This is a genomic window from Streptomyces sp. SAI-135 (genome assembly GCF_029893805.1).
Lineage (GTDB): Bacteria > Actinomycetota > Actinomycetes > Streptomycetales > Streptomycetaceae > Streptomyces.
This window is the reverse complement of record NZ_JARXYP010000002.1, coordinates 4,572,877-4,628,475: the sequence shown is the minus strand read 5'-3', so window position 1 is coordinate 4,628,475 and position 55,599 is coordinate 4,572,877. Positions and strand designations below refer to the sequence as shown.

At 71.1% G+C, this 55,599-nt stretch carries 55 protein-coding genes, 3 tRNA genes and 4 pseudogenes (2 of these 62 cut by a window edge); 36 read left to right on the top strand and 26 right to left on the bottom strand.

Annotation, left to right across the window (positions count from 1 at the left end):
- The 9 genes and pseudogenes from M2163_RS25415 to M2163_RS25375 all read right to left on the bottom strand — a co-directional run.
- Positions 1-626, bottom strand: partial view of an HAD family hydrolase gene (locus M2163_RS25415; RefSeq protein ID WP_280850558.1) — the 5' portion only. It extends 178 nt beyond the left edge of the window; only the first 626 of its 804 coding nucleotides appear in the window; the start codon lies at positions 624-626; the stop codon falls past the left edge of the window.
- Positions 623-1,901: pseudogene (gene serS, locus M2163_RS25410) on the bottom strand (serine--tRNA ligase). The gene M2163_RS25415 and the pseudogene serS overlap by 4 nt, the downstream one beginning before the upstream one ends.
- A 532-nt stretch (positions 1,902-2,433) precedes the next feature.
- Positions 2,434-3,366 (bottom strand): prephenate dehydratase, encoded by a 933-nt coding sequence (pheA, locus tag M2163_RS25405; RefSeq protein WP_280850559.1) that lies wholly within the window; start codon positions 3,364-3,366, stop codon positions 2,434-2,436.
- A gap of 68 nt (positions 3,367-3,434) precedes the next feature.
- Entirely contained in the window at positions 3,435-4,712 is a 1,278-nt protein-coding gene (gene efeB / locus M2163_RS25400; RefSeq protein ID WP_280850560.1) for an iron uptake transporter deferrochelatase/peroxidase subunit, read from the bottom strand.
- Between the two features lie 8 nt (positions 4,713-4,720).
- Complete coding sequence (locus M2163_RS25395) at positions 4,721-6,763, bottom strand: copper resistance protein CopC (protein WP_280895124.1); 2,043 nt, start codon at positions 6,761-6,763, stop codon at positions 4,721-4,723.
- A 13-nt stretch (positions 6,764-6,776) separates the two neighbouring features.
- On the bottom strand, positions 6,777-7,250 hold the full coding sequence (locus tag M2163_RS25390; protein ID WP_280895123.1) for a copper chaperone PCu(A)C: 474 nt from the start codon (positions 7,248-7,250) through the stop codon (positions 6,777-6,779).
- The gene (locus tag M2163_RS25385; RefSeq protein WP_280895122.1) at positions 7,247-7,906 is read right to left on the bottom strand and encodes an SCO family protein; all 660 of its coding nucleotides are present in this window, start codon (positions 7,904-7,906) and stop codon (positions 7,247-7,249) included. The genes M2163_RS25390 and M2163_RS25385 overlap by 4 nt, the downstream gene beginning before the upstream one ends.
- Positions 7,907-7,981: 75 nt before the next feature.
- Positions 7,982-8,719: a YcnI family protein gene (locus M2163_RS25380; protein ID WP_280895121.1), complete on the bottom strand. Its 738-nt coding sequence runs from the start codon at positions 8,717-8,719 to the stop codon at positions 7,982-7,984.
- A gap of 125 nt (positions 8,720-8,844) precedes the next feature.
- Positions 8,845-9,651: a hypothetical protein gene (locus M2163_RS25375; protein ID WP_280895120.1), complete on the bottom strand. Its 807-nt coding sequence runs from the start codon at positions 9,649-9,651 to the stop codon at positions 8,845-8,847.
- Positions 9,652-9,881: 230 nt separating this feature from the next.
- On the opposite strand from M2163_RS25375, the gene M2163_RS25370 reads away from it, so the two are divergent.
- The 3 genes from M2163_RS25370 to M2163_RS25360 all read left to right on the top strand — a co-directional run bounded on the left by M2163_RS25370 (position 9,882) and on the right by M2163_RS25360 (position 12,209).
- A complete protein-coding gene (locus M2163_RS25370) occupies positions 9,882-10,322 on the top strand; it encodes an ATP-binding protein (protein ID WP_280850566.1) in 441 nt (146 codons plus the stop codon).
- 96 nt (positions 10,323-10,418) lie between these two features.
- The gene (locus M2163_RS25365) at positions 10,419-11,366 is read left to right on the top strand and encodes an intradiol ring-cleavage dioxygenase (RefSeq protein ID WP_280895119.1); all 948 of its coding nucleotides are present in this window, start codon (positions 10,419-10,421) and stop codon (positions 11,364-11,366) included.
- 9 nt (positions 11,367-11,375) lie between these two features.
- Positions 11,376-12,209, top strand: a complete 834-nt coding sequence (locus M2163_RS25360) for a triphosphoribosyl-dephospho-CoA synthase (protein WP_280895118.1) — start codon at positions 11,376-11,378, stop codon at positions 12,207-12,209.
- 6 nt (positions 12,210-12,215) lie between these two features.
- Here the strand turns inward: M2163_RS25360 and M2163_RS25355 are convergent, their stop codons facing one another.
- The 4 genes from M2163_RS25355 to M2163_RS25340 form a co-directional block, all read right to left on the bottom strand.
- Positions 12,216-13,478: an MFS transporter gene (locus M2163_RS25355; RefSeq protein WP_280895117.1), complete on the bottom strand. Its 1,263-nt coding sequence runs from the start codon at positions 13,476-13,478 to the stop codon at positions 12,216-12,218.
- Positions 13,479-13,488: 10 nt separating this feature from the next.
- Positions 13,489-14,871 carry a PLP-dependent aminotransferase family protein gene (locus M2163_RS25350; protein WP_280895116.1) on the bottom strand — a complete coding sequence of 461 codons (1,383 nt, stop codon included), beginning with the start codon at positions 14,869-14,871 and terminating at the stop codon, positions 13,489-13,491.
- A gap of 61 nt (positions 14,872-14,932) precedes the next feature.
- The gene (locus M2163_RS25345) at positions 14,933-16,399 is read right to left on the bottom strand and encodes an aminopeptidase P family protein (protein WP_280895115.1); all 1,467 of its coding nucleotides are present in this window, start codon (positions 16,397-16,399) and stop codon (positions 14,933-14,935) included.
- A gap of 83 nt (positions 16,400-16,482) precedes the next feature.
- Complete coding sequence (locus tag M2163_RS25340) at positions 16,483-17,994, bottom strand: PP2C family protein-serine/threonine phosphatase (protein ID WP_280895114.1); 1,512 nt, start codon at positions 17,992-17,994, stop codon at positions 16,483-16,485.
- 452 nt (positions 17,995-18,446) lie between these two features.
- Between M2163_RS25340 and M2163_RS25335 the strand changes: the two genes are divergently transcribed.
- A complete protein-coding gene (locus tag M2163_RS25335; RefSeq protein WP_280850573.1) occupies positions 18,447-19,112 on the top strand; it encodes a bifunctional DNA primase/polymerase in 666 nt (221 codons plus the stop codon).
- A 56-nt stretch (positions 19,113-19,168) separates the two neighbouring features.
- Complete coding sequence (locus tag M2163_RS25330; RefSeq protein WP_280895113.1) at positions 19,169-19,819, top strand: hypothetical protein; 651 nt, start codon at positions 19,169-19,171, stop codon at positions 19,817-19,819.
- A gap of 244 nt (positions 19,820-20,063) precedes the next feature.
- Here the strand turns inward: M2163_RS25330 and M2163_RS25325 are convergent, their stop codons facing one another.
- From M2163_RS25325 to M2163_RS25315, 3 genes are all read right to left on the bottom strand, one after another.
- Positions 20,064-21,053, bottom strand: coding sequence for a DUF5926 family protein (locus M2163_RS25325; RefSeq protein ID WP_280850575.1), 990 nt, complete (start codon positions 21,051-21,053; stop codon positions 20,064-20,066).
- Between the two features lie 193 nt (positions 21,054-21,246).
- Complete coding sequence (locus tag M2163_RS25320; protein ID WP_280850576.1) at positions 21,247-21,882, bottom strand: ATP-binding protein; 636 nt, start codon at positions 21,880-21,882, stop codon at positions 21,247-21,249.
- A 58-nt stretch (positions 21,883-21,940) separates the two neighbouring features.
- Positions 21,941-22,768, bottom strand: coding sequence for a glycerophosphodiester phosphodiesterase (locus M2163_RS25315; RefSeq protein WP_280850577.1), 828 nt, complete (start codon positions 22,766-22,768; stop codon positions 21,941-21,943).
- A 258-nt stretch (positions 22,769-23,026) separates the two neighbouring features.
- Between M2163_RS25315 and M2163_RS25310 the strand changes: the two genes are divergently transcribed.
- Both M2163_RS25310 and M2163_RS25305 read left to right on the top strand, forming a co-directional pair.
- A complete protein-coding gene (locus M2163_RS25310; protein ID WP_280850578.1) occupies positions 23,027-24,526 on the top strand; it encodes a trypsin-like peptidase domain-containing protein in 1,500 nt (499 codons plus the stop codon).
- 62 nt (positions 24,527-24,588) lie between these two features.
- A tRNA-Ser gene (locus tag M2163_RS25305) sits at positions 24,589-24,673 on the top strand.
- Between the two features lie 116 nt (positions 24,674-24,789).
- Here the strand turns inward: M2163_RS25305 and M2163_RS25300 are convergent.
- Positions 24,790-25,065, bottom strand: coding sequence for a hypothetical protein (locus M2163_RS25300; protein WP_280895112.1), 276 nt, complete (start codon positions 25,063-25,065; stop codon positions 24,790-24,792).
- Between the two features lie 436 nt (positions 25,066-25,501).
- Here M2163_RS25300 and M2163_RS25295 point away from each other — a divergent pair.
- Positions 25,502-26,443 (top strand): annotated as a pseudogene (locus M2163_RS25295) (DnaA/Hda family protein); the annotation flags it as partial.
- 685 nt (positions 26,444-27,128) lie between these two features.
- On the opposite strand, the gene M2163_RS25290 reads toward M2163_RS25295, so the two are convergent.
- Complete coding sequence (locus tag M2163_RS25290) at positions 27,129-27,602, bottom strand: NUDIX domain-containing protein (protein WP_280897311.1); 474 nt, start codon at positions 27,600-27,602, stop codon at positions 27,129-27,131.
- Positions 27,603-27,620: 18 nt separating this feature from the next.
- Here M2163_RS25290 and M2163_RS25285 point away from each other — a divergent pair, with 18 nt between their 5' ends.
- From M2163_RS25285 to M2163_RS25210, 16 genes are all read left to right on the top strand, one after another.
- Positions 27,621-28,400: a GntR family transcriptional regulator gene (locus tag M2163_RS25285; protein ID WP_280895111.1), complete on the top strand. Its 780-nt coding sequence runs from the start codon at positions 27,621-27,623 to the stop codon at positions 28,398-28,400.
- Positions 28,401-28,534: 134 nt separating this feature from the next.
- The gene (locus tag M2163_RS25280; protein ID WP_280895110.1) at positions 28,535-28,867 is read left to right on the top strand and encodes a hypothetical protein; all 333 of its coding nucleotides are present in this window, start codon (positions 28,535-28,537) and stop codon (positions 28,865-28,867) included.
- Between the two features lie 2 nt (positions 28,868-28,869).
- Positions 28,870-30,189 carry an FtsK/SpoIIIE domain-containing protein gene (locus M2163_RS25275; protein WP_280895109.1) on the top strand — a complete coding sequence of 440 codons (1,320 nt, stop codon included), beginning with the start codon at positions 28,870-28,872 and terminating at the stop codon, positions 30,187-30,189.
- Entirely contained in the window at positions 30,186-30,368 is a 183-nt protein-coding gene (locus M2163_RS25270; RefSeq protein ID WP_280897439.1) for a hypothetical protein, read from the top strand. The genes M2163_RS25275 and M2163_RS25270 overlap by 4 nt, the downstream gene beginning before the upstream one ends.
- Before the next feature lie 33 nt (positions 30,369-30,401).
- Positions 30,402-31,064, top strand: coding sequence for a DUF2637 domain-containing protein (locus tag M2163_RS25265; protein WP_280895108.1), 663 nt, complete (start codon positions 30,402-30,404; stop codon positions 31,062-31,064).
- A gap of 19 nt (positions 31,065-31,083) precedes the next feature.
- A complete protein-coding gene (locus M2163_RS25260; protein WP_280895107.1) occupies positions 31,084-31,272 on the top strand; it encodes a mobile element transfer protein in 189 nt (62 codons plus the stop codon).
- Positions 31,273-31,288: 16 nt separating this feature from the next.
- Positions 31,289-31,444 (top strand): hypothetical protein, encoded by a 156-nt coding sequence (locus tag M2163_RS25255; RefSeq protein WP_169808255.1) that lies wholly within the window; start codon positions 31,289-31,291, stop codon positions 31,442-31,444.
- A 24-nt stretch (positions 31,445-31,468) separates the two neighbouring features.
- A complete protein-coding gene (locus M2163_RS25250; RefSeq protein WP_280895106.1) occupies positions 31,469-31,777 on the top strand; it encodes a SpdD protein in 309 nt (102 codons plus the stop codon).
- Position 31,778: 1 nt separating this feature from the next.
- Positions 31,779-31,994 (top strand): hypothetical protein, encoded by a 216-nt coding sequence (locus tag M2163_RS25245; protein ID WP_280895105.1) that lies wholly within the window; start codon positions 31,779-31,781, stop codon positions 31,992-31,994.
- Positions 31,995-32,088: 94 nt separating this feature from the next.
- Complete coding sequence (locus tag M2163_RS25240) at positions 32,089-32,268, top strand: hypothetical protein (RefSeq protein WP_280895104.1); 180 nt, start codon at positions 32,089-32,091, stop codon at positions 32,266-32,268.
- A 5-nt stretch (positions 32,269-32,273) separates the two neighbouring features.
- Positions 32,274-32,486, top strand: a complete 213-nt coding sequence (locus M2163_RS25235) for a hypothetical protein (RefSeq protein WP_280895103.1) — start codon at positions 32,274-32,276, stop codon at positions 32,484-32,486.
- Positions 32,483-33,286, top strand: a complete 804-nt coding sequence (locus tag M2163_RS25230; RefSeq protein ID WP_280895102.1) for a phosphoadenosine phosphosulfate reductase — start codon at positions 32,483-32,485, stop codon at positions 33,284-33,286. The genes M2163_RS25235 and M2163_RS25230 overlap by 4 nt, the downstream gene beginning before the upstream one ends.
- Entirely contained in the window at positions 33,283-34,680 is a 1,398-nt protein-coding gene (gene repSA, locus M2163_RS25225; protein ID WP_280895101.1) for a replication initiator protein RepSA, read from the top strand. Before M2163_RS25230 ends, repSA begins: the two co-directional genes overlap by 4 nt.
- 2 nt (positions 34,681-34,682) lie before the next feature.
- Positions 34,683-34,892 (top strand): excisionase family DNA-binding protein, encoded by a 210-nt coding sequence (locus M2163_RS25220; RefSeq protein WP_280895100.1) that lies wholly within the window; start codon positions 34,683-34,685, stop codon positions 34,890-34,892.
- Entirely contained in the window at positions 34,892-36,019 is a 1,128-nt protein-coding gene (locus tag M2163_RS25215; RefSeq protein WP_280895099.1) for a site-specific integrase, read from the top strand. The genes M2163_RS25220 and M2163_RS25215 overlap by 1 nt, the downstream gene beginning before the upstream one ends.
- Positions 36,020-36,177: 158 nt before the next feature.
- Positions 36,178-36,564: a hypothetical protein gene (locus tag M2163_RS25210; protein WP_280895098.1), complete on the top strand. Its 387-nt coding sequence runs from the start codon at positions 36,178-36,180 to the stop codon at positions 36,562-36,564.
- A gap of 317 nt (positions 36,565-36,881) precedes the next feature.
- Here the strand turns inward: M2163_RS25210 and M2163_RS25205 are convergent, their stop codons facing one another.
- Both M2163_RS25205 and M2163_RS25200 read right to left on the bottom strand, forming a co-directional pair.
- Positions 36,882-37,313, bottom strand: a complete 432-nt coding sequence (locus M2163_RS25205; protein ID WP_280850579.1) for a hypothetical protein — start codon at positions 37,311-37,313, stop codon at positions 36,882-36,884.
- Positions 37,314-37,476: 163 nt separating this feature from the next.
- Positions 37,477-38,349: a bifunctional DNA primase/polymerase gene (locus M2163_RS25200; RefSeq protein WP_280850580.1), complete on the bottom strand. Its 873-nt coding sequence runs from the start codon at positions 38,347-38,349 to the stop codon at positions 37,477-37,479.
- A gap of 346 nt (positions 38,350-38,695) precedes the next feature.
- Between M2163_RS25200 and M2163_RS25195 the strand changes: the two genes are divergently transcribed.
- From M2163_RS25195 to M2163_RS25170, 6 genes and pseudogenes are all read left to right on the top strand, one after another.
- A complete protein-coding gene (locus tag M2163_RS25195; RefSeq protein ID WP_280850581.1) occupies positions 38,696-39,010 on the top strand; it encodes a hypothetical protein in 315 nt (104 codons plus the stop codon).
- Between the two features lie 245 nt (positions 39,011-39,255).
- Positions 39,256-40,182 carry a bifunctional MaoC family dehydratase N-terminal/OB-fold nucleic acid binding domain-containing protein gene (locus M2163_RS25190; protein WP_280895097.1) on the top strand — a complete coding sequence of 309 codons (927 nt, stop codon included), beginning with the start codon at positions 39,256-39,258 and terminating at the stop codon, positions 40,180-40,182.
- Complete coding sequence (locus M2163_RS25185) at positions 40,179-40,568, top strand: MaoC family dehydratase (protein WP_280850583.1); 390 nt, start codon at positions 40,179-40,181, stop codon at positions 40,566-40,568. Before M2163_RS25190 ends, M2163_RS25185 begins: the two co-directional genes overlap by 4 nt.
- Positions 40,565-41,732 (top strand): annotated as a pseudogene (locus M2163_RS25180) (lipid-transfer protein). The gene M2163_RS25185 and the pseudogene M2163_RS25180 overlap by 4 nt, the downstream one beginning before the upstream one ends.
- A gap of 146 nt (positions 41,733-41,878) precedes the next feature.
- Positions 41,879-42,436, top strand: a complete 558-nt coding sequence (locus M2163_RS25175; RefSeq protein ID WP_053851784.1) for a SigE family RNA polymerase sigma factor — start codon at positions 41,879-41,881, stop codon at positions 42,434-42,436.
- Positions 42,437-42,653: 217 nt separating this feature from the next.
- Entirely contained in the window at positions 42,654-44,333 is a 1,680-nt protein-coding gene (locus M2163_RS25170; RefSeq protein WP_280895096.1) for a long-chain fatty acid--CoA ligase, read from the top strand.
- Positions 44,334-44,687: 354 nt separating this feature from the next.
- Here M2163_RS25170 and M2163_RS25165 read toward each other — a convergent pair whose 3' ends face one another.
- Positions 44,688-45,881, bottom strand: coding sequence for an MFS transporter (locus M2163_RS25165; RefSeq protein ID WP_280895095.1), 1,194 nt, complete (start codon positions 45,879-45,881; stop codon positions 44,688-44,690).
- Positions 45,882-46,017: 136 nt separating this feature from the next.
- Between M2163_RS25165 and M2163_RS25160 the strand changes: the two genes are divergently transcribed.
- Positions 46,018-46,602: a TetR family transcriptional regulator gene (locus M2163_RS25160; protein ID WP_280895094.1), complete on the top strand. Its 585-nt coding sequence runs from the start codon at positions 46,018-46,020 to the stop codon at positions 46,600-46,602.
- Between the two features lie 81 nt (positions 46,603-46,683).
- Here M2163_RS25160 and M2163_RS25155 read toward each other — a convergent pair.
- Positions 46,684-51,106 (bottom strand): annotated as a pseudogene (locus tag M2163_RS25155) (PAS domain-containing protein).
- A 170-nt stretch (positions 51,107-51,276) separates the two neighbouring features.
- Positions 51,277-51,705 (bottom strand): SSI family serine proteinase inhibitor, encoded by a 429-nt coding sequence (locus M2163_RS25150; RefSeq protein ID WP_280850588.1) that lies wholly within the window; start codon positions 51,703-51,705, stop codon positions 51,277-51,279.
- 153 nt (positions 51,706-51,858) lie between these two features.
- Between M2163_RS25150 and M2163_RS25145 the strand changes: the two genes are divergently transcribed.
- Together M2163_RS25145 and M2163_RS25140 are read left to right on the top strand one after the other, a co-directional pair.
- Positions 51,859-51,949: transfer RNA gene (locus M2163_RS25145), tRNA-Ser, on the top strand.
- A gap of 188 nt (positions 51,950-52,137) precedes the next feature.
- A tRNA-Arg gene (locus M2163_RS25140) sits at positions 52,138-52,210 on the top strand.
- A gap of 76 nt (positions 52,211-52,286) precedes the next feature.
- On the opposite strand, the gene M2163_RS25135 is transcribed toward M2163_RS25140, so the two are convergent.
- The 3 genes from M2163_RS25135 to M2163_RS25125 all read right to left on the bottom strand — a co-directional run bounded on the left by M2163_RS25135 (position 52,287) and on the right by M2163_RS25125 (position 53,735).
- Positions 52,287-52,472: a hypothetical protein gene (locus tag M2163_RS25135; protein ID WP_280895093.1), complete on the bottom strand. Its 186-nt coding sequence runs from the start codon at positions 52,470-52,472 to the stop codon at positions 52,287-52,289.
- Between the two features lie 47 nt (positions 52,473-52,519).
- Positions 52,520-53,056: a hypothetical protein gene (locus M2163_RS25130; RefSeq protein WP_280895092.1), complete on the bottom strand. Its 537-nt coding sequence runs from the start codon at positions 53,054-53,056 to the stop codon at positions 52,520-52,522.
- 190 nt (positions 53,057-53,246) lie between these two features.
- A complete protein-coding gene (locus M2163_RS25125) occupies positions 53,247-53,735 on the bottom strand; it encodes a MarR family transcriptional regulator (RefSeq protein WP_280895091.1) in 489 nt (162 codons plus the stop codon).
- 84 nt (positions 53,736-53,819) lie between these two features.
- On the opposite strand from M2163_RS25125, the gene M2163_RS25120 reads away from it, so the two are divergent.
- The 3 genes in view from M2163_RS25120 to M2163_RS25110 are tightly spaced (at most 58 nt apart) and all read left to right on the top strand, a layout consistent with a single transcriptional unit that may run on beyond the window.
- Positions 53,820-54,197, top strand: coding sequence for an HGxxPAAW family protein (locus tag M2163_RS25120; protein ID WP_280850592.1), 378 nt, complete (start codon positions 53,820-53,822; stop codon positions 54,195-54,197).
- Between the two features lie 58 nt (positions 54,198-54,255).
- Positions 54,256-55,131: a DUF2797 domain-containing protein gene (locus tag M2163_RS25115; protein WP_280895090.1), complete on the top strand. Its 876-nt coding sequence runs from the start codon at positions 54,256-54,258 to the stop codon at positions 55,129-55,131.
- Between the two features lie 16 nt (positions 55,132-55,147).
- Positions 55,148-55,599 carry the 5' portion of a hypothetical protein gene (locus M2163_RS25110; RefSeq protein WP_280850594.1) on the top strand. 40 nt of this gene lie beyond the right edge of the window, so only the first 452 of its 492 coding nucleotides appear in the window; its start codon is at positions 55,148-55,150; its stop codon lies beyond the right edge, outside the window.

Sequence of the window (55,599 nt, the reverse complement as noted above, 5' to 3'; positions counted from 1 at the left end):
TTCAGCCCCAGGCGACGGGCGGCCAGGGAAAGGCCGGTGGCCTTGGACAGGCCCAGCGGGAGGAGTTCCACGATGCCCTCGCCCGCCATCGCGACCGTGACGAAGCCGCCCGCGGCCCGCTGGGCCGCCTCGGCCAGTTCGTCGTCCGACAGCTCGGGATGCTGTATGTAGATCTTGTTCAGCGGGGCGGCCCACAGATCCGACGCGTCCGTGAACGGCATCGAGGGCAGCTTCCCCGTCACCGCGTAGCCCGGCCCGACCAGAACGTCTCCCTCGAGGCCGTCACGGCTCGCGGCCAGGTACAGCGGACCGACTTCCGCCTCGATCTTCGCGAGGGCCACGCCCGCCAGCTGCCGGTCCAGCGTCACCGACGTCAGCAGACGGTGCTCCCCGGCGTCGTACACCTGGGCACCCTGGCCGCAGACCGCGAGACCGTCGTAGCCGAGGTCGTCGAGGATGTGCCGGGTCCAGGGCACCCCGCGTCCCGTCACGACGATGTGGGCGGCGCCCGCCGCGGTGGCCGCGGCGAGCGCGTCACGGGTGCGCGGGGAGACCGACTCGTCGGAACGAAGGAGGGTGCCGTCGAGGTCGGTCGCGATCAGCCGGTACGGAAAGGCCTGGCTCACTTGGCGACCGGCTCCAGCAGCTCCCGGCCGCCCAGATACGGACGCAGGACCTCGGGCACCCGCACCGAGCCGTCGGGCAGCTGGTGGTTCTCCAGAATGGCGACGATGGTGCGCGGTACGGCGCACAGCGTGCCGTTGAGCGTCGCCAGCGGCTGGACCTTCTTGCCGTCGCGCATGCGGACGGAGAGGCGGCGCGCCTGGAAGCTGTCGCAGTTGGAGGCCGAGGTCAGCTCGCGGTACTTGCCCTGGGTCGGGATCCACGCCTCGCAGTCGAACTTGCGGGAGGCGGAGGCGCCGAGGTCGCCCGAGGCCACGTCGATGACCTGGAAGGGCAGCTCGAGGCCGGTCAGCCACTGCTTCTCCCCACTCCAGGATCCGGTGGTGCTCGTTCTCCGCGTCCTCGGGGGCGACGTACGAGAACATCTCCACCTTGTCGAACTGGTGGACGCGGAAGATGCCCCGGGTGTCCTTGCCGTAGGTGCCGGCCTCGCGGCGGAAGCACGGCGAGAAGCCGGCGTAGCGCAGCGGCAGCTGGTCGGCGTCCAGGATCTCGTCCATGTGGTACGCGGCGAGCGGGACCTCGGAGGTGCCGACCAGGTAGTAGTCGTCCTTCTCCAGGTGGTAGACGTTCTCCGCGGCCTGGCCGAGGAAGCCGGTGCCCTCCATGGCGCGCGGGCGGACCAGCGCGGGGGTGAGCATCGGCGTGAAACCGGCCTCGGTGGCCTGCGCGATCGCCGCGTTGACCAGTGCGAGCTCCAGGAGCGCGCCGACGCCGGTGAGGTAGTAGAAGCGCGAGCCGGACACCTTGGCGCCGCGCTCGACGTCGATGGCGCCCAGCGCCTCGCCGAGCTCCAGGTGGTCCTTGGGCTCGAAGCCCTCGGCGCCGAAGTCGCGGATCGTGCCGTGCGTCTCCAGGACGACGAAGTCCTCCTCGCCGCCGACGGGGACGTCGGGGTGGACGAGGTTGCCGAGCTGGAGTGTGAGGCGCCTGGTCTCGTCGTCCGCCTCGCTCTGGGCGGCCTCGGCGGCCTTGACGTCGGCCTTGAGCTGCTCCGCCTTCTGGAGCAGCTCGGCACGCTCCTCCGGAGTGGCCTTGGGGATGAGCTTGCCGAGCGCCTTCTGCTCGGAACGCAGCTCGTCGAAGCGGACGCCGGACGACCTGCGCCGCTCGTCGGCAGACAGGAGGGCGTCGACGAGGGCGACGTCCTCTCCACGGGCGCGCTGGGACGCGCGCACTCGGTCGGGGTCCTCACGGAGCAGGCGAAGGTCAATCACGCAGCCAAGGCTACCGGTGCGGAGATACGGCCCACGACTCACTATTCCGCGACGCACCGCATTGCGGCTTACGTACCGTTATGGGCGAATTGCGGAGCGTGTCAATGAAAGGCGGGCCGGGTCCCCGGAGGAAGCAGGGGCAAGGAGCCGGGTTGACCCGACTCCCTTGTGGAGGGCGGGACTTGGTGCGCGGTTGTCCACAGGAATCCACACCCTTCAAGAAGTTATCCACAGGGTGTGCGGATGATCTGTGGATTTCGGAATTGATCACTCCGAAACCTGGGGGCCGCTCTGAGGATTCCCGCCGCAAACCTGCTTTTACCCCTACTTTCGAGTGGAAAGAGGTCACCCCAAAGGATTGCCTAAAGGAAAACAGTGGACGAAGGGTGACCTGCGTGCGTGTGGACGCCGATGGGGTCTGAGGGCCGATTTGTCGACAGGGTCACCTTTTGTTGTCGACTTGTCCCCAGGTCGAGAAGCGGACCTGTGGATAACTCCTGTGGATAACTAAAATCTGCAGGTAGGACCGCTGCTAGAAGCGGCCGTCCTGGCACCGGGCCACCCAGTCCGAGGCCGCCATGAACTCCTCGTCCGAGGTGCCGGCCAGCGGTGCCCGCAGGTCCGCGGGGTCCTTGTCCGCACGCGGGTACGAACCCAGGAAACGCACCTCGCGGCAGATCCGCTTCAGCCCCATCAGCGCCTCCGCCACCCGGCGGTCGGTGATGTGGCCCTCGGCGTCGATGCAGAAGCAGTAGTTGCCGATACCGGCGCCCGTGGGCCGGGACTGGAGCAGCATCAGGTTGATGCCGCGGGTGGCGAACTCGCCGAGCAGGTCGCGCAGTCCGCCGGGGTGGTCGTCGCGCTGCCACAGCACGACGGAGGTCTTGTCGGCCCCGGTCGGTGCGGCGGGCCGGGCGGGGCGGCCGACCAGCACGAACCGCGTCTGCGCGTTCTCGGCGTCGTGGATCCCGGTCTCCAGCGCCTCCAGGCCGTACCGGGCGGCCGCGAACTCGCCGGCGAAGGCCGCGTCGTACTGGCCCTCCTGGACCAGCCGGGCCGCGTCCGCGTTCGAGGCGGCCGACTCCCAGTGGGCGTCCGGCAGGTGCTTCTTCAGCCAGTTGCGCACCTGCGGCTGGGCGGCCGGGTGAGCGGAGACCGTCTTGATGTCCGTGAGCCGGGTGCCCGGCCTGACCAGCAGTGCGAAGGTGATCGACAGCAGCACCTCGCGGTAGATCATCAGCGGGGCGCCCGCGACCAGCTCGTCGAGGGTGGTGGTGATGCCGCCCTCGACGGAGTTCTCGATCGGCACGAACGCGGCCTCGGCCTCACCCGCGCGCACCGCGTCCAGTGCCGACTGCACCGACACGTACGGGATCAGTTGGCGGGTCGCCGCCTCGGGAAGCGTTCGCAGCGCGACTTCGGTGAAGGTCCCCTCAGGGCCGAGATACGCATAGCTCGCTGGCATGACCTCACCCTAATGGCCCTTGTGGAGCGGGGCCCACGCGTCTCACGACCGGGTGAACCGGCGTGACCTCACCCCTCCAGCAGCCGCTGCCCCACGTACTCCCCCTCCGCAGCCCCGCCCGGTACCGCGAACAGCCCGCTCGACTCGTGCCGGATGTACTGCGAGAGCGCGTCCCCGCGGTCGAGCTTGCGCTGCAACGGGACGAAGCCGCGCAACGGGTCCGCCTGCCAGCAGACGAACAGCAGCCCCGCGTCGGGTGTCCCGTCCGCGTCGATGCCGTCGTGGTACGAGAACGGGCGGCGCAGGATGGCCGCGCCCCCGTTCTGGTCGGGCCGGGTGATCCGGGCGTGCGCGTTGAGCGGGACGAGCAGCTCGCCCTTGGCGTCCGTCTTCTCCAGGTCCATCGCGGTCGTCTCGGTGCCCCCGGACAGGGCCGCGCCGTTCGCCTTGCGGCGCCCGATGACGGCCTCCTGCGTCCCGAGGGACAGCTTCTCCCAGTCGTCCAGCAGCATCCGGATCCGTCGTACGACCGCATAGGAGCCGTTCGCCATCCACGCGGGCGTGCCGGACTCCGGGACGAAGACGCGCTGGTCGAAGTCGGACTCGTCGGGCTTCGGATTGCGTGTGCCGTCCAGCTGGCCCATGAGGTTGCGGGCCGTCATCGGGTGGGCCGTGGCCCCCGGTGTGCGGTTGAAGCCGTTCATCTGCCAGCGCACCCTCGCCGCCCCGCCCGCGTCCTTCTGGACCGCGCGCAGGGCGTGGAAGGCGACCAGGGCGTCGTCGGCGCCGATCTGCACCCACAGATCGCCGTTGCTGCGGGCCTTGTCGAGCTGGTCGGAGGAGAAGTCGGGGAGCGGGTCGAGGGCGACGGGCCGCTGCTTCTCCAGCCCGGTGCGGGAGAAGAAGCTGTGGCCGAAGCCGAAGGTCAGCGTCAGCGAGGAGGGTCCGGCGTCCCGGGCGACATCCGTGTCGTCGGACCCGCTGGGCTCACCCGCCATCAGCCGTTTCGCCGTCTGCGACCACCGGCGCAGCAGCGCGGCGGCCTCCTTGCGGCCGGCGCCCGCCGCCAGGTCGAAGGCGACGAGGTGGCCGCGCGCCTGGAGGCCCTCGGTGATGCCCGGCTGATGTTTCCCGTGAAACATCACCTCGTCGCTGCCGACCGAGGTCAGCGGAGTCGCCGCGGCGGGTTGGGCGGCGTAGCCCACGGCCCCGCCGGCCGCTCCGAGGACGAGTCCGGTGGCACCTGCGGTGCCGAGCAGGGCACGGCGTGAGATGCCCTGCCCCGCAGCGGGACTCTCAGGGGCGGAGGCGCCTTCGGCGACGACGGGAGGGGACTGTTCAGCCATGGTGCGGTTCAGCCGATCTGCGCGTTCTTGGAGACGGTCGTCTGGTCGATGTCGGAGGTCCGCACGGTCACGGCGACCTTCCAGTCGCCCGCCATGGGGATCTGCACGTTGCTCGCCGACCAGTGGCCCGTGGCGATGCGGTCGGGGGTGACGGCCAGCGGCCCGATCTTCTTGGCCTCCAGGGTGAGGGCGACCTTCACCTCGGGGATGTCGAAGGCCCGGCCGTTGGTCCGCTGGACGTAGACGTGCATCTCGTTGCCGCCCACGCGCGCGGGGTCGAAGTCGACCGTCACGACGCCCTTGCCGTCCGTGCCGCCGGTGTCGAAGGACATGTCCAGGGTCAGCGCCCCGGAGGAGCCGGACGCGTCGGAGGAGGCCGAGGACGAGGCGGCGCCGGCCGCCTTGGCGTCCTGTTCCGTCCGGCCGGGCTCGGTCTGCGTCAGCACGGTCGTGACCGCCAGCAGGACGACGGCGACCCCGGCCTCGGCCAGCACCGAGCGGCGCAGCCCGAACCGGTCGGGATCGGCGTCCCGGGTGCGCTTCTGCCGCGCGGTGTCCATCGCGGCCTGCTGCCGGGCGAGCTGAGCGGCCCGCTTGGGGTCATGGGCGTTCTTGGGACCGGTCTCCTTGGGGCCGGCGTCTGCGTCGCCCCCCTCCTTTGCGCCGGCCTTCTTGGACTTGCCGGAGCCGGAGCCGGAGCCAGTGCCAGAGTGGGAGCCGGAGCCCGCGCCGGAGCCGCTGTCAGACCGGGAGCCAGTGCCCGCACCCGCCGCACTCGCGGCCACCCGCTCCTTCTGCTGCACCCGCTTGCCGCCCCGCTGCACCACCGTGTCCGCGAGCCGCGCGGTCCACCCCCGCGAGAGGTACGCGACGCCGACCATCAGCGCCACCAGCCCGATCTTGACCAGCAGCAGCTGCCCGTACCGGGTCTCGGTGAACGCCGACCAGGAGCCGAGCTGCCGCCAGGACTGGTAGACGCCGGTCGCGACCAGCGCGATCACGCTGCCGAAGGCGGCTTGGGAGAACCGCCGTACGGCGGCCGACTCGATCGGCGCGTCCGAGCGGTACAGCGCGACGAGCAGCGCGGTCAGCCCGCCGAGCCAGGCGGCGACGGCCAGCAGGTGGACGACGTCGACGGGCATCGCGACACCCGCCTGGAGGCCGACCGAGGCGTGCTCGGCCATCGCCCAGCTCGCCGCGAGTCCGGCGGCGACGACGGTCCCGCCGATCGCGAGCCCGAAGGTGAGGTCGCGCTTCTCCTCGTCCTCACGCTTGTCGTAGGCCCCGAACAGCACGGAGATGAACAGGGCCGCCGCCGCGAGCAGCAGCAGCCGGGAGACGAGCGCCGCGCCCGCCTTGGTCTGGAGCACATTGCCGAGCAGATCCAGGTCGAAGACGTCCCCGACCTTCCCGGAGCCCGTGTAGGAGCCGCGCAGCAGGAGCAGCAGCAGGGTGGCCGAGGTGAGGGTGAGCCAGCCGCCGACGACGAGCCGCTGCACGGGCCGCACTCCGGCGCCGCGCTGCCAGCAGCCGAGTACGAAGGCGCCGCCGCCGACCAGGACGATGAAACCGGCGTACGACATGTAGCGGCCGAAGCCGTACAGCCAACCGACGACACCGCCGCCCGCCGTGTCCCCGGAGACGGAGACGGAGGTGGCCGACGGAGCCCCGATGGAGAAGGTGAAGGCACCGGCGACGGGATGGCTGTCGGCGGAGACGACCTGGTAGGTGACGGTGTAGGTGCCGTCGGGCAGTCCGCTGTGCAGTTTCACGGCGTACGTCGTGCCGCTGACCTCGAACGGCTTGTCCTGCTGGACCGCCTTGCCCTTGGGGTCCAGGACCCGCAGGGAGTCGCTCGACAGGGCGACCTTCTCGGAGAAGGTCAGCGAGACCTGGTCGGGCGCCTTGTCGACCACCACCCCCTGCTGGGGGTCGCTGCCGGTGAGCGCGGCGTGCGCGGAGGCCGGCCCGGCCGTGGTCAGCAGCAGGCCGCACGCGGCCAGGAGCAGCAGCACCAGGGTCCGGACGCGGGGGGCGATGGTCTGCGTCAAGATGATCCCTCCCTCAGTGTCCGGTCTTCGGGACGTACGTCGCCGACTTCACCGGCATCTTCACGACGACGGGGTCGGCCTTGGCGAAGTGCAGTTCGACGGTGACCGTTTGGCCCTGCTTCGGCGTCTGCTTCAGCTTGTCGAACATCAGGTGGTTGGCGCCGCTTTTGAACACGAGTTGACCGTGGGCCGGGACGGGCAGGCGGGAGACCTGTTCCATCGCGCCGCCGGTGGTCTCGTGCATCGTGACCTCGCCGTCGTCGCTGGTGACGGAGGTCAGCTCGTCCTGCGACGAGCCGGAGTTGGAGATGGTCAGGAACCCGGCGGCCATGTCGGCGGAGACGGGCTGCGGGATGTAGGCGCCGGAGACGGTGAGGCCTCCCGAGGAGCCGTCGGAATCCCCCGAGGAGCCGCCGGAATCCGAACAGCCGGTCAGCAGCAGGGTTGCCCCGGTCAGGAGGGCGAGCCCGGTGGACGGCCGTTTCACGGGTTCTGCCCCTTGATGAGCTTGGGCAGGTCCTTGGTGTAGTCGTCGACGGTGGCGTCCTCGCCGTAGAGGACGTACCCCTTGTCGGTCTTCGGGGAGAAGGCGACGACCTGGGTGCCGTGCACCGAGACGGTCTTGCCGGTCTTCTTGTCCTTGTGGGTCGGCTCGATGGAGATGCCCAGGGTGCGGGCGCTCGCCTGGATGGTGGCGAAGTCGCCGGTCAGGCCCACGAACCCGGTGTCGATGCCCTTGAGCCACTTGCCGAGCTCGGCGGCGGTGTCGCGGGCCGGGTCGGTGGTGACGAACACGACGGTCAGCTTGTCCTGCTCGGACTTGGGGAGCTGCTTCTTCGCGACGGCGATGTTGTTCATCGTCAGCGGGCAGATGTCGGGGCAGTGCGTGTAGCCGAAGTAGATCAGCGTCGGCCTGCCGTTCGTCTCCTTGCGGAGGTCGTACTTCTCGCCCTTGGTGTCATTGAGGACCAGGTCAGGCTTCTCGAACGGCTGGTCGAGGACGGTGGCCGCCTTGTCCGAGCCGGCCTCCTCCGAGACCACGGAGACGGGCGAACTGCCGCTGTCGTCACCGCTGCCGCAGGCGGTGAGGGTCAAGGTGGCGGCGGCGACCAGCGCGGCCGCGGCGAACATCTTCTTGCGCATATCAAAATGTCCCAGATGTAAGAATTTCGGTGGGTGCCGGGGCCGTACGACCCCGGCACACACCCCGCGAAAAGGTCAGGCGTCGCTGCGCCGGCGGCCGGCGAGGACGCCGTAGGCCACGCCCAGGGCGCCGACGACGATGCCGACCACGCCGAGGACACGGGCGGTGGTGTCGCTGCTGTCGCCGTCGGCGGCCTCGGTGGTCGCGGCGGCGTTCTCGGTCTTGTCGTCCGCGTCCTCGGCGGACGTCGAACCGTGGTGTCCGTCCTCGGCGGCCGCGGACAGGGCGAGCACGGGAGCCGGGGTCTCGGGCTCCTCGGCGCCGTCCTCCTGGACCTCGATCCAGCGCACGACCTCCTTGTTGGAGTACGTCTGGATCGCCTTGAAGACGAGTTCGTCGGCGTCCTCGGGCAGGGCGCCGATGGAGACCGGGAACTTCTCGAAGTAGCCCGGCTGGATGCCGCCGTCCTTGCCGGTGGCGGTCCAGGTGACCTTGGAGACGGCCTCGGTGATCTGCTCGCCGTGCAGTTCGAGGGGCTTGGCGAGCTTGGACTTGGTGACCTCGATCTTCCAGCCCGGCATCGGCTCCGGCATGACCGAGGCCAGCGGGTGGTCGGCCGGGAAGTTGACCTCGAGCTTGGTGGTGGAGGCGTTGTCGCGCTCGTTGGGGACCTTGAAGTCCACGACCGCGTAGCCGCCCTTGGCGGCGGTGCCCTCGGCCTGCACGCTGACGTGCGCGAACGCGGGCGAGGAGAGGACGACGACGGCGGTGGCGGCGACTGCGCCGGTGACGGCGAGACGAGAAGCCTTCATGTAAAGAGCACTCCGCTTCGAAAAGGGATTCCTGTGAAGAGGGATGCGCGTGAGCACACGCGCGTGCCGCACGACGGCGGCCCCCTTCCGGTTCCGTCGGGAAGTGGAGCGGTGGTCGCGTCGTGTCAGGCGGCGAGAACGAGTCCGGCCACGGCCGGCGGCCCGCGCCTGATCACCGAGTGCTGGAGTGCCGCCGTCCGCGGTGGGCGCGGGGCGAGTGACGCCGCCAGCGGGGCGCGCGGTCCGGCCTCAGGGGCCCCCGGCAGTCCCGCACACAGGGCACGCACCAGCGCGAGCGCCCCGCGCAGGGACCGTACGAGCGCCCCCTCGGCGACCGAATGCGCCGAGGACGTGGAGAGTTCGGCGAGCCGCAGCAGCGCCAGGTCCCCGCGCCGCAGCAGCCACCCGGCGGCGACGGCCGCGAGGACGTGCCCGAGGACCATCGGCAGGGACGGCAGCACGGAGGACCCGGACATGGCCTGCGTCGCGTGGTGCGCGGCATCCGGAGTGCCCGGGTACATCCGGGCGTCGGTGAGGATCTTCTGCGCCTGTGCCGGGCTGATCGCCGCGGCGGTGGTCCCGCACAGCAGCCGCGCGGCCTGCTGGACCAGCGCGGTGTCGGAGGCCGGCTGAGCCGAGGGCATCGACGCCATCGTGGTCGTGCCGTGCTGTCCGAGCCCGAACAGCGCGTGCAGCACGGTCTGTCCGACGGCGAGCAGTGTCGCGATGCCCGCCAGTGAGCGCGCGCGCCCGGCCAGGGGTGCCACGACGAGAACGGTCCCGGCGAATCCCGCGCCGAGCGTCCACAGCGGAACCGTGGCGCAGGAGGCGATCGAGTGACCGGCCGCGGCCAGCACGACGCAGACCGCGGCGAACACCGCGGCCCGCAGAACCCGGAGATCCCCTCCGGAACGCGTGTGGGGGGCAGTCATGGCGGGCTCATCATCGCACTGGGCTGACGAGCGCCATACGGCAGGTCCACAAGATGACGTACGAGGCGTACGACCGGAAGGTCACTTCTGGTGCGTGCTGCCCCACATACACCGGTCGTTGCGCCCGGCGCATCGCCCATATGGGCGGCATCACGTCAACGATGCGCTTACGCACGGGCACGCGCGGCAATACGTAACGGTATGTCGAGCCGCGGCCAGGAGGCAGCAGCATGAGCATCTGGTGGTCACTCCATCTGCGGCGCGAGGCTGCGAGCGTGCCGCTCGCCCGGCGTCTGCTGCTCGGCACGATGGAGACCGCGGGTGTCGACCCGGACGTCTCCTACGACCTCTCCCTCGCCCTGAGCGAGGCCTGCGCCAACGCGGTGGAGCACGGCGGGGAGAGCGGGCCGCAGGACTCCACGGCGGCCTACCGGGTCACCGCCTACCTCGACGGCGAGAAGTGCCGGATCGAAGTCACCGACTCCGGCCCCGGCTTCACGTCCGTACGGCCCCGCCCCACCCCCGTGGAGGCGGAGAGCGGCCGTGGGCTCGGTCTCATCCGGGAACTCGCCGACCACGTCCAGATCGGCAACAAACCGGGCCGTGGTGCCGTGGTGAGCTTCGACAAGATCCTCAAGTGGCGGGAGGACGCACCGCTGATGGCGGTGTGAACCAAAAGACCGCGGGCGCCAGCTCCACCGGCATCCTCAGGTCGCGCACAGCGTCCCCCCAAGCTCCTGACGGCCAGGGTCCCTACGTTCCTCGCCATGACGGGAAACCACAGGAACTCCAGCATCACCCGGCGCCGCGCCCTCGCGGTGACCGGCGGGACGGTCGCGGCGGGCGGCCTCGCGGTCGCGGGTTACCAGTCGGCCTTCGCCGGGACCACCGACACCGCCGACCCTGCCGAGGCGACGGTCTCCGCCTCGGCAGCCGGCACCGGCGCGTGCATGACGCTCATGTCCAGCGTGACGGAAGGCCCGTACTACCTCGACGGAGCCCTGGTCAGAAAGGACATCACCGAGGGCAAGAGCGGCGTCCCGCTCACCCTGCGCCTGACCGTCGTGGACGCCACCGACGGCTGCACCCCGGTCAAGGGCGCGGCCGTGGAGATCTGGCACTGCGACGCCTGGGGCTACTACTCCGGCTACACCACCGCGAACCCCGGCGGCTCCGCTCCCGCGGAGAGCGAGGACGGCTCGACCGCGAACGACAGCACCTATCTGCGCGGCTACCAGATCGCGAACGCCAACGGGGTCGTGAAGTTCGAGACGATCTTCCCGGGCTGGTACACCCCGCGCACCTGCCACATCCACGTGAAGGTGCACACCGGGGGCGAGAAGGCGGACGGCACCTACGAGGGCGGCACGGTCAACCACACCGGCCAGCTGTTCTTCGACGACACGATCGCCGAGCAGATCTTCGCTCTGGAGCCCTACTCCCGGCACTCCGGCAGCTACACCGTCCTCGACGACGACATGGTCTACGACGGCGGCGGCGCCTCCAGCGGCCTGCTCACCCTCCAGGCCGTGCACAAGGCCGACCCGTCCAAGGGCTACAAGGGCTTCCTGACCCTCGCCGTCGACCCGGACGCCGAGAACACGGGCGCCGGCAGCGGCGGGGGCGGCACGCCCCCGAGCGGCGCCCCGACGGGTGAGCCCCCGAGCGGCGCTCCGTCCGGAAGTGCCGGTCCCTCGGCCTCCGCGTCCTCGTAGGGTACGGCCATGAGCAGCCGCGAGGACGAGGCGCTGGCTCTGGCCGCCGTGGACGCGCTGACCGGTCAGCTGGCCCTGGCTCCCAAGCCGGGCCTGCCCGACCCGCGCGACCTCGGGGCCTGTGCCACGCTCAAGGACCACTGCTCCCTGCGCTGGGCTGCCAAGGCGCTCGCGCCCGGCCTCGCGGCGATGGCCGCGGCAGCCCGTCGCACCGGCGAGCCCAGTCCCCAGCTGCGTGCGGAGCTGGGCGCGATCGGCCGGTGCACCGAGCACTCGGTGGGCCTTGCGGGCGGCGGCCACCGCGGGGCCCTGTGGACCCTCGGCCTGCTCGTCGCCGCGGCCGCCCTGGACCCGGCGGCGCGGTGCGAGGACGTGACCGCCACCGCCAAGAAGATCGCCGCGCACAGCGACAGGCGGGCCCCGCGCCGGCCCTCCCGGGGTTCCTCGGTGTCCGCGAAGTACGGCGCGGCGGGCGCGAGGGGCGAGGCACGCGCCGGATTCCCGCACGTACGGCGGGCGTGGGACGCGCTGGCCCGGTCCCGCCGGGCGGGCGCCGACGAGGCCGAGGCCCGCCTGGACGCCCTGCTCACCGTGATGTCCACCCTCCAGGACACCGAACTCCTCCACACGGCGGGCCCCTTGGGCCTCCGCCACGTCCAGGCGGGCGCCCGCGAGGTCCTGGACCTGGGCGGTACGACGACGGAAGCGGGCCGCGCGGCCCTGCTCGCCCTCGACACCGACCTCCACGCGCGCGCGTGGAGCCCCCGCGGCAGCGCGGGGCTGCTGGCGGGGGCGCTGTTCGTGGACGCCCTTCCGGTGACGGCCGCCCCGAGGGGGGCCTGACACCGGCTAGTCCACGAGCACGGGCACCGCAGCGCCGCGCTCCGGGGAACCGTCCTCCGAGGCGTCCTTCTCGGTTCCGCGGCGGGCCGCCCGCCTGGTCGCCGGCCCCATCGCGTACGACGCCGCCAGCGTCGCCCCGCCGAGCAGCAGCCACCCCGGCGTACCCCACTCCACCAGCAGCGTCGTCAGGACCAGCGGCCCCAGTGTCCGGGCCACCGTCACCCCGGTCCCGAAGAAGCCCTGGTATTCGCCGACCCGCTCGGCCGGAGCCAGGTCGAAGGAGAGCTGCCAGGACCCGGCGGACTGTCCCATCTCGGCCACCACCTGCAACACCGCCCCCACGACGAGCGCCCCCACGGCCACCCACGGCGAGGCCCCCGCCGAGAGCGCGAACACCGCGCAGGCGGCCAGCATGACCCACCCCGAGCGCCGCACCGCGCGGGTGGCGGACGCGAGCCCGGTCACCCCGCGGGCCATCCGCACCTGGAACACCATCACCGCCCCGGTGTTGAGCACGAACAGCGCGGAGACCAGCCAGGTCGGAGCGGCGGTCCGCTCGGCGATCCACAGCGGGATGCCCAGGCTCAGCAGGGGCATCCGCAGCAGCAGGACGGTGTTCAGCACGGTGATCACGGCGTACGGCCGGTCGCGCAGCACCCCGGAGCCCCGCCGCCTCGACACGGGCCCGCGAGGCGGCACCGACGGCAGCCGCAGCAGCAGCCCCGCACAGACCAGGAAGCTCACCGCGTCCACCGCGAACACCCCGAGGTACGCCGCCCGCGTCCCGGCGTGCAGCGCCAGCCCGCCGAGCCCCGCCCCGACGGCCAGCCCGGCGTTGAGCGTGGCCTGGAGGCGGGCCAGCAGCCCGGTCCGCTCCCCGGCGGACACCAGCCCCGCGAGCAGCGCCTGCCGGGCCGCCGCGAGCCCCGACTGCGCGGAGGCGTAGGCGCAGGCCGCCAGGACGAACGGCACGAAGTCCCGCACGACAAGGAAGGACGCCACCGCCAGCCCTGTCGCCAGCGCCAGCAGCACCGCCGTACCGCGCGCCCCGCGCCGGTCCGCGAGCCGGCCGAGGGGCACGCCCACCACCGACCCGACCGCCCACCCCGCGGTCAGGCCGAGACCCACGCGCGCGGGGTCGAGCCCGACGACGTGCGTGAAGTACAGCGCCGACGTCACGTAATAGGCGCCGTCACCGACGCTGTTGCTCAACTGGGCGAGCGCCAGAACGCGTTGCGGCCCCGCGGGCGGGACGAGTGAGTTCGTCATGAGAACGACACTAGGAGCGCGGTGGACCGCTCGGCAGACCCAATGGAGGGCTCTGGGACTGGCCCAATTCCAGCACCCGGACCAGAGCCTCCAGAGCCCCGGGATACGCACCCTCCCGAGGCGTCCCGTACCCCACGACGAGCCCCTCGCGGGACCCCGCCGCGTGCCAGTGCTCCCGCAGCGACCCCACCGCGAGCCCCTCGGCCGCGGCCCGGGCCAGCACCGCCGTTTCGTCCTCCACCTCGACCAGCGCGTGCAGCCCGGCCGCGACGCCCTGGAGCCGCCAACGTGCCCCCAGCCGCTCCACGAGCCGGTCCCGGCGCCGCCGGTACCTGAGCCGGCACGCGCGCACGTGGCGGTCGTAGGCGTGGCCGCGGATCAGCTCGGCGAGCGCCAACTGCCCGATGGTCTCGGTGCTGTGGTCACTGTGCAGCTTGGCGTCGGCGACGGGTGCGACGAGCTGCGGCGGCAGCACCATCCAGCCGAGCCGCAGCGCGGGTCCGAGCGTCTTGGACGCCGTCCCCAGATAGACGACCTGCCCGGGCGCCATCCCCTGGAGCGCTCCGACGGGCTGCCGGTCGTACCGGAACTCGCCGTCGTAGTCGTCCTCGACGATCAGCGCTCCACGCGTGCGTGCCCAGTCGGCCAGCGCCCGCCGCCGGGAGGGGTGCAGTGTGACGCCGGTCGGGTACTGGTGGGCGGGAGTGACGACGACGGCCGCGGGATCCCGCAGGTCGTCGACCTCGACCCCCAGTCCGTCGACCCGGACCGGCACCACCCGTCCGCCGGCCCGCCGTACGACCTCGCGGTGGAAGGGCAGCCCCGGGTCCTCCATGGCGACGGTCCCGCCCTCCAGCGCCCGGGTGAGCAGCGCGAGCCCCTGCACGGCCCCGGAGGTGACGACGATCCGCTCCGGAGGCGCGACCACCCCACGGGCCCGTCCGAGATACTCGGAGAGGGCGGCCCGCAGCTCGATCCGGCCCAGGGGATCGCCGTAGTCGTACGCGGAGACCGGCGCGGTCGCCACGGCCCGCCGCACGGCCTTGACCCAGGCGTCGGCGGGAAAGGCGCCGACGTCAGGCGTGCCGGGCCGCAGATCGTGCACGGGCACCCGCACGCGTGCAGCGGACGTCACGGGTGCGGTGTCGAGAGGCGGCAGAGACGCGACCTCGGTGCCGGCCCCCTGCCGGGCGGTGAGAAAACCCTCGGCGATCAACTGGTCGTAGGCCGCTTTCACGGTCCCGCGAGAGACACCCAGTTCCTCAGCGAGCCGTCGGGTGGCGGGCAACCGGGCCCCAGGAGCGAGCCGCCCCTCACGAACGGCATCACGAAGGGCCCGCTCAAGCCCGGCACGAAGCCCGTCACCAGGGCTGATGTCTAGATGCAGGTCCACTGCACCCACCCAGGGGCGCGGGGAACTGCGCGACCAGCCCCCACGCACCCGCACAGGTGTCTCAACCCTTGAGGCCGGCCATCCACGCCTCGACCTCGTCGGACCGCCGAGGCAGCCCGGACGACAGGTTCCGGTTCCCCTCGGCCGTCACCAGGATGTCGTCCTCGATCCGCACCCCGATCCCCCGGTACTCCTCGGGCACGGTCAGGTCGTCGGCCTGGAAGTACAGCCCGGGCTCGACGGTCAGCACCATCCCCGCCTCGAGGACCCCGTCGACGTACGACTCCACCCGCGCGGCAGCGCAGTCGTGCACGTCCATGCCGAGCATGTGCCCGGTCCCGTGCAGCGTCCACCGCCGCTGGAGCCCCAGCTCCAGCACCCGCTCCACGGGCCCCTCCACGAGGCCCCACTCCACGATCCGCTCGGCCAGCACCCGCTGGGCGGCGTCATGGAAGTCCCGGTACTTGGCGCCCGGCTTCACGGCCGCGATCCCGGCCTCCTGGGCGTCGTAGACGGCGTCGTAGATCCTCTTCTGGATCTCGCTGAACCGGCCGTTGATCGGCAGCGTCCGTGTCACGTCGGCGGTGTAGTAGGTGTGCGTCTCGACACCGGCGTCCAGGAGCAGCAGCTCACCCGAGCGGACCGCCCCGTCGTTCCGCACCCAGTGCAGCGTGCAGGCGTGCGGTCCCGCGGCGGCGATCGTGCCGTAGCCGACGTCGTTGCCCTCGACGCGCGCGCGGAGGAAGAACGTGCCCTCGATGTACCGCTCGGAGGTGGCCTCGGCCTTGTCGAGGACCTTCACCACGTCCTCGAAGCCGCGGACCGTGGAGTCGACGGCCTTCTGGAGCTCCCCGATCTCGAACTCGTCCTTGACGAGCCGCGCCTCGGACAGGAAGACCCGCAGCTCCTCGTCCCGCTCGGCGGTGACCTTGTCGGTCAGCGCGGCCTCGATGCCGGCGTCGTAGCCGCGCACGACCCGCACCGGGCCGGTGGCCTCGCGCAGCGCGTCGGCGAGCTCGCGCACGTCGGAGACGGGGAGGCCGTACAGCTTCTCGGACTCGGTCAGCGAGTGGCGCCGCCCGACCCACAGCTCGCCCTGCCCGGAGAGCCAGAACTCGCCGTTCTCGCGGTCGGAGCGCGGCAGCAGGTACAGCGTGGCGGTGTGACCGCCGGAGACGGGCTCCAGGACGAGCACGCCGTCCTCGGTCTGGTTGCCGGTGAGGTACGCGTACTCCACGGACGCCCGGAAGGGGTACTCCGTGTCGTTGGAACGGGTCTTGAGGTTGCCCGCGGGGATCACCAGCCGCTCGCCGGGGAAGCGCGCGGAGAGCGCCGCACGGCGGGCCGCGGTCTCGGCGGCCTGCGCGATCGGCTCCAGGTCGTGGAGCTCGGTGTCGGCCCAGCCGGACTTCATGCTCTCGGCCAGCTCGTCGGAGACGCCCGGGTACAGGCCGTTCTTCCGCTTCTTGATCGGCTCTTCGGACTCATCTTCCGGGGTCGCCGGGGTGAGCTCTTCGGCCACGGTCATCCTCCTACGAAACGGCACTGGACCCCCTCCATCGTACGGTCGTACGGAAGGGGGCCCAGAGGCCTTGTGACTGTTACCACCTGCTACTCGAAGTGCGCGGCGAGCAACACGACGTCCTCCTCCGAGTCCGCCGCGTCCAGCCCGTCCGGCAGCACCGTGCGCAGCACGTGGTCGGCGACGGCCTCGGGGTCGCGGCGCAGCGCCTTCGGCACCCCGGCCGCGGCCGCGTGCAGGCGGGCGAAGGCGCGGTCGGTGGGGTCGCCGGTGCGGTGCAGCAGCCCGTCGGTGTACAGCAGAACCGTCTCTCCGGGCTCGGCGCTCAGCTCCACGCTCGGCGCCTCCCAGCAGGCGAGCATGCCGAGCGGCGCGGACACGGACGTCTCCACGAACTCGGTGCGCCGCTCGCCGATCAGCAGCGGCGGGCAGTGACCGGCCCCGGCCAGCGTGATCTTGCGCAGCGCGGGCTCGCAGTAGGCGAACAGGGCGGTGGCCGAGCGGGCCGGCTCGGTCAGCCGGAGCAGCAGTTCCAGGTCGGACAGGACCGCGACCGGGTCCTCGCCCTCCATCACGGCGTACGCCCGAAGGGAGGCTCTGAGGCGGCCCATCGCGGCGATCGCGCTCGCGCCGGAGCCGGTGACCGAACCGACCGCGAGGCCCAGCGCCGCGTCCGGCAGGGGCAGCGCGTCGTACCAGTCGCCGCCGCCGCGCGGGCCGGTGCGGTGCCGGACGGCGAGCCGCACGCCGGCGACGCGGGGGAGCCGGGACGGCAGCAGCTCCTCGGCCATCGTCGCCATGCACGCGCGCGTGCGCTCGACCTCGACGAGCCGGGCCAGGTGCTCGGTGGCGTAGCGCACGTACAGGCCGACGAGGTGGCGTCGGCGCTCGGAGGGTTCGGCGGGCTCGTCGTAGAGCCACACGGCGGCACCGAGGCGGCCGGCGTCGTCGGTGGCCAGCGGGAGCGCGTAGCAGGCCGCGTAGCCGAGGCGGGCGGCGACCTCGCGGTGACGGGGGTCGAGACCGTCCTCGGCGAGCAGGTCGGGCTCGGCGATCTCGCCGTCGCCGCCCGGCAGTCCGTCGAGAATGCGGCCGTACGACATCGCGCTGCGCGGCACGGTCTCGATGTGCCCGAGGTCGGCGCGGGCGAGGCCGAGGCCGATGGTGGTGTCGGGGCCGAGGCCGTCGTCGGGTTCGAGGACGACGAGTCCGCGCCGGGCTCCCACGAGGGCGGCACCGGCACGCAGGAGTTCCTGCAGGGCCTCGGACAACGCGTCCGTGCGGGCCAGGCGTTCGGTGAGTTCGTGCAGGGTCGTCAGGTCGGAGACCCAGCCGGCGAGACGGTCCTGGAGCAGGGCGCCGGGGGCGTTGGGCGCGGGGACCGCGGGGGTGCCCGGGGCGGCGGGCGCGGGCGCGACAGTGTGTGCGGGTGCGGGAACCGTTGAATCGATTCCGGCCACTTTCGAAGGGTGAGGGGCGTTCATGGCGTCCGGCTTTCCGACCGGTGCGTATTGCTCAAAAGCATCGCAAACCCCCATGTCATTCTGCGCCGCTAGCAGTGTCTCCACATGTACACGCACTCGTAAGGGGATGTCCAGCATTGTCCTGCCGGGATTCCTGGTGTCCGTGGGGAGGTGGTGGAGAGTGGGATGATGGTCAAACTTGGCTTAAAACTGCCTCGGGTTACGGTGTATTGAGGTCGACTGGCCTTGCTCCACAGAGCGTCACAACGGTCGTGATGGGTACGTACTCGGTAAGGACCAGGGGTGGTGGACAGTCACCCGGAACCTGGTGACCGACCCGGGCGTCTTAGCCACCGACGATCGAGCCCCATCCTCCCGTGGCGGAGGCGGAGAGAAATACGCGGGACGGCAAAACGCCAGACTTCGCCACCCCCCGCCACGCCCGCGCTTTTGATAGACGCAGTATGGGGTTCCCCTTGTCTCGGGCAAGGGTGTGATGCGCCAACAGGTACGCACAGTGAAGTGATCGACACATGGTGTGATGTGGTCCACGGTGTTGCCAGCGGTGCAACGGAAAGGAACGAGCGCTCATGCGCGAGATCCTCGGAAGGCGACGCAGGCTCCTGTCCCAGCGCAGCGACGGAAGGCCTGAATTGTTCAGCGCGGCCCTGACCTTCGCGAAGGAATGGCAGTGGCCCGTACTCCCCGGTGTGGCACCGGACCCGGAGGGCCGGGCCCGCTGCGGATGCCCCGACCCGGAGTGCACGGTCCCCGGCGCCCACCCCTTCGACCCGGGCCTGCTCGCGGCCACCACGGACGAGCGCATGGTGCGCTGGTGGTGGACCAACCGACCGGCCGCACCGATCATCCTGGCCACCGGCGGCAGTGCGCCCTGCGCGGTCAGCCTGCCGGCCCTCCCGGCCGCCCGCGCCCTGGCCGCACTCGACCGCCAGGGCATGCGCCTGGGCCCGGTGGTCGCCTCGCCGACCCGCTGGGCGATCCTCGTCAAGCCGTACTCGATGGAACAGCTGGGCGAACTGCTCTACGCCCAGGACCACGTCCCCGGCTCCCTCCGCTTCCACGGCGAGGGCGGCTACCTCGCCCTGCCCCCGTCCGAGACCGGCCACGGCGAGATCACCTGGGAGCGGGCCCCGCTTCCCGGCTCGGCCTCCCCGTGGGTCCCCGATGTCGAGGCCGTGGTGGACGCCGTGGTCGAGGCCCTCACTCGTACGGGTGTGAGCGCACCCGAGTTGTAAGGGTGTCGGGCGCGGACGGAACCGGGTGCCCGCGCCCGGTCGTTATCGTCCGCCTCATGCTGCGTCATTCCGGGGGACGACCCCCCGGCCCCCGATGGGTTCGTCTGCTCGCCCTGTCCGGTGGCGTGGTGTGCGCCGTCGCGCTGCCCCTGGCCATGGCCTCCGCGGGACAGGTGGGCGACGGAGGCCGTACGGTCGTACGCGATCTCGTGCGTCCCGCGGCGCCGGATGCCGCAGGGGCTTCCACGGCGCCGCCCGCGGCCGGTGACCACCCCGACGGCTACGCCGGCGCCCACGCCGATGACCACAAGGCGCCCCTCGCCGGCCCCCGCCGCTCCCCGCTGCTGCTCGGCGTGGGCCTCGCCACCGCCGCGCGCTGCGGTCCGGAACTGACCTCCCCCGACGGCGTCGAGGCGCAGACCTGTGTGCTCACGCAGGGCGAGGAGACCTGGGCGCGGACCTACTACCGCAACGCGACCGGCACGGCGCTGGACGCCGCGCTCAGCTTCATGGAACCCGGCGGACGCACGGTGCGGCTGCACTGCGCGGTCGGTGCGGGGGATGAGCCGGACAGCTGTGAGACGCCCCGGGAGCGCACGCAGGGGGCACCGGCCGACTACACGGCGATCACGGAGTTCGCCCGACGGGGCAGTGGACCACTGCTGCTGCGGGTCGGGAGCAACTCCGCGGAGAACACGGGCAGTTGACGCGCGACGGCGTTCCGTAAAGCTGCCCGGACACGGAAAGACCCGGTTGCTGGCGACGGGGGATGCACCAGCAACCGGGCTATTGGAACGGTAACAAGAGATCGGCCGTTCGCAAATTCGACCGCGCCCCTCACTGGCTTATTCGGACACCGATTCGCCTTCTTGGGAGGGGAGTTGTGGACGGACGGGGCCGCCCGGTGAAGGTACGGTGCGACTGACCGGCCGGTCAGCCGCACTGGTTGTGTCAACTCAGCGTGACCTGTCGGTTGGTGAGGCCGCCACGGGCGCGGCGCTCGTCGGCGGTCAGCGGTGCGTCCGTGGCCAGAGCGCCTGCGAGACGCTCGCCGAACTCGGCGGCCGGCTTCTCGACGTCCTCCGCGGTGACCCCGCTCGGCAGGTCCCAGACCGGGACGGTGAGGCCGTGGGCGCGGAAGGAACCGACGAGCCTGGTGCCCTCGCCGAGGCTCGACTTCCCGGCCGCGTGCAGTCGCGCGAGCGCGTCCAGAAGTTGCTCCTCGGGGTGCGGCATCACCCAGCGCAGATGGTTCTTGTCCGGGGTCTCGCACCAGTAGGCGGCGTCGACACCGGTCAGCCGGACGGTCGGGATGGCCGCGGCGTTGGCCCGCTCCAGGGAGGCGGTCACCTCCGGCGTGGCGTTCTCCGCGTCGGGGACCCAGAACTCGAAGCCCTCGTGCACAACTGGCTCGAAGGCGCCATCGGGGTCGAGCAGGTCCTGCAGTCGCGGACCGTCGGCGGGAGCGCGCCGGCCCTCGACCGGGGTGCCCGGAGCCGCCGTGAGCGCGCGCTGGAGGGTGTCGGCGAGATCGCGGCTGATGTCACCGGACGCCGTGTCGTTCTGCAGTCCGAGCAGGACCGAGCCGTCGTCGCGGCGCAGGGCGGGCCAGGCCATCGGCAGGACCGTGGCCAGCGTGACCGACGGGACGCCCTCGGGGAGGCCGCTCTTGAGGGTCAGTTCGACGGTGGCGGCGGGGACCAGCTCGCGCAGGGCCACCCAGTCGCCCTCGCCCGGCAGGCCCTCGAACGGGCGGTGCACCAGCTCGGTGGCGGCCTGCGCGGCGGCCCGGCCGTGGCAGGCCTTGTAGCGGCGGCCGCTGCCGCACGGGCAGGGTTCGCGGGCGCCGACCACCGGAATCTCACCATCGGCGCCCACGGCGCGGGCGCCGTCCGTGCTCTGCGGGCGCTTGGCCTTCGTCTGGGGTCGCTTCTTGGCCATCGTGGCTGTCTCCCGGTTACGGCTCGTCTCGTACGGGCGCGAGCCTAGCCGCTTGCGACTTGACCGACGGAAGCCTGTGGACAACCACCGGGGTGTCCTTCGGGTAACCAGTGGGGCGTCCCTCTGGCAACCACCGGGGTGTCCCTCGGGCAACCACCGGGGTGTCCGTCCCGGACGGCCCGTCCGGGTCTCCTCAGGCGAGGTCGTCGAACGCGTCCGAGAAGTCCAGGTCGGGTATCGCGACCGACGGGGCGACCACCCGCGTGGCGAAGTCGTCGCGGCGGCGGCCTGCGTCCGGATCGTGAACGTCCGCGTGGACGATCACCCAGACCGTGACCTCGCCCCGGGCGTCGTCCCTGACACCCCAGTCGTCGGCCAGCGCGGTGATGATGTTGAGCCCGCGGCCGCCGTGCGCGGTGACCGAGGGCGTGGCCGGAGCCGGGCGGGTGGGCCCGCCGCCGTCCGTCACCTCGACCGTGAGCCTGCCGCCCGCGTCCACCCGCCAGGCGGCACGGACGTCACCGTCCCCGGCCAGGGCGTCGCCCAGCGGCCGGCCGTGTTTGCACGCGTTGCTCAAGAGTTCGGAAAGAATCAGTACGGCGTCGTCGATGACCGATTCCGCCACGCCACCCCTGCGCAGCTGCACGCGCATACGGTGTCTCGCTTCCCCCACGCCCGCAGGGCCATGGGGTACGGCCATGCTCGACGACGTGGGCACCTCCTGTGCCACCACCAACGCCACCCCCGAGACCTCCTTCGCCCCACGCCACGGTGTGGATGCCCCATTGGCCTGTACCGGAAACCGGCCAATCCCGTTCCGCCGACGCATTCACCGCGGTCGAACACGCACCGAACGCGCCGGGGCACACCCTGTGACGGAGGGGACGTCAGCGGCCCAGTCGGTCGAGCACCGCGCGCGGCCGGTTGGTGATGATGGCGTCGACGCCCAGCTCGACGCAGAGGTCCACGTCCTCGGGTTCGTTGACGGTCCACACGTGCACCTGGTGGCCCGCCCGCTTCAGGCGCTCGATGTACCCGGGGTGGTTGCGCACGATCCGGATCGAGGGGCCCGCGATGTGCACCCCCGCCGGCAGCCGGCCGTCCCGCAGCCGGGGCGAGACGAACTGCAGCAGATAGACCGTCGGCAGGGTCGGCGAGGCGGCACGCACGCGATGCAGCGACCGGGCCGAGAAGCTCATGACCCTGATCGGCGACTCGGCGGGCGAGGCGGGGCTGTCCAGACCGAACCGCTTCAGGAGCAGCAGCAGCCGCTCCTCGACCTGGCCCGCCCAGCGCGTGGGGTGCTTGGTCTCGATGGCCATCTCCACCCGCCGCCCCGCGTCGGCGACGAGTTCGAGCAGCCGCTCCAGGGTGAGCACGGAGGTTTCCTCCCGGTCCTCGGGCCGGAACACCCAGTCCGGCTCCTCGTCGCGGGTGCGCCAGAACTCCCGCGTCCTGCGCGAGCCGAAGTCCAGGGCGGCGAGGTCGGCGAGCTCCAGGGCCGAGACCGCTCCGCGGCCGTTGGACGTACGGTTGACCCGTCGGTCGTGGACGCACACCAGATGACCGTCGGCCGTGAGGCGCACATCGCATTCGAGGGCGTCCGCCCCGTCCTCGATCGCTTTGCGGTACGCGGCGAGAGTGTGCTCGGGAGCGTCTTCCGAGGCTCCGCGGTGGGCGACGACTTGAGTCAGCTGCTGCCGTGCGTGGGTCACCGCGTCATGGTGCCACCGCTCGGGGGTACGCGTGCGAACGGAGGCATAAGTATTGCGCCTCATTTGTCTTGCATGGCCTATATAAAGAGCAGCCGCAGACCCACAGGCACCGCTTATGGTGCCCTGACGGCCCGTGGGAAAAGCTGACGGCATACAAAAGGACATGCACAGCTGACGCACGCCGGACACGAGAGCGGCACGGCCGAGCGTGACCGAGTGCGACCGACAACCGACAGCCGTGGACCGAGGAGAGAAGCTGTGAGCACCGAGAACGAGGGCACCGAGGTACCCCCGGCCCCGTCTGCACCCCCCGTGCCGGTGGACGCTCCCGCGGCTTCGGCGCCCCAGGCCCCCGACGCGGGCGCCCCCACCACGCCGATCCCGCCGCATCCCTCCGGCGGCGCCCAGGGCCCGGAACTCGTGCACGCGGGACCGGCTCCGGCGTACGCCTCGGCACCGGGGCAGCAGCACGGTGGCGCGGGCGGCCCCCAGGGCTCCTGGCCGCCGCCGCAGGCTCCGGGCACCCCGTCGTACGCCGACGGCGGTGCGGGTGACGCGGGTGCCGGCGGCGCGGGTGCCGGTGGCGCCGGTCCGACGGGCGTGTGGGGCGCGGGGTACCAGCAGCCCGCGCCGAAGCCGAAGACGGGCCGCGGTGGTCTCGTCGCAGCGGTCCTGGTGGCCGCGCTCGTCGCCGGCGGTCTCGGCGGCGGTCTCGGTTACACCCTGGCCAAGAACAACGACAACGGCTCCTCCACCACCCTCTCCGCGTCCGACAGCGGCGGCAGCGTCAAGCGTGACGCCGGCACCGTCGCGGGCGTGGCGCAGCGGGCCCTGCCCAGCACGGTCACCATCGAGGCCGAGTCCACCAACGGCGAGGGCGGCACCGGCACCGGGTTCGTCTTCGACACCCAGGGCCACATCGTCACCAACAACCACGTGGTCGCCGACGCGGTCGACGGCGGCAAGCTGACCGCCACCTTCCCGAACGGCAAGAAGTACGACGCCGAGGTGGTCGGCCACGCGCAGGGCTACGACGTGGCGGTCATCAAGCTCAAGAACGCGCCGAGCGACCTCAACCCGCTCACCCTCGGCAACTCCGACCAGGTGGCGGTCGGCGACTCCACGATCGCGATCGGCGCCCCCTTCGGGCTGTCGAACACCGTCACGACCGGCATCATCAGCGCGAAGAACCGTCCGGTGGCCTCCAGCGACGGCAGCGGCAGCAACGCCTCCTACATGAGCGCGCTGCAGACGGACGCGTCGATCAACCCGGGCAACTCGGGCGGCCCCCTCCTCGACGCGCAGGGCAATGTGATCGGCATCAACTCCGCGATCCAGTCCACCAGCGGCGGCGGCCTCGGCGGCACCAGCCAGTCCGGCTCGATCGGCCTCGGCTTCGCCATCCCGATCAACCAGGCCAAGTACGTCGCCCAGCAGCTCATCCAGACCGGCAAGCCGGTCTACGCCAAGATCGGCGCGTCCGTCTCCCTGGAGGACTCCACGGGCGGCGCGAAGATCACCACGGAGGGCGCCGGCGGCTCCGACCCGGTCGAGGCGGGCGGCCCCGCCGCCAAGGCCGGCCTCAAGCCCGGCGACGTCATCACCAAGCTGGACGACCACGTCATCGACTCCGGGCCCACCCTGATCGGCGAGATCTGGACCCACAAGCCCGGCGACAAGGTCACGATCACCTACGAGCGCGACGGCAAGACCCGCACGGTCGATCTCACCCTCGGCTCCCGCACCGGCGACAGCTGACCGCCACGCCCGCGCCCTGACCCGTTACTCTGGTCCCCGCGCCACGGTCACCGAGGGCGCGGGGTGGGTTGCCCGAGCGGCCTAAGGGAACGGTCTTGAAAACCGTCGTGGCGCGAGTCACCGTGGGTTCAAATCCCACACCCACCGCAGGTGAACGGCCCCTGACCAGGTGAATCGGTCAGGGGCCGTTCTCATGCAGACTGTCCGCTATTCACCGCGATTCCCCGTCGGTTCCCGGGTGATCGGGCACGGCAGGGGCACGGTCAGAGGTTGTCCTTGAGCCACTTGCTGCCCCGGTCGTTGAACCCGATCCAGGCTCCCTCACCGGTCAGCGCGACGACGAGGAGTTCGTCGTTGGAGTCGATGTGGCGCTTCAGGGCGTCACACACCTGCACCGTGGTCTTCGTCGTTTTGACGATCCAGGTGGAGTCGAGGTGGTGCCACCACGTGCCCAGTTCCTTGATCGCTTCGAAGAGCGAGTCGTAGTTCTGGCCAGGGCGGTTCAGGTCGTAGCCGATGAGCATAGATCTCGCGGGCATGAATACCTCGTTTCCGAGGTCGAATCATCTGCCGCGAAGACTTGGACAACCATGTCAGCCGTTGTAGGGTCCCAAGGCGCGCCAACGCAAAAGGCCCCATGCCGATGACTCGACCTCAAGTCGAGCCCCGGGTGGGGCCTGCTTGTTTTCGGTCAGGACAAGTACAGCACTTCTGACGCCCCGACAGCAAGCATGACCCCCACAGGTTGTGCTACTGGCGAGTATCGACCACTACATCTAGTGCTCGATGTTGACGGGCAGCCAAACTTCGAACTCTAGCGGATGGCACTGACAAGGTCGGCGGAGTCTGAACGGCCGCTGCAAGTCGGCGGCGCGTCATCCCCGGCCCCTCCTCAGGTTCCATCCCGTTTGCCGCCGACCCCCACTCGATAGAGCGGGTGTGGTCAGGGCGTCCGGGGCGCGGCACGACTAGGGCTCGGAGGAGTTCACCAACGAGGTCATCAACTCCATCCGCGACGGCAAGGGCGACAGCTTCCGCAAGCGCTACCGCGAGATGGACGTCCTGCTCGTCGACGACATCCAGTTCCTCGTGCACAAGGAGTCGACGCAGGAGGAGTTCTTCCACACCTTCAAAGGGCGTTACACGTGCGGCGTGAGGGTGTGTCCTCTGAGATCGAGGCGTACACCTAGAACACGGCATGGCCGAAGGTCGTGGTGTACACGGGGAAAGCCAAGTTCTACGTACAGACTGCAAGTTCCGGTCGGTGGGCAGCTCGCGCAGGTCGGCGTGCCCGCGTTTCACGTGAAACGTCTGCAACGAGCTGCTGGTTCGACAGCGCCAAGAGGTAGCAACTCCCGAATTGGTCGCTGGTCGAAGAGCAGATGCCCCCGCGCTTCTGGACTGCGAAGAGGTCTAGCTGATGGGGCAGTTCGAGCCCGGTTGGGCGTCCAGCTGGCGAGGGACCGGCAAACCGCCTGTTGCAGGCGGAGTGTGTCAGGCCTGTGCGCTCTTGGGCGGCTTGAAACCCCGAGAGGCTCCTACTGTCAGTGCGGTGCGTCAGACTGTTCGTGCGCGGCCACGGGCCACCGTCAGAAATGGCGGCGGCCCCCTGGTCTCAAGCAGGAGGCCGCCATCTCAGTCGGAAACGCCAACCAAAGGAGGTCGACATTCCCAGCACCAGGAAGTGTAGGCGTCGACTCGGACATCGCCCTGTCTCAGGGATCGCCTACCCAGCTCGGAAGCGTGCTCGCGTACGCTCTCAGCTTGCGAAACGCCGTGCTGAGATCGCCTACCCAGCTAGGGAGCGTGCTCGCGTACGCTCTCGGTTTGCGGAACATCCGGCTCGACTCCAGGTGCGGCGTCTCTTGCACTCTGCCAGTGACGAGTTCATCCGGATCTCAATCAAGGCGAGTCTGAGCGGCATCGGAGTGCTTGGGCTCTACTGGTGGAATCACCGCCACTGATTTGTTCTGGGTGGGCTACCTTCTCTTGGGCTTAGCCCACCCAGACCTGGTTTTTCATCAACCAACCACTCACCCCCGCTCCCATCCCGTCCGCCGTCGACCCACACACCGTGGAGCGGGCGTGGTTCATGGCGTCCAGGTGGAGCGCGCCACTGTACGAACGACCTGGACGCCATGGGCCGCGTCTGCTCGGCTCTGCCTGGGTCGACGGCGGACGGGATGGGAGCTCCCCGCGCATGCCACTTCGGACCCGCAGTCGCGTGCGGCGCCCCCTCCATCCCGGTGCCGGCCGATCCCCCGCCGGAGGCATCGTTCTGACCGTGGCCTGCCCGTCTAGGGTTCTACCGTCCGGGCCGTAACATGCTTGCGGCCCCAGGGGCCAGGCCCGGCGCCGAAGGCGCAGAGGGCCAGGCCCAAGGGGCCAGCCCGCGCTTTGCGCGGGCCCTTGATGAGGTAGAGAAATCTGTAACAGGTCCGGGTTCCCGGGCGAAGATCAGTTGCCGACCGGTGGCGTCAGCTTGCGGCCGTCATGCGTCCGGATGTGCGGCGCTTCGTCGCGCAAAGCGTCCGCGATGCGCACCGCGTAGACCTCGATGAGGTAGAGAAATCTGTAACAGGTCCGGGTTCCCGGGCGAAGATCAGTTGCCGACCGGTGGCGTCAGCTTGCGGCCGTCATGCGTCCGGATGTGCGGCGCTTCGTCGCGCAAAGCGTCCGCGATGCGCACCGCGTAGACCTCGCCCATCGCCGCTACTGCCTCGTCCGGGGTGAGCCATGCAACAGCGGTCGACTCGGCCGAGAGCTGTTCGTGACCGCCTTCGGGCTGACACCTGAACACCAGGGCGACAACGCCAACCGTCATGTTCTTGTAGACGCCGGTCAAGCGCTCGACGCGCACCTTGATCCCGGTCTCCTCGTATACCTCGCGGCGGACCCCATCTTCGATGGCTTCCGTACGCTCAAGCACCCCGCCGGGCGGCTCCCACGTGCCGTTGTCGGCACGGCGAATCACCAACACGCGCCCGTCCTCACGCACAACGACTCCCGCCACCGATACCGAGTGGAGCGGCGTTGACGGGCTCTGCGGGTGGCTGTTACTCATGTACAGGAGAATAGGGGAGACTGTAGGACTATGGCGACAGACGACGTGACATCTTCGGCCAAGGCAAAGTACCTCCAGATCGCGGATGATCTCGCAGCGCAGATCAGGTCGGGGGCATTGGAGCCTGGGGCTCCGGTACCCAGCGAGGCCGATCTGATGGCTCGATACAGCGTCGCCTCGGGAACGGTACGCAAGGCGGTGGCCGAGCTGCGGGCCGCGCAGTTGATCGAGACCCACCACGGGCGCGGTTCCTTCGTCCGCTCGCGGCCCCCTGTCCAGCGGAAGTCATCCGATCGCTTTCGTCGGGCACACCGTAAAGCCGGTAAGGCTGCCTACCTCGCCGAAGCCGAGCAGTCTGGCGGCACCCCCTCCGTGAATGTGCTCTACGTCGGCCCTGTCGACGCGCCGGTCGAGATTGCGGAGCGACTGAACGTCACGACAGGAACCAAGGTCCTTGCTCGCAAGCGCAGGTACTTCCGCGACGGCATCCCCACTGAAGAGGCAACGTCCTACCTGCCCTGGGATGTGGTGAAGGACATCCCCGAGATGTTCGCCGAGAACCCCGGCGGCGGTGGAATCTACGCCCGCCTTGAAGAGCATGGCCACATGCTGGCGGAGTTCGTCGAGACCGTGAAAGCACGACTGGCCACCAAGGCTGAAGCAACTGCCCTGGCCCTGAGCCCCGGCGCACCTGTTGTCCACTTGGTCCGCAGTGCCTTTTCGGACGACGGGCGAGTAGTCGAGGTGTGCGACACCATCATGGCTGCTGACCAGTTCGTTTTGGATTACCGCTTCCCCGCGCGGGACTGACAGCCCCGTCTCTTTCAAGCCACTTCGCGGCTTGGTGCCGCAGAACGCTTGACTCCTGTACATGAGCTAGGCACTCTTCTACTCGTAACTCCTGTACATGAGTGCAGGAGATCAGCTCTTATAGAGGAGATGCAATGCCGTCCTTCAAGATCGACACTTCGTCCGCTGTCGTCTTCGTTGCGACCGCGCCGGAGCCGAAGATGGTCAACAAGAAGACCGGTGAGCGGGCCGTGGACCGGGAGACGGGTGCGGACCTGTCGACGGTGGGCCTGCTGGTCTCGGACGAGGGGGAGGGCAACCTCTACCAGGTGACCGTGCCGGAGACCGGTTACCCCAAGGGCCTGACGCCGGGCACCCCGGTGGTCGTGACAGGCCTGAAGGCGCGTGACTGGGAGAACGAGTTCAACGGCCAGAAGCGACACGGGATCTCCTTCCGCGCGGTCGCGATCACCCCGCTTGGTGCCTGATCATGGCTGACTGGACGGTGTGGCTGGAGGCCACGGGAGCCGCGTCGGCGGCTGGCGGTGTCGGCTACGCGAAGTACCGGGCCCCGCGCACGTACTGGTCGCTGGTCGGCCTGCCCGCCACGTGGGGCCGGTTCTCCTACTCGTACCGCTCGACGATGGACGTGTGCGGTCTGACGGTGCAGCCGTCCGGCCTGCGGGCGTTCATGGCGCGCAACGTGGCCCGGCGTGAGGTGCAGCCGGTAGCGCCGAAGATCCGCCGGATACGGCCCACCTCGACCGGGCTGCGGGTGACGCTGCGGCTTCCGGCCGGTCTGGAACCTGCCGACGTGATCGCCTCGACGGAGCGTCTTCGGCACGCCTGGGGTGTCCACTCCGTGCGCGTCGTGGTCGTCAAGCCGGGCGTCGTCGAACTGCGGATGACCGGTTATGACGTGCTGCGCCGGGTGCGGATGCCACGCAAGGCCCAGCCTCACGACATGGCCGTACCGGTGGCGCTGCGCGATGACGGGACCGCGTTCGAGCGGGACTACCGCAAGGTCCCGATGGCCCTCACGCTGGGAGCCAACTTCTCCGGCAAGTCGATGTATCAGCGCAACCTGATCAACGGGCTCGCTCAACTGCCGGTCGCGCTGGTGGGGATGGACTGCAAGCGCGGGGTGGAACAGTCCGCGTACGCGCCCCGCCTGTCCGCGCTGGCGACCAACCCGGATGATGCCGCCTCGCTGGCCGATGTGCTGGTGGCGGAGATGGAAGACCGCTTCGATCTGCTGAACCTGCACGGCGCCTCGGACATCTGGGAGCTGCCGGAGGATGTGCGGCCTGCGCCGGTCGTGGTGCTGGTCGACGAGATCGCTGAGCTGTTCCTGATCTCCCGCAAGGAGGACGAGGACCGTCGCACGCGGATTGTCACGGCGCTGATCCGTCTCGCGCAGATGGCTCGCGCGGTCGGCATCTACCTGGAGATCTGCGGGCAGCGCTTCGGCTCCGACCTGGGCAAGGGCGCCACCATGCTCCGCGCTCAGCTCACGGGCCGGGTGGTGCACCGCGTGAACGACAAGGAGACGGCTGAGATGGGGCTGAAGGACGTTGCCCCGACCGCGGTCCCGACCGCCTGTGTGATCCCCGCGAACCGGCCCGGCACGGCCGTGGCCACGGATGCGGAGGGCGGCTGGTGCAAGATCCGCACACCGCAGATCTCCCGTGACAAGGTCGCCGCGACCTGCCGGGACTTTGAGCACCTGGTGCCCGACCTGCCGTTCCTCGCCCCGTTCCGGCCCCACGTTCCCACCCCGGCCGCCGCCGCTCCCTCGCTGGTCAAGTGATCGTCATGGCCGCGTCCAAGACTCGCGCGACCGTGACCGCCGAACCGGCGAAGTGCCCGACCTGCAAGGGCTCCGGAGAGGTCTCTCGCACAGTCCATGTGGGCCGCAAGCGCCGCCCGGTCGGCCAGCAGACCGGCATCTGCCTGACCTGCCTGGGTTCCGGCGAAGCCACCGACTAGCCGCCCACTTCTCCAGGAAGGAGGTGAAGACCTATGTCCCGAGCGCTGCGCCCGGACGCTGTACTGATCCAGGCTGTGATCGCTGGTGCGCTGTCCTTCGCCCATCTGCACGACCTTGCCGAAGCCGCCGGGCAATCCGGCTGGAAGGCCTGGGCCTATCCGATCTCGGTTGATCTGCTGCTGGTCGCCGCCTGGCGTCGGCTGCGTTCGGCTCGCCGGGACCGATCCGCCTGGACCTGGTTCACGATTGCCCTGTTCGCCTCGCTGGGCGCGAACATCGCTACTGCCGGGCTCCTGGATCTGGCGAACGTGCCCGCCTGGCTGCGCATCCTCGTCGCTGGCTGGCCCGCGCTCGCCTTCCTCGGTGGCACCCTCCTCGTGCACTCGCCGACTGAACCGGCAGCTCCCGCACAGGCTGTGGACGAACCGGCGGCGCTGGACGTCGACATGCAGGGCGACGACGAACCCGTCCCGGCCCCGGTGCCGGAACTGGCACCCGCCGCACCCGTCGCACCCGAGGCGCCCCCGGCCGATGTGCCTGCGGTTCCGGTCGCGTTGCTGGATCACGCGCGGAAGATCGCCGACGCACACCGCGCTTCCACCGGATCGCCGATGCCCGCTGACGCTCTGTCGGCCCGGCTCCAACTGCCCGCCCCCATGGCGGGTGCTATCGCCGCTCAACTCAAACTCACATGATCTGAAGGGGAGTTCGCCCGTGACCGCCTATCGCCGCTTCCGTGACCGGCGCCGCTTCGGCCCCGTGCAGGTCGGCACGTACTACGACGGCCGTGGCCGTGAGAAGCACGCCGCGGCGTGCACCGCGCCGGGCTGCGGCTTCTCCGCCGACTACACCGACCGCGCCGCCGCCGAACTCGCTGCCCAGACCCACCGCTGCAAGGCCTGAAAGGGAGATCACCGTCATGGACGTTCCGCTCTGGCTCGCCGTGATTGTCGTCGGCTACCTCGGCATCAAGCTCACCCGCCCGCCGATCTGGCTGGTGGTCCTGCTCCTGCTCGGCGGCTACCTCGTCGCCGGAAGCTTCCTCGGCCCCACCGTCGACTCGCTCGTCAAGTAGCCCCGGCCCGAAGGGACATCACCCGTGTTCACCCCGAAATATCCGCCCCAGGACACCGTCGTGCCGGCCAACACGATCCCGGTTCCGGCCTCCGATCTCCCCGCCCCGGCGGCCCCCGCCGCTCCGGCCCCGGTCGCTCCGGTGTCGAACCGTCCGGTCGTTCAGCTCACCCCCGGCAGCGCGCTCGCCCTCGCCGCGGGCGGCGGCGCCGTGGTCCTCGTCGTCGGCGCGGTCCTCGTCTCCATGCTCCTTGCGGTCGCCATCACCGGCATGTCGGTGGCCGTGTGCGCGCTCGTCATCCGCTCGATCCTCAACTCCGAAAGGAACCGCTGACATGGGCTTCTTCAGCAACCCCGAGAAGGCTGACCGCGATCTGACTCAGCACATGCTCGCCGACATCGCGGTCGACCTGAAGTCCGGACCGGTCGACGACTTCACGGCCGTGGTCGCCGGATCGCTGCTGGCCACCGCGAACGCTCAGGGCCTCGTCGACGACTGCGGCGACACCGACGCCTACCCGCCGCGCGGGCACGGCTACTCCCGCCGCTAAACGGCCCCCGGGGCGGCCTCGGTCGCCAAACTTCCGCCGCCCCGGGCGCCTGGACCACTTCCAGATCCAAAGGACCCGAAAGGGAAGTCTCATCATGCCTCAGCATGCCCTGAACACGCCCGTTTGCCGCGACTGCGACGGCTTCCCCGTCGTCGCCATCACCACCGGCACCCGCAACCCGGACGGCACCCGCGCCACCCTCACCGTGACCTGCTCCACCTGCAAGGGCACCGGTCGCCGCACCACCGCCACCCTCATCCGGGCCGGGAGGTGACGGGCATGTTCCGCAAGCTCCCCGCCGACCTCACCCCGACCGAGGAAAGTCCCGGCCTGCGCGTCAAGGGCGCCACCAAGTACACGCGCTCGCAGGGCGACTACGTCTGCGGCGGCTGCGGTGCGGAGGACCACGCCAACGGCGATACCGACGTCAAGGCTCTGGTCGACGACTACACCGCCAATCATGGTCGCGCCCACCGTGGAGGCCGACAGTGAACGATCTGCGCACCTTCAGCTTCGGCGGCGGCTGGCAGTCCATGGCCGCTCTCGTCCTTGCCGCTCAGGGCCGCCTCGACTTCCGCACCTTCCTGTTCGCCAACGTCGGCCCCGACAGCGAAAACCCCGCGACACTGCGCTACTTCGAGCAGCACGCCGCCCCGTACGCCGCTGCCCACGGACTCGACCTGATCGAGCTGCACCGCGAGACCAAGAACGGCACCGAGACGATCCGACAGCGGATCATGACCAGCAACGGCAGCCGCCAGACCATCCCGGTCTTTTTGACCAACGGCAAACCCGGCTCCCGCGTTTGCACCGTGGAATTCAAGATCCGGGTCACCGGAGCCTGGCTGACGGCACACGGCGCCAGCGAGGACAACCCGGCCACGGTCGCCATGGGTATCAGCCTGGACGAGATCGGCCGTGCCAACGCGGGCAAGGCCATGCCCTATGAGCGGCTCGTCTATCCGCTCCTCGACCTGAAGATCCGCCGGGCAGACTGCCCGCGCATCATCCGCTCCGCGGGTCTGCCGGTGCCGCCGAAGTCGTCCTGCGACTTCTGCCCCGTGCGCAAGATCCCCGAATGGCAGGCCATGCGCGAGCAGGACCCGCAGCGCTTCGAGCGGGCCTGCCAGATCGAGGACACCATCAACACCCACCTGGCAGCCAAGGGCAAACGGCCGGTCTACCTGACCCGCCTGGCACGCCCCCTGCGGGAGCTGTTCAAGGGCGGCGACCAACTGCCGCTCTTCGACACCGACGACGAAGGCTGCGACAACGGGTGGTGCTGGACGTGACCGACACCGCCACCATGGCGGGCCTGGACCCGGCCACCCTCGCCGACGTGCTGAGGCTGGCCGGGTCTGACGGCTTCGACCGCATCCAAGACCAGATCCGCCGCACCGGCGGCTGCTCCGACCCCATCCACCTGCAAGGCTCCACCGTCACCCGCGACGCTGCCTCCGGACAGGTCCTGCACACCTACTCGACCGACACCGAGCCCGGTGGGCGACTCCGGATCGCGTGCGGCAACCGGCGAGCCTCCCGCTGCCCCTCCTGCGCCTGGACCTACGCCGGAGACACCTACCACCTGATCCGCTCCGGACTCGTCGGAGATCCCGCCAAGGGCACCCCGCACACCATCCGGGATCACCCGCGGGTGTTCGCCACCCTCACCGCACCGTCGTTCGGGCGGGTCCACAACCGGCCCGATACCGGCCGTTGCCGCTGCGGGGTACGCCACCCCGAGGACGCTGCCGAGCTGGGCACTCCGCTTGACCCCGACACCTACGACTACGCGGGCGCGGTGCTGTGGAACAACCACGCCTCCGAGCTGTGGCGCTACTTCACGATCTACCTGCGCCGCGAGATCGCCAAGCGGGCCGGGCTCACGCAGAAGGATGCCAAGGAACAGTCCCGGGTCTCCTTCGGGAAGGTCGCTGAGTACCAAAAGCGCGGGGCCGTGCACTTCCATGCCGTGATCCGCTTCGACGGACCGGACGGGCCCGACTCCCCGCCCCCGGCCTGGGCCACCCTCGAACTCCTCACCGGAGCGATCCGCGCCGCCCGCAAGCGCGTCGCCGTCGACGTACCCGCGGCCGGTGACCAGCCTGCCCGCACGCTGTGCTGGGGCGTCAAGCTCGACGTCCAGCCGATCAAAGCCTTCGGGGACGGCGAGGACATCACTGAACAGAAGGTCGCCGCCTACGTCGCGAAGTACGCCACCAAAGCCGCTGAGACGACCGGCACGGTTGACCGCCGGATCGGCAACAAGGAAGCGCTGGTCTTGCTCGATGTGCCCGAGCACCCTGCCCGGCTGATTGCGGCATGCCTCGACCTGCACGCGCTGTACCCGGACCGCAAGCTGCGGGACTGGGCCCACATGCTCGGCTTCCGCGGCCACTTCTCCACCAAGTCCCGCCGCTACTCCACCACCCTCGGCGCCCTCCGCCAGACCCGTGCCGACTACCGCGCCGCCCAGCAACGCGAAGCCCTCGGCCTGCCAGACCCCGACGACAACCCGGAGGCCACCACGCTCACCCTCGCGCACTGGACCTACGCCGGACACGGCCACACCCCCGGCGAATCCTGGCTCGCCGCCAACATCCGCCGCGACCTCCAACACAACCGCGAGACCGCACGCGAAGCCCTCGCTGACTTGGCGAACTCCGAAGCTGAGGGGGAGTGGTAACCATGGACAGGCTTCTCGACGTGCACGAGGTCGCCGAGTTCCTGGGCACGACCGTGCGCTTCCCGCGTCGGCTGATCGAAGAGCGCCGGATCACCTTCGTGAAGGTCGGTCGGCATGTCCGCATCCCCGAGCGGGCCCTACAGGCCTACGTGGCCGCGAACACCGTGGAACCGGTCATCCTTCGTTCTACGGGCCTCAGGGGGGCTGCCTGATGGCTGGCAAGCGCAAGTCTCGCCGGAACTTCGGCCGGATTCGGAAGCTGCCCTCAGGGCGGTTCCAGGCTCGGTATCCGGGGCCTGATGGCGTGCTTCGGCCTGCTGACCGGACGTTCGCCACGACTACCGACGCTGATCGATGGCTGGCGAAGAAGCGAATCGAGATCGAAGACGGCCGCTGGATCGACCCGACCGAAGGACAGACGACGGTACGGGACTGGGCGGCTCGTTGGCTGGCCGCTGTATCGCCGCAGCTCAAGCACAAGACACAGGCCTCGTATCGATCTCTGATCAACTCGCGGATCAACCCGGCGCTGGGGGATCGTGAGTTGTCGAGCCTGCGACCGATCACTGTGACGGAGTGGGTTGCGCAGATGCGGACGGTCGGGCTCAGCGCGTCCCGTATCCGGCAGGCGTACCGAGTGCTGTCCCAGGTCATGCAGTCGGCGGTCGACAACGGGCTGATCGCGCAGACGCCTTGCCGAGGTGTGCGCCTCCCCCGGATGCCGCAGACAGAGCCGCACATCCTGACTCCGCTCGAAGCCTCACGACTCGTGCGGAAGGCCGAGAAGCCCCATGACTTGCTGATCGCCCTGCTGGCCTTTGCTGGCCTGCGAGTCGGCGAGGGGTTCGCGCTGCGCCGCGATGACGTCGACGTGGCGAGCGGCACCGTGCTCGTCGACGAGAACCTTGCCGAGGCGAACGGCGCCCTGGTCTTCGACACTCCAAAGTCTCACCAGAAGCGGCTACTCCGTGTGGCGCCCACCCTCGCGAAGCGGCTCGGGAAGCACCTGGAAAGCCTTCCGGACGACGGGGCTGCGCTGCTGTTCACCACCCCGGCGGGCAAGCCTCTGCACTACAACCAGTGGCGCAAGGCCTACTTTGACCCCGCCGTGTCCGCGGCTGGTCTGACCGACGTGACCCCGCACGATCTGCGAGCTTCGCACGGCACATGGGTCGCCGACCGGTACGGCGTGATGACCGCAGCTCACCGCCTGGGCCACTCGAACGCGAGCGTCACGACCCGGCACTATGCCCGACCAGTCGCCGGTCGTGATGACCAGGTCGCTGAAGCGTCTGATAGCTGGCTCACCGGCGGAGACCGGGGTGATCCGCTCGGGTGAGCCGGTGTGGCCACGAAGTCCCCTGATCGCGAGTTGGTCAGGGGACTTTCGCATTCAGACTTCGCCGGATCCAGGCGAGTGGAGGCATGAAACTAGCTACAGAAAGTGACTTGTTACTTTCTGTTGATCTCAGACCCTGGTCGCTACTGTGCGTTGCCATGGGCAAAGTGGTGCGTTTGTACTGGGGATACATGGTGACTGCGGCTCTAATCGTCGGATGGAGCCAGCAGTGGGCGTTGCCGGTTATCGCGGCCCTGTCGGTCGCTGTCGCGGCCTACGCGGGCTTCCAAGTGCCGGTCTGGTGTGGCGCGGTGAACCGTGACAAGAAAACGTACTGCCGCGATAACGCCTACGGCGTGCTGATGGGGTGCAGTAGGCGGCAGCATCGGTGGCAGAAAATCACGTTGATCGTCACACGGAGCAAGGCCGGTGACTTCAGTCGCGCCGTGTTCCCAACGGCCAAGGAGAAGTTCAACGCCTTCTTGGGGCTCGGCGGGCTCCTGTCGGCCATCGCCGCCGTGGTTGCCACCGTGGTAGTGGGATGACTCCATTCGAAGGAGCCAGGGCAGGTATGGGCACGTTGCGGAAGGGCACGGCAGTGAGTGAGGGGCACGTAGGGGGCACGGGGAGAACGGTGATGGCGTGACCGAAGCTCCTGTACTCCTCTGACCTGCGGGGAAACGAGCTGACTGCCAGACCGGCGAAAGGTCTTGAAAACCGTCGTGGCGCGAGTCACCGTGGGTTCAAATCCCACACCCACCGCGGAAGTTCAGCGTATGCGCTGGTCGGAAAGGGTGCCCCTCGACGGGGCACCCTTTCTGCGTTCCTGGCCGTCGCACCCCGGCTCCGGCTCGGCCCGGGGCTACAGCTCGTAGTCCCGGGCCAGTTCCTCCCAGGCGACCTCCCGCAGGCCCGCCTGGGCGTCGCATTCCGACGGTATGCGGGTGTGGGGCTGGAACCAGATGATCGTGAGGTGGCTGCCGTAGAGGACGGGATCGCGGGTCGGGGTCAGGGACGTGGAGCGGAAGACGCCGACGCAGGCGACCGGCGGCAGCATCTCGACCGGGCCGAAGGCGCCGGGGTAGTGGTCCGGGTACTCGTGCGGGGGCGGTACGAGGTGTACGGGGGCGGTCGGGTAGTCGTGTTCGGCCGATCGCAGCAGACCTTTGATCCGCAGCTCGTTGACCGGTCTGCAGGGGTAGCCGTCCAGCAGCCCGCCGTACGTCGATGTCAGGCGCAGCTCCCCGAGGTCGACCCTGCGGCCGGAGGTCAGGACGAGCCGGGACAGGGTCATGATCGGCACTCTGTGGCGCTCCAAGGTTTCTGCCGTGCTGGTGGTTCCGGTGATGCTGGTGGTTCCGGTAGTTCCAGTGGTTCCGGTACTTCCGGACTTCCGGTAGTCCCGTAGCTCCGGTGGTTCTGGCGGTTCTCGTGGTGCCGTGCGTTCCGGTGGGCCGCTAGGGGCGGCGGCCCGTCATCCGTGCCGCCGACGCGATCGTCGCCCGTGCCTCGCGTTCCGTGAGCCCCGTGTTGAGGGCCGCGTCCACCAGGGGGGCGACCAGGGCCGGGCCGATGCCGTTCTCGTAGGCGCGGCAGGCGGCCCAGAAGAGGCGGGTGTTGCGCTGGCCCTCGTGGGCGGCGAGGACGAACTGGACCAGGCCCTGGCCCTGGTCGCCGGCCGAGGGATGGGTTGCCGGGTGGGTGGGGCGCGGTGGCGGCAGGAGCAGGCGGAGCAGGGCCGGCGGGCAGGCCGCGGGGGCGAGGTGGGCGGTGCCCGGGGCGGTCGTGTAGGTGCCGTGGTCGGTGCGGGAGCCGGGGCCGACGAGGTAGCCGCCGGCGCCGCGGATGTCGATGCCGGGGGCGAGGCGGCCTGCCGAGTTGGGGACGGCGGCGTCGGGCGGGCCGGTCAGCCAGAGGTGGCGTCCGCCGCTCGGGGTGAGGACGACGACCGTGTCGGGGATCGTGAAGAGGTGGCGCAGGGCGAGTTCGCGCAGGGCCGCCGAGGAGTCCGTGCCCGACTTGGTGTCCAGGTCGACGCCGATCAGATGGTGGGGCGGCAGACCGCACGCGATGCCGTAGCCGGTGGCCCAGGGGGCCGCCGCGAAGAGCTCGCGGATGCGGACGGGGTCGGTCGAGGCGTCGTAGACCCCGTGTCCGAACGCGCCGCACTCACCGTGGCAGGGGCCGGTCAGGGGGTGGTCGTCGCGGTGGGGGGAGCGCAGGGCCGGGAGCTTGGTGCGGGACAGGGGGATGACGGCCAGCCCGCGCTCGGCGGCTGACAGGGCGTGTGCGAGGGCCAGCGTCGTGGCCTGCCGGTCTGTGGTGGCCATGGATCCATGTTCGTACGCGTGTTCGAAAAAGGGAAGGGGTGGCGAGCGCGGCGCGCCGACGGTGAGGGATTGGCCGAAAAGGTGCCGGAACGCTTCCTCTGTTGTCCCCCTTGGCGATCAAGAGTCCGGATCGTCCGGTACTGGTGCCTGAAGTCGCGAAAGGGGTTTATCGACTTGTCCTCACGCTTCAGGGGGAATAACCGCTTCCGCTCTGGTTCGCCGGGGATTCGGTGGGCAACTCTGGACTCGCGACGTCGTGCACAGCACCGGGGCGGTCGGCCAACTGCCCTGCAAGAAGCATCACTTGACGCACTACCGGCATGTGCCGGGTTCTGGAGGAAACACCATGGCAAGCATCCGTACCGCTCGCGTCATCGCCGCCGTCTCCGCTCTCCCGCTCGCCGCCGCACTCTTCACCGGCGTCGCGACGGCGGACAACGGCGGCTTCGCGGACGACGGATCGAACGCGGGTGTCGCGAGCATCGTGGGCAGCGGCGTCGGGCACGACAACAACGGCAACTCGTCCACGACACAGCAGAACGCCGTCGGCTCCGGGGCGTCGAACCAAAGCAACACGGCACAGGTCAACGGCTCCGCGTTCACGGCCGTCAACCAGGGGAACAACAACACGTCCGTCAACTTCACCCCGCTGTGGTGGTGAGGCGCGGGGGCTGACACGCCCTCGACCGGGGGCGGGAGGCCATGGGGTGGGACACGTCCGCGCGGCGGTGCTTCGGCGCCGCCGCGCAGGCGTGTGGGGTGCGCGGTGCCGGCCTTGACACCGCCCCGGGTCTGGCCTTGAGACCGTCACGGATCCGGCCTTGAGACCCTTCCCGGACCCGGCCTTGACACCGTCACGGATCTGACGGACAGTCAGGAAATCTTGCGGACAAGGAGGTTGTCGTCATGGCCGCCGACCCGAACGCCCCGCACCCCGACCTGCTGACCCGCCTGAAGTCCTACGAAGGTCACCCCGCCGCCGTCTCCGCCGCCGGCAAGGACCCCGTCAACCTGCCGATGATCCGCCACTGGTGCGAAGCCCTGGGCGATGCCCATCCGGCCTACGACGGCCCCGACGCCGTCGCCCCGCCCACCATGCTCCAGGCCTGGACGATGGGGGGACTGAGCGGCCACCCGGGCAGATCGTCGTCGTACGACGAACTCCTCGCCCTCCTCGACGGGGCGGGGTGCACCTCGGTCGTCGCCACCGACTGCGAGCAGGAGTACTTCCGGCCACTGCGTCCCGGTGACGAGATCACGTTCGACACGGTCATCGAGTCGGTCTCGGACCGCAAGACCACCAAGCTCGGCACCGGTCACTTCGTCACGACCCGTACCGACGTCCGGGTGGCCGGGGCCCTCGTCGGCACCCACCGGTTCCGCATCCTCAAGTACGCGCCCGCGAGGGCGGAGCGGAAGACACCTCCCCGGCCCCGCCCCGTCGTCAACCGTGACAACGCCGGCTTCTGGGAGGGCGTCGAACAGCACCGGCTCCTCATCCAGCGCTGCACCGCCTGCGGGGCCCTCCGCTTCCCGTGGCTGCCGGGCTGCGCCCGCTGCGGCGGCCCGGACTGGGACACCGTCGAGGCGGGCGGCGAGGGGACCGTCCACTCGTACGTCGTCATGCACCATCCGCCCTTCCCGGCGTTCGACCCTCCCTACGCCGTCGTGCTCGTCGAACTCGCCGAGGGTGTGCGGATGATCAGCAACGTGGTCGGGACGCCGTACGACAAGGTGCGGATCGGGATGCCGGTGCGACTCGTCTTCCGGTCCTACGACGGTGATCTCACCCTTCCCGTCTTCCGCGCCGCCGCCGAGGAGGCCGTCGTATGAGAACGGGCGACGAGCTGCCGCCCCTGGAGATCCCGGTCACCCGCACGCTGATCGTCGCGGGTGCGATCGCCTCCCGGGACTACCAGGACGTGCACCACGACCCGGAGTCGGCCCGCGACAAGGGCTCCCCGGACATCTTCATGAACATCCTGACGACGAACGGCCTGGTGGGGCGGTACGTCACGGACCACTTCGGCCCGCGCACCGTGCTGCGGAAAGTGGCCATCAGGCTGGGCGCGCCCAATTACCCCGGCGACACCATGGTGTTGAAGGGGACCGTCGAGGCCGTCGAAGGTGCCACCGCGACGGTCCGGATCGTGGGGACCAACGGCATCGGCAACCATGTGACGGGGACGGTCACCTTCTGTCTGCGGGACGCCGAATGAGCGCACGCGCGCGTGACCGGCTCGGCGGCCTGGCCGCGATCGCCGGCATCGGGGCCACCGAGTTCTCCAAGGACTCCGGCCGCAGCGAACTGCGCCTGGCCGCCGAGGCGGTCCGCGCGGCGCTCGACGACGCGGGGCTCACGGCGGCCGACGTGGACGGCATGGTCACCTTCACCATGGACACCAGCCCGGAGATCACCGTCGCCCAGGCCTGCGGGATCGGCGAACTGTCCTTCTTCTCCCGCGTCCACTACGGCGGCGGCGCGGCCTGCGCGACCGTCCAGCAGGCGGCGCTCGCGATCGCGGCGGGCGTGGCCGAGGTCGTGGTCTGCTACCGGGCCTTCAACGAACGCTCCGGCCGTCGCTTCGGCTCCGGCGTGCAGCACCGCGAACCCTCGGCCGAGGGAGCCGCGCTCGGCTGTGTCCCTCCCCTTCGGCCTGCTCACCCCGGCCTCCTGGGTGGCGATGGCGGCCCAGCGCTATCTGCACACGTACGGCCTCACCCCGGAGGCCTTCGGCCATGTCGCGGTGATCGACCGGGCGTACGCGGCCACCAATCCGGCGGCCTGGTTCCACGGCCGCCCCATCACCCTCGCCGACCACGCGGCCTCCCGTTGGATCGTCGAGCCGCTCAGGCTCCTGGACTGCTGCCAGGAGACCGACGGCGGCCAGGCGATCGTCGTCACCTCCCTCGCACGCGCGCGTGACCTCCCCCACCGGCCCGCCGTCGTCGCGGCGGCCGCCCAGGGCGCGGGCCGCGCCCAGGAGCAGATGACCAGCTTCTACCGCGACGACCTCACCGGGCTCCCGGAGATGAACGTCGTGGCCCGCCAGCTCTGGCGCACCGCGGGCCTCGGCCCCGAGGACGTCGACGTGGCGATCCTCTACGACCACTTCACCCCGTTCGTCCTGATGCAGCTGGAGGAGTTCGGATTCTGCGGCCGGGGCGAGGCCGCGGACTTCGTGCGCCGGGCCGTCCTGCCCCTCAACACCCACGGCGGCCAGCTGGGCGAGGCCTACCTCCACGGTATGAACGGCATCGCGGAGGCCGTACGGCAACTGCGGGGGACGGCGGTGAACCAGGTGGCGGGGGCGGGACGGGTCCTGGTGACGGCCGGGACGGGGGTGCCGACGTCCGGGCTGGTGCTCACCTCGGACGGATGACCCCCCAGGGGTGAACCCGCAGTAGACGGCGCCTCCTCGTCCACCTTCAGGAGGTGGAGTCAGCCCCACCTCTACAACCTGAGGGGGAGTTTTCTTCGGGACCTGTGGCCGATGAGCGCGGCCGGTCGCGAATCTAGCGTGGAGTCATGACCACACCCGTCTGCACCAGCGCTTCGAAGGCCGCCGTACCGGCGACGCAGACCCTCGCGTACCCGTCGTTCGCCTCGTACGTGAAGGCCCGCCAGCCGGTGCTGCTGCGTACCGCCCGGTCGCTGACCGCGAACCCGAGCGACGCGGAGGACCTGCTGCAGACCGCCCTGACCAAGACCTACGTCGCCTGGGAGCGCATCGAGGACCACCGGGCCCTCGACGGCTATGTGCGCCGGGCCCTGCTGAACACGCGTACCTCGCAGTGGCGCAAGCGCAAGGTCGACGAGTTCGCGACCGACGAGATCCCCGAGCCGGATCCCGTGCCCGGCGAGGACGACCCCGCGGAGCAGCAGGCGCTGCACGACGCGATGTGGCGGGCGATCATGAAGCTGCCGGCCCGGCAGCGGGCGATGGTCGTCCTCAGGTACTACGAGGACCTCAGCGAGGTGCAGACGGCCGAGGTGCTCGGCGTCTCCGTCGGCACCGTGAAGTCGGCGGTGTCCCGGGCCCTCGGCAAACTCCGCGAGGACCCGGAACTGGTGCTGGCCCGCTAGGGGCCACTGCTCCGCCGTTGTGCCTGCCCGCCGGGGCTCGGCCTGGGTACCACCGGTAACAGCCTCGGTGCCACCGGTAACAGCCTCCCGGTCCAGGGAACCGTCCGGCCCCCTCGCCCGTTGTGAGGGCATCGTGACGTGATCGATCGCCCGTCTCTAGTGACATACCGCTTGGTATGTGCGCAGAATCGGCGCATCCCTTACTACCGCGTAGGCAATGTCGCCCCGGGAGGACGCCGTGCTGAGCACCATGCAGGACGTACCGCTGCTGATCTCCAGGATCCTGACCCACGGGTCGTCGATCCACGGCACCTCACAGGTGACCACCTGGACCGGCGAGCCGGAGCCGCACCGCCGCTCGTTCGCCGAGGTCGGCGCCCGCGCCGCCCAGCTGGCGCACGCCCTGCGCGAGGACCTCGGCGTCGTCGAGGACGAGCGCGTGGCGACCCTCATGTGGAACAACGCCGAGCATGTCGAGGCCTACTTCGCGATCCCCTCCCTGGGCGCGGTCCTGCACACCCTGAACCTGCGCCTCCCGGCCGACCAGCTGGCCTTCATCGTGGGCCACGCGGCCGACCGGGTCGTCATCGCCAACGGCTCGCTGCTCCCCCTGCTCGCCCCCCTGCTCCCGCACCTGAAGACGGTCGAGCACGTGGTGGTCTCAGGACCCGGCGACCGCTCGGCCCTCGAAGGCTCCCACGCGCGCGTGCACGAGTACGAGGACCTGATCGCCGGCAAGCCCACCAGCTACGACTGGCCCGAGCTGGACGAGCGCCAGGCCGCCGCCATGTGCTACACCTCCGGCACCACGGGCGACCCCAAGGGCGTGGTCTACAGCCACCGTTCGATCTATCTGCACTCCATGCAGGTCAACATGGCCCAGTCGATGGGCCTGACCGACCAGGACACCTCCCTGGTGGTCGTCCCGCAGTTCCACGTCAACGCCTGGGGCCTGCCGCACGCCACCTTCATGACCGGCGTCAACATGCTGATGCCGGACCGCTTCCTGCAACCCGCGCCCCTGGCCGAGATGATCGAGCGCGAGCGGCCCACCCACGCGGCCGCGGTCCCCACCATCTGGCAGGGACTGCTCGGCGAGCTCACCGCCAAGCCGCGGGACGTCTCCTCCCTCACCCAGGTCACCATCGGCGGCTCGGCCTGTCCGCCGTCCCTGATGGAGGCCTTCGACAAGCTGGGCATGCGGGTCTGCCACGCCTGGGGCATGACGGAGACCTCCCCGCTCGGCACCATCGCGCGCCCGCCGGCCCACGTGGCCGGCACGCCCGAGGAGTTCGCGTACCGCCTCACCCAGGGCCGCTTCCCGGCCGGTGTCGAGGCCCGCCTCACCGGCCCCGGCGGCGAGCGCCTCCCCTGGGACGGCGAGTCCGCGGGCGAGCTGGAGGTCCGCGGCCCCTGGATCGCCGGCGCCTACTACAACGGCCCGGACGCCGAACCGCTGCGCCCCGCCGACAAGTTCAGCGAGGACGGCTGGCTGAAGACGGGTGACGTCGGCACGATCTCCGCCGACGGCTTCCTCACCCTCACCGACCGGGCCAAGGACGTCATCAAGTCCGGCGGCGAGTGGATCTCCTCGGTCGAGCTGGAGAACGCCCTGATGTCCCACCCGGACGTCACCGAGGCCGCCGTCGTCGCCGTCCCCGACGACAAGTGGGGCGAGCGGCCCCTGGCCACGGTCGTCCTCAAGGAGGGTTCCACCGCCGACTTCGAGTCCCTGCGCGCGTTCCTGGCGAGCGATGTCTGCAGGATCGCCAAGTGGCAGCTCCCGGAGCGCTGGTCGATCATCGAGGCGGTCCCGAAGACGAGCGTCGGCAAGTTCGACAAGAAGGTGATCCGCAAGCGGTACGCGGAGGGCGAGCTGGACGTCACCCAGCTCTGAGACGCACGAGCGGCACGACGACCGGAGCGCACCGGACGAACACCGGGGCGCTCCGGCCGCTGTACGGCACGGGGTTCGCCGGGGTCCGAGGGCACTCCGGCCGCTGTACGGCACGGGCCTTGCGGGAGCCCGACGGGCGTACGGCACGAGCTTCGCCGGGGTCCGACGGGCACTCCGGCCGCCGTACGGCACGGGGTTTCGCCGCGTGCGACGGGCGCCCCGGCTGCCGTAGGGCACGGGGTTCGCGGGGGTCCGACGGGCACTCCGGCCGCTGTACGGCACGGGGTGCGCCGGGGCCCGACGGGCACCCCGGCCGCCGTACCGCACTGGCCTCGTCGGAGGCCGACCGCGTCCTCACCGCCGTACCGAAGTGGCCAGCCACCCCAGCCCCAGCCACACGCCCGCGACGGCGCACACGCCGCCCCAGCCCCACCAGCCGAAGGCCGAGCCGGCCAGGGCGGACGCGGTCGCGCCGCCGGCGAAACCGGCCACGACGTACGCCGTGTTGGCGGTGGCCGGGGTCGAGGTCGTCGTCAGGGCGAGGGTCTGGTTGGCGACGTGGGAGGCGACCAGGGCCGCGTGGACGGCGATCGCCGCGACGAACAGCGCCCACAGCGCGCGCCCGCCGAGCCAGAACAGCGGCACGGACACCGCGGCGAGCAGATACGCCGACCGCACGACCTTCGCGGCGCCGAAACGGTCCACGAACCCGCCGGCCAGCGGCGCCACCACGCTCGCGGCCAGCCCGAAGAGGCCGAAGAGCCCGGCGGTCGCGGTCGACAGGCCGTAGGACGGGCCGGTCAGCAGGAGGGCCAGCGAGGTCCACAGCGCGCTCCATGCGCCGTACATCCCCGCCTGCCGCACGCACGCGCGCCACAGGTCGGGTGAGCGGCGGACGACGGACGGCAGGGCGGTGAGGCCCGAGAAGAGCCGGCCGGTGCGGTGCACCCGCTCCGCGGGCAGGGCGTACGCCGTCGCGAGCCCGAGGACGGCCGTCAGGGCGGCCGCGCCCACGAACACCACCCGCCAGCCGAAGGCCTGTCCGATCAGCCCGCCGAGCACCCGGGCCGCCACGATCCCGGTGAACAGGCCCGCGATGACGGCCGCGACATGGCGGGCCCGGCGGTCGGCGGGGGCGCGCTGGGCGACCAGCGGGACCAGCAGCTGGGGCACGACGGTGGCCGCGGAGGCGACCAGGACGGCGGCCGCGAGCGCGGTGGTGCCGGTGGCGAGCGCCGCGGCGGTCAGGGCCGCGGTGGTCACCAGGGAGAGGGCGGCGACCAGGCGCCTGCGGTTCACGCTGTCGCCGAGCGGGGCGAAGACGAGCAGCCCGAAGGCGTAGCCGAACTGCGCGACCGAGGCGACCCAGGCCACCGCGGCGGGGGTGGAGCCGTAGTCGCGGGCGATGAGCGGGAGCAGCGGGGCCGCGAGGTAGATGTTGGCGGCGGTGACGGCGGTGCAGACGGCGATGAGGACGAGGAGGAGCGAGCCCGCGTTCCGGACCTGGGTCTCGGCGGGCCGTCCTGTGGTGACGGTTGCTGTCGGCATGACCGGGGGATCCTTCGAGTTCGGTCTTACAACTAACTGGTTGGTTGGACGAATGGCTCAACAGTCTGCGAGTGCCGCCGATTCCCTGTCAACCAAATAGTTGGTTACTTCCTCGCCTCCCTCTACCCTGGGCCCCATGGCAGCAGCAAGGGACCCCGAGGCCACGAAGGCCCGGATCTTCGAGGCGGCGGTCGCCGAGTTCGCCCGCCACGGCATCGCGGGCGCCCGCATCGACCGCATCGCGACCGAGGCCAAGGCCAACAAGCAGCTCATCTACGCCTACTTCGGCAACAAGGCGGAGCTGTTCACCAAGGTCCTGGGCAGGTCCATGCTCGATCTCGCGGTCGCCGTCCCGGTCGACCCGGACGACATCGAGAACTGGATCGACCGCCTCATGGACTACCACGAGGCCCACCCCGAGGTGCTGCGCCTGCTCTTCTGGGAGGGCCTGGAATACGGCGCGACCGGCGAACTGCCGGACGAGGCGGAGCGTCAGGAGCACTACCGCGCGAAGGTCGCCACCCTTGCGGACGGCCAGGCCCGCGGTGTCGTCACCGACGCCATCCCACCCCGCGACCTGCTGTTCCTGTTGATCGCGGTGGCGAACTGGGCGGCGGTGGTGCCGCAGATGAAGCGGATCCTGGTGGGCGGGGAGGCCGGGGACCGGGACCGGCTGAGGGCTTCGGTACGGGAGGCGGCGCGCAGGCTGGTGGCCAGGTGAAGTGGAGGGCCTGGGCCTTCAGGGGCGCGGAGAACGGCGCGACCACCACAACGGACCCGCAGACGACAACCGGCCCGTGAGCTAGTTCGTGCCGATCCGGGCCAGCAGATCGACGATCCGCGCCTGCACCTCAGCACTCGTGGACCGCTCGGCCAGGAACAGCACCGTCTCCCCGGAAGCCAACCGGGGCAGATCCGCCTGATCCACGGCCGCCGTGTACACCACCAACGGCGTCCTGTTGAGCTGCCCGTTCGCCCGCAGCCAGTCCACGATCCCGGTCCGCCGCCGATGCACCTGCATGAGGTCCATCACGACAAGGTTGGGCCTGAGCTGACCGGCCAGGGTCACGGCATCCGCGTCACTGGCCGCCCGGGCGACCTGCATCCCGCGCCGCTCCAAGGTCGCCGTCAGCGCCAGCGCGATCTCCGCGTGCTCCTCGATCAGCAGCACGCGCGGCGGGTGCTGCTCGCTGTCCCGGGGCGCCAGCGCCTTCAGCAGTACGGCGGGGTCGGCGCCGTACGCCGCCTCCCGCGAGGCCTGCCCGAGGCCGGCGGTCACCATGATCGGCACCTCGGACGCCACCGCCGCCTGCCGCAGCGACTGGAGCGCCGTCCGCGTGATCGGCCCGGTCAGCGGGTCCACGAACAGCGCGGCGGGGAACGCGGCGATCTGCGCGTCGACCTCCTCGCGCGACTGCACGATGACGGGCCGGTACCCGCGGTCGCTCAGCGCCTGCTGGGTCGTCACGTCCGGCGCGGGCCACACCAGCAGCCGCCGCGGGTTGTCCAGCGGCTCCGGGGGCAGCTCGTCGTCCATCGGCTGCGGTCGCGGGGTGTCCGGGATCTCGACGGCCCCACCGGGGCCGTCCAGCGGCTCGGGCCCCTCGGCCGCGTTCTCGTCCGGTGCCCCTATGGCGTACGACCGCCCGGCCGCCTCGGTGGCGTGCGCCAGCCGTGACTGACCCGCGAGCGACGGCTGCGGCTGCGGGGCCTGCGCCGGTACGGACTGTTCGGCCGCCGGGTGCGGACGCGCTCCCTGCTCCGGGGCCGTCGTCGCGGCGGCGGGGTCGGGCCGGGTGCCGAGCTTGCGCCGCCGCCCCGAACCACCGGGCTGGTGCGGGGGAGGCGTGGCCGCACCCGGCTGCTGCACCTGGGCTGCCTGCCGGGTGAACGGAACCCCCTGACCGAGGGTCCGCACGCTGATCGCCCGCCCCTGGGTGGAGTTCGGGTCGACGGGCGCGGCGGGGGCCGCCGCGGCCTCGGCGGGCAGCGGCTGCGCCGGAACCGGCTGCGCCGGCACGGGCGTACCCGGCGGCGGAGTGGGCTGACCGGCCGCCGGAGCCTGCGCGGGCTGGGAAGCGGGCTGGGCAGCGGGCTGGTTCGGGGGTACGGCGGTGGCGGCGCCGTTCGCCGGTACGGGGGTGTCCTGGCCGCCCGGCCACGGCTGGGGAGCGGGAGGAGGGGTCTGGGCCGCCGGCCGGGGTGCCTCGGCGGGGAGGGGGCCGCCGGGGGCCGGGAGGGGCGAGGCCGGGGCGGGTGCGGTCTGCGCGATCAGGCCGGCCTGACCGGTCGCGTTCTGCACCGGGACACCCGGGAATCCGTCCGGCGCCACCATGCCGGGGACCTGCTGGGCCGGAGCCGCGGGAACGCCCGCCGGCACGGCTGCCTGGACACCCTGGCCGGCCTGAGCGGGAACCCCCTCCGCGGGCTGGGCCACGGCCCGTCGGCGGCGGCCCGTCGGCGCGGTGGTGGGGTGCGGCTGCGGCGGGGTGTGGTCGTGGGCCTGGTCGTGCGGCACGGCGTCGTGCCGGCCGTCGTCACCGTGACCCGCGGCGGGGAGGGGCTGCGCGAGGCCACCGGCGGGAACGGGGGCGGAGGGCTGACCGCCGGGGGTCTGGACGGGGCCGCCGGGCACCTGCACGGCACCGGGGACCTGGGCCTGGGCCGGCGCCTGGATCTGACCGGGCACCTGCGGCTGCACCGGGACCTGTCCCTGGCCAGGCATGTGGGGTTGGCCGGGGGCGGGTACCTGTCCCGGGATCTGACCGGGCACCCCCGTCTGGGGCTGGGGCTGAGGCTGTCCCTGGGGCTGGACCTGGGCCAGGGCCGCCGCGTCCGTGGCGTCGGCCGGCCGGTCCGCGTCGGCGGGCGGAAGGGCGAAGACCGAGCGGGGGGCCGCCTCCTGCGCCGCCGCACGCTCCGACGCGGCCGCGAGAGCACGCCGTCGGCGCCCGTCCTGCTGCGGTGCGCCGTCACCGGGCGGAACCTGCCCGGCGACCTGGAGCTCACCCTGCGGCCGGCCCGGCTCGCCGGAACCGCCCGCGGGCAACGCCGCCGGCAGCGCATGCTGTTCGCCACCCTCGGGCCGGGCCCGCCGCCCGGCCGGTACGGGCACGCCCTGCGGCGGTACGGTCCCGCCGAGACCGGTGCCCGCCGCAGCGGACCCGGCACCGTGCTCGCCGGCCATCACCACGGCACCCTCGGACACCCCGGCCTCAGCCGCCTCGGCACCTTCGGCGGGACGCCCACGGCGCCGCCCGGTACCGCCGGACCCGTCCCCGTCGTCGCCGGAGGCCTGCGCCGGTACGGACACGGGCTGCTCCGGCCCGGCCGCCGCACGCCGCCTGCGCCGCCCGGTCGGGGGCACGGACTCGTCGGTCCCGGCACCGGCCCCGCTCCCGGGCGGGACGTCGGCGTCCAGGAAGGAGTCGGTGGAGGAGCGCCGGGCGCGCCGCCGCCCGCCGCCCTCGGCAGGCGCGGTCTCCGTCGGGGCGCCCTCCACGGGGGGAGCCTCCGCGGGGGCGGCCTCCAGCGCGGCCGGACCGGGAACCGCGACGGCCCCTGCCCCGGCACCGATGGGCACTTCGAGGACGTACGCGCTGCCGCTCATGCCCGGCACCTCGTGCGTCTGGAGCACACCGCCGTGGGCGCGCACGATCCCGCGCACGATCGGCTCGTGCACCGGGTCTCCCCCGGCGTACGGCCCGCGCACCTCGATGCGTACGCTCTCGCCGCGCAGCGCGGCCGCCACCACGACCGTGTTGTCCATGTAACCGCCCGCGGACACGGGGGAGTTCCCGGTCGCGTCGACCCCGGCCACGTCCGCGATGAGATGGGCGAGCGCGGTCGCGAGGCGCTGGGCGTCGACCTCGGCCTCGATGGGCGGCGCGTGCACGGCGAACTGGACGCGCCCCGGCCCGATGAGCTCGACCGCGCCGTCCACACCGGCGGCGACGACCGCGTCGAGCATGACGTTCGTACGGTGGACGACGTCGGCGCCCGCGTCGAGGCGCTGGTAGCCGAGGACGTTGTCGATGAGGTTGGTGATGCGGGAGTAGCCGGCCGAGAGGTGGTGCAGGACCTGGTTGGCCTCGGGCCACAGCTGCCCGGGCGTCGTCGGCGGCGAGTGCGGACAGTTCGCGGCGCAGTTCGTCGAGGGGCCCGCGCAGGGAGCGTCCGAGCAGCGTCAGCAGCTGATCGTGCCGGCCGGCGAGGGCCTCGTAGCGGTCCTTCTCCCGCTCCCCGAGCGCGGCGTACCGCTCCTCGCCGGCGGCGAGCTCCTCGGCGTGCCGCTCCTGGAGCTCCTCCAGCTCGGTGATGTGCTTCTGGCGCAGCGCGGTCAGCTCGGAGGCGTGCTCCTCCTCGAGCCGCTCCAGCTCCTCCGCGTGGGCCTTCTCGGCGGCGGACTTCTCGTCGGCGAGGGCGTCGTAGGGCCGCCGGTCGGTGAAGGTGAGCACGGCGCCGACGAGCTGGTCGCCGTCGCGCACGGGCGCCGTCGTCAGGTCGACGGGGACCTTGTCGCCCTTCTTGGACCACAGCACCTGCCCGCGCACCCGGTGCTTGCGCCCGGAGCGCAGGGTGTCGGCGAGCGGGGACTCCTCGTACGGGAAGGGGGTGCCGTCGGCGCGGGAGTGCAGGATGAGGTCGTGGAGTTCGCGGCCGCCGAGGTCGCTGGCCCGGTAACCCAGTATCTGGGCGGCGGCCGGATTGACGAGCACGATCCGCCCGTCGGTGTCGGTCCCCACGACCCCCTCGGCCGCGGCCCGCAGGATCATCTCGGTCTGCCGCTGCGAACGGGCCAGCTCGGCCTCGGTGTCGACGGTCCCCGTCAGATCCCGTACGACCAGCATGAGCAGCTCGTCGCCGCTGTAGCCGTAACCGTCGTAGGCCTGCTGGCCGTTCTCCAGATTGGCGCTGGTGACCTCGACGGGGAACTCGCTGCCGTCGGTCCTGCGCGCCACCATCCGGGTCGGCTTGGTCCGCCCGCGCGGGTCCATGTGGTCGGGCCGCCGCATGGAGCCGGGGATGAGCCGCGAGTCGAACTGCGGCAGCAGATCGAGCAGCCCGCGCCCCACCAGGGCCGTCCCGGGCGCCTCGAAGGCCTCCAGGGCGATGGTGTTGGCGTTGACGACGGTCCCATTGGCGTTGACCAGCACCAACGCGTCGGGAAGCGCGTCGAGTATGGCTGCGAGGCGAGCAGCGCCTCGGGATGGCCTGCTGCTCACGAGACGCTTCCTCCCTGTTACCGCACCTTGCCGACCGTTCGGGCCATCTTGCCAAGGGGCCCGCGACGTGTCACGCGAGGGAGTCTAAGCGCAGCGGTTGTGCGGGGGTGCCGGATGAGAGGGAGGTCGCACGACGAAGTGAAGCAGAACGTGTGACCGCATCCCGGGGGCTAGGTGTCCATGCCGGGGAGGAGGGGCACGAACCGCTCCCAGCGCGCGGTCTCGCACCCGTTGCTCCGGTCGAACCGGGCGTCCACGGGGCGACCGGCCCAGGTCCCGGTGACATGGGCGGTGGCGGGGCCGCCGTAGAGCATCGTGCAGACGCTGCCCTCGGGGACGGGGGCGAAGGTGTCCTTGCCCCACCGGGTGTTCCGCTCCAGGGCGGCGCAGGCGCCGGACGCGTCGGGGTGGGTCCCGCGGGAGGGGTGGCAGTCGACCTCGAAGGTCCCGTCGGCGCCACCGCCCGCGTCCCGGACGGTGACGGTGAGATGGTCGCCCGCCTCGGCGTACGCCGTCGCGGGTGTGGGGGCGAGGGCGGCGAGGAAGAGCGGGAGCGGACCCAGCCGTGCGAGCCGGCCGAGCCGGATGACGTAGGACATGCCCTGACTAACGGCGGGCGGCGCCGTTCGTTGCGCGGAAGCGCTTTGCCCTGCGCCCCGCCCGCCTAGTACCGTGGGAGCCGATTGGTGGCACGACCTCCGGCTGTGTCATCATCTGCACGCACCACTCGCGCTCGCGCGGGCGGCTGTGCTGGAGGCGTCGCCTAGTCCGGTCTATGGCGCCGCACTGCTAATGCGGTTTGGGACTTAAATCCCATCGAGGGTTCAAATCCCTCCGCCTCCGCGCAAGATCACCGAAGCCCCGGTCCCAGTGACCGGGGCTTCGTTGTTCCCAGCTCGCTCAGATGTGCGTTTGTGCAGGTCACAAGGGGTATGGCTAACGGATTTCACATGCGACCGGCAGTCATGTAATGTTCTTCCTGTCGCCGCGAGCGGCCCGGAAGGGCAAGGAGCGGCGAAAAAACAGAACAAGCACTCGTAGCTTAACGGATAGAGCATCTGACTACGGATCAGAAGGTTGCAGGTTCGAATCCTGCCGAGTGCACAGCAGTCAAAGCCCCCTCGGGATCATCCCGGAGGGGGCTTTGTCGTGTCGTGGGACAGAGGGATGTGACGAGGGCTCATGCGGTGCTCGTGGCCAGGCTGTGGAAGGCCTGGGTGGTGCGGGGGTGGGCCAGTTCGTCGAGGAGGTGGCGCCAGTCGGGGTCGGTGGGGGCCGGGTGGGCCTCGTCCCAGGCGGTGAGGACCGCGGCCAGGTCGTTCTCGGGGGAGGTCTTGACCTGCGGGGAGGACGGGAGCTGGTTCATGGGAGTTCCTTCCGGATGAGGCCGGGGTCTGCACCCCGGCGGGGCTTTCAGCAGGCCGGGGCCACCGTGGTGCGCGGCAGGGACGGGCGGGGCAGGGGGACGACGGTGCCGGACGGGCGTCCGGCCTTGCGGGTGCCCGCGAAGACGTACAGGCGCAGGACCAGGAAGCGGCCGGTGCCGGCCAGCGCGGAGGCGCTGAGGTAGACCGCCTGTTCCGTGAACATCCCGGGAGTCGACCGGATCAGGTGGAGCAGGAACATCGCGGCACAGGTGACGACGTACGCGGCGGCCGCCGAGCCGGAGGACTGGAGGTGCCTGCGCAGTCCGGGGCGGCGGCCGGTGCCGAAGGTGAACAGGGCGTGCAGCTCGGTGCACAGGAGCGTGGAGGCCACGGTGACGACCGCGTTCGCCATGGCCCACGGCATCGTCGTCGCGACCAGCGGTACGGCGAGGCTGGAGAGGACGCCGATTCCGCCGCCGCAGACGACGAAGCGCACGAAGGAGGCGACGGGGCCGGGCGGGGAGGGCAACGGCGACCGGGACTGAGAGCGGGGCTGGGGCCGGTCTGTCGGCTGCGGCTCCATGCGGGTTTCCTCCGGCTCGCCGTTCGCTGGTCGATCCGCTGGATCCCGGGTGGACCAGCCGTGATCAACGATGCCGTCGCGGGCCCTAAGAAACGATGGAGCGCACTCCCGGACCGGAGGTAGGGCTGGCTGCACCCCCGGGGTGGGGTGCCCCCGCCGTTCGACCCCGCACCGCCACTCGCCTCGCCCCCTACTCGCCCCCCGCGTCCTTCGCCCGCAGCTCCTCGATATAGGCGAGCGCCAGGTTCGTCGAGCGGCTGAACCAGTCGTGGAGCACGGCGATCTCGTCGGGGGAGTACTCCGCGAAGACGGCGTCGAGACGGTCGTAGTACGGCTGGTAGAGGGCGACGACCTTGGCCACGGCATCGGGCCGCGCGGCGACCCGGACGCGGCGGCGGTCGGCGGGGTCGGGGACGCGGGTGACGTAGCCGCCGCGTTCGAGGCGGTTGAGGATGCCCGTGACCGCGCCGGTCGTGACGTGGGCGTGCTCGGCGAGGTCGCCCGCGGTGAGGAGGTTCTCGCCCGCCTTCAGGACGCAGGCGAAGCTCAGCAGGTCGGTCACGTTCAGGCCCAGCCGCTGGGCTATCTCCTGCTGGCCGAGGTGGGCGGTGGCGATGAAGAAGTCCATCGCCTCCAGTGCCTGGGCCGGAGTGGCGGCGGGGCGGGGCTCGGCGGGCATCGGAATCCTTATTCCCTTAGTGCGTGAGAGGTTTCTGAGCTAAATTTCTTAGGAGGTGAGAGAAAGTGCGGTCGAGGAGGATCTGTGAGTGCACATCAGTATGACGAGGGGCACACGGTCGCCGGGTGGAGCGGAGTTGCCGTCGCCACCGTGGGGACGTCCGTGCTGGGGGTGGGGGTGTGCACGGTCTCCGGCGCGCTGATCGCCGTCGGTCTCGTGATCACCGCGGCGAGCGCCCTCGTGACCTGGGCCCTGCATCTGTCCGGCTGGGGCAAGCCGCCGGGCCGTCGGCCGCGCGAGCAGTGGGGGATGCGGGTGCGGGACACCGGCGCCCGGCAGGGGCACCCGGGGTGCGTCGGATGCCGCATGGCCGGACGGGGCCGCGCGCGGACCGGGGTGGTCGGAGCGACGTCGGAACCGGCGGTGTCCGCGGAGCCGTTGCCCGTCGAGTCGGTGGGCTGACCGGGACCCTCGATCTCGTGCGGGCCGTTGTCAGTGGTGCCCCCTACTCTCGTGAGGGATGGCACAGGGATGGAAGTGCTCGGGGTTGTCGTGGTCGGCGGACGGGCCCGTGCTGCGCTGGGACGGTGGCCGGCACAGTGCGCTGACCCGGGGGAAGCGGGTGGCCTTCGGGGTCGCGGAGGGGGGTGTGCGGACCTGTGTGGGAGCGCGGGGGCACGTGTGTCCGGCACGGGCCGCGGTGTCGGGGCGCAGCACGGGGGCGCGGTGCGAGGAGTGTGCGCGCCTTGACCGGGCGCACTCCGTGGCCGCCGACACGCTCACGGACGACCCCCGGCCGTACCGGGTGTATCTGGCGTGGTTCGGGCCCGGCATGGTCAAGGTCGGCATCACGGCCCACCAGCGGGGCTCCGCGCGCCTGTTGGAGCAGGGGGCCGTCTGCTTCAGCTGGCTCGGCACCGGTCCGCTGATGGCCGCGCGGCGCACCGAGGAACTGCTGCGGGCGGCGCTCTCGGTGCCCGACCGCATTCCGTACGGCGCCAAGCGGGCCGTACGGTCCGCCCTGCCGGGGTCGGCCGGCGAGCGGGCGGCCGAGCTCGCCGGACTGCACGCGCGGGCGGTGGCGCTGGGCGGCTGGCCGGACTCCCTGGAGCGCGCACCGTACCGACCGGTCGACCATGTCGAGATCTTCGGCCTCGCCGCACTGCCCGCCGCCCTGGGTGAGGTGAGCGAGCTCGTCGCGGGCGGGTCGGTGGGCGGGCGGCTGCGCGCGGCCGCCGGACCCGACCTGCACCTGGAGACGGAGGGCGGTGCGGTCGTCGTACTGGACACCCGGCTGATGACGGGGTGGGAACTGGTTCCGGCCGACGGGGTGGACATCAGCGTGCCGGTGAGAGAGTTCAAGGAGGCGGCGGGGGTACAGGACGGGTTGTTCTGACGAGGGGGGAGCCGGGATGGACGTCACCGTGCAGTGGATACGCACGTCGTGGACGAAGCGGTCCCGGGGCGGCGAGGCCGCCACCAGGAGGAACGCGGCCCCGGTCGGCTTCGCGCTGCCGCCCTCCGCGGTGCGGCGGGCCGGGGAGCCGTTCGTCCACGCGGTCAGCATGGACGAGCGGGACGACTTCGTGCCGCACGGCCGGCAGGGTGACAGCCTCCGCGGGGTCGACGTGCAACTCCGCGAGGCGGACCGGCGGTTGCGCGTCCTGCCCAGGGTGCGTCCGATGTTCGGGGTGCCGCCCCGGCCGCGGCGGCGCCCGGGCGTGCGGCTCGAGCCCGGCCAGTGGGTGCGGTGGCGGCTCAACTACCGCTTCAGCAGCGCCGCCGGGGTGCGGGACTGGTCGTACTGGCTGGACACCTTCAACATCGCCTACGGCCCCGTCGGCACCGAGGTGTTCCTGGGGGC

Bases quoted from the DNA above. Each gene is read 5' to 3' on its own strand.
- M2163_RS25245 (WP_280895105.1), top strand. From the start codon at position 31,779: ATGGGCTTCTTCAGCAACCCCGAGAAGGCTGACCGCGATCTGACTCAG.
- M2163_RS25385 (WP_280895122.1), bottom strand. From the start codon at position 7,906: ATGCGCAAGAAGATGTTCGCCGCGGCCGCGCTGGTCGCCGCCGCCACC.
- M2163_RS25175 (WP_053851784.1), top strand. From the start codon at position 41,879: ATGACCACACCCGTCTGCACCAGCGCTTCGAAGGCCGCCGTACCGGCG.
- M2163_RS25255 (WP_169808255.1), top strand. From the start codon at position 31,289: ATGGACGTTCCGCTCTGGCTCGCCGTGATTGTCGTCGGCTACCTCGGC.
- M2163_RS25340 (WP_280895114.1), bottom strand. From the start codon at position 17,994: ATGCTGGACATCCCCTTACGAGTGCGTGTACATGTGGAGACACTGCTA.
- M2163_RS25160 (WP_280895094.1), top strand. From the start codon at position 46,018: ATGGCAGCAGCAAGGGACCCCGAGGCCACGAAGGCCCGGATCTTCGAG.
- M2163_RS25115 (WP_280895090.1), top strand. From the start codon at position 54,256: ATGGCACAGGGATGGAAGTGCTCGGGGTTGTCGTGGTCGGCGGACGGG.
- M2163_RS25360 (WP_280895118.1), top strand. From the start codon at position 11,376: ATGAGCAGCCGCGAGGACGAGGCGCTGGCTCTGGCCGCCGTGGACGCG.
- M2163_RS25190 (WP_280895097.1), top strand. From the start codon at position 39,256: ATGGCCGCCGACCCGAACGCCCCGCACCCCGACCTGCTGACCCGCCTG.
- M2163_RS25150 (WP_280850588.1), bottom strand. From the start codon at position 51,705: ATGTCCTACGTCATCCGGCTCGGCCGGCTCGCACGGCTGGGTCCGCTC.
- M2163_RS25265 (WP_280895108.1), top strand. From the start codon at position 30,402: ATGTCCCGAGCGCTGCGCCCGGACGCTGTACTGATCCAGGCTGTGATC.
- M2163_RS25185 (WP_280850583.1), top strand. From the start codon at position 40,179: ATGAGAACGGGCGACGAGCTGCCGCCCCTGGAGATCCCGGTCACCCGC.
- M2163_RS25210 (WP_280895098.1), top strand. From the start codon at position 36,178: ATGGGCAAAGTGGTGCGTTTGTACTGGGGATACATGGTGACTGCGGCT.
- M2163_RS25285 (WP_280895111.1), top strand. From the start codon at position 27,621: ATGGCGACAGACGACGTGACATCTTCGGCCAAGGCAAAGTACCTCCAG.
- M2163_RS25200 (WP_280850580.1), bottom strand. From the start codon at position 38,349: ATGGCCACCACAGACCGGCAGGCCACGACGCTGGCCCTCGCACACGCC.
- M2163_RS25280 (WP_280895110.1), top strand. From the start codon at position 28,535: ATGCCGTCCTTCAAGATCGACACTTCGTCCGCTGTCGTCTTCGTTGCG.
- M2163_RS25320 (WP_280850576.1), bottom strand. From the start codon at position 21,882: ATGCGTCGGCGGAACGGGATTGGCCGGTTTCCGGTACAGGCCAATGGG.
- M2163_RS25370 (WP_280850566.1), top strand. From the start codon at position 9,882: ATGAGCATCTGGTGGTCACTCCATCTGCGGCGCGAGGCTGCGAGCGTG.
- M2163_RS25215 (WP_280895099.1), top strand. From the start codon at position 34,892: ATGGCTGGCAAGCGCAAGTCTCGCCGGAACTTCGGCCGGATTCGGAAG.
- M2163_RS25205 (WP_280850579.1), bottom strand. From the start codon at position 37,313: ATGACCCTGTCCCGGCTCGTCCTGACCTCCGGCCGCAGGGTCGACCTC.
- M2163_RS25355 (WP_280895117.1), bottom strand. From the start codon at position 13,478: ATGACGAACTCACTCGTCCCGCCCGCGGGGCCGCAACGCGTTCTGGCG.
- M2163_RS25380 (WP_280895121.1), bottom strand. From the start codon at position 8,719: ATGAAGGCTTCTCGTCTCGCCGTCACCGGCGCAGTCGCCGCCACCGCC.
- M2163_RS25365 (WP_280895119.1), top strand. From the start codon at position 10,419: ATGACGGGAAACCACAGGAACTCCAGCATCACCCGGCGCCGCGCCCTC.
- M2163_RS25135 (WP_280895093.1), bottom strand. From the start codon at position 52,472: ATGAACCAGCTCCCGTCCTCCCCGCAGGTCAAGACCTCCCCCGAGAAC.
- M2163_RS25275 (WP_280895109.1), top strand. From the start codon at position 28,870: ATGGCTGACTGGACGGTGTGGCTGGAGGCCACGGGAGCCGCGTCGGCG.
- M2163_RS25235 (WP_280895103.1), top strand. From the start codon at position 32,274: ATGTTCCGCAAGCTCCCCGCCGACCTCACCCCGACCGAGGAAAGTCCC.
- M2163_RS25335 (WP_280850573.1), top strand. From the start codon at position 18,447: ATGCGCGAGATCCTCGGAAGGCGACGCAGGCTCCTGTCCCAGCGCAGC.
- M2163_RS25130 (WP_280895092.1), bottom strand. From the start codon at position 53,056: ATGGAGCCGCAGCCGACAGACCGGCCCCAGCCCCGCTCTCAGTCCCGG.
- M2163_RS25240 (WP_280895104.1), top strand. From the start codon at position 32,089: ATGCCTCAGCATGCCCTGAACACGCCCGTTTGCCGCGACTGCGACGGC.
- M2163_RS25125 (WP_280895091.1), bottom strand. From the start codon at position 53,735: ATGCCCGCCGAGCCCCGCCCCGCCGCCACTCCGGCCCAGGCACTGGAG.
- M2163_RS25300 (WP_280895112.1), bottom strand. From the start codon at position 25,065: ATGCCCGCGAGATCTATGCTCATCGGCTACGACCTGAACCGCCCTGGC.
- M2163_RS25165 (WP_280895095.1), bottom strand. From the start codon at position 45,881: ATGCCGACAGCAACCGTCACCACAGGACGGCCCGCCGAGACCCAGGTC.
- M2163_RS25220 (WP_280895100.1), top strand. From the start codon at position 34,683: ATGGACAGGCTTCTCGACGTGCACGAGGTCGCCGAGTTCCTGGGCACG.
- M2163_RS25375 (WP_280895120.1), bottom strand. From the start codon at position 9,651: ATGACTGCCCCCCACACGCGTTCCGGAGGGGATCTCCGGGTTCTGCGG.
- efeB (WP_280850560.1), bottom strand. From the start codon at position 4,712: ATGGCTGAACAGTCCCCTCCCGTCGTCGCCGAAGGCGCCTCCGCCCCT.
- M2163_RS25345 (WP_280895115.1), bottom strand. From the start codon at position 16,399: ATGACCGTGGCCGAAGAGCTCACCCCGGCGACCCCGGAAGATGAGTCC.
- M2163_RS25325 (WP_280850575.1), bottom strand. From the start codon at position 21,053: ATGGCCAAGAAGCGACCCCAGACGAAGGCCAAGCGCCCGCAGAGCACG.
- M2163_RS25330 (WP_280895113.1), top strand. From the start codon at position 19,169: ATGCTGCGTCATTCCGGGGGACGACCCCCCGGCCCCCGATGGGTTCGT.
- M2163_RS25195 (WP_280850581.1), top strand. From the start codon at position 38,696: ATGGCAAGCATCCGTACCGCTCGCGTCATCGCCGCCGTCTCCGCTCTC.
- pheA (WP_280850559.1), bottom strand. From the start codon at position 3,366: ATGCCAGCGAGCTATGCGTATCTCGGCCCTGAGGGGACCTTCACCGAA.
- M2163_RS25170 (WP_280895096.1), top strand. From the start codon at position 42,654: ATGTCGCCCCGGGAGGACGCCGTGCTGAGCACCATGCAGGACGTACCG.